Source organism: Microbispora sp. KK1-11 (assembly GCF_006874435.1).
GTDB classification, from domain to species: Bacteria; Actinomycetota; Actinomycetes; order Streptosporangiales; family Streptosporangiaceae; genus Microbispora; species Microbispora catharanthi.
The window spans coordinates 55,968-111,188 of sequence record NZ_VIRJ01000029.1 but is presented as its reverse complement, the minus strand read 5'-3'; the positions used below and the strand labels follow the sequence as shown (position 1 = coordinate 111,188).

Here is a 55,221-nt window from a genome sequence, read left to right as displayed (position 1 = left end):
CGCGCTTCTTCGCCGACGGCTCGACGGAGGCGCTGGACGGCTACTCGCGGGCCTGCCTGCCCCGGGTGTGGCGGGCACAGCACTTCTCGTGGTGGATGACGACGCTGCTGCACACGTTCGAGTCCGACGACGCCTACGCCCGGCGGCTGCAGACCTCCTACCTCGACTACGTGACGTCCTCGGAGGCGGCCGGGACGACGCTGGCGGAGAACTACGTGGGCCTGCCCTACCAAGAGGAGACATCGTGACGCACCCGCCCTACCTGTACCCGGACTACGCCAGCACGGTCCTGCGGGCGCCGTCCCGGCCGCCGTTGGAGATGAAGGAGGATCCGGAGGCGGCCGAGCTGACCGGCCCGGTCTTCGGCCGCGACGAGGTGGACCCGCTCGACGCCGACCTGACCGCGGGCCACGCGGGCGAGCCGCTCGGCGAGCGCATCATCGTCACCGGGCGGATCCTCGACGCGTCGGACCGGCCGGTGCCGGGCGCGCTGGTGGAGATCTGGCAGGCGAACTCCGCCGGCCGGTACGCCCACCAGCGCGACCAGCACCCGGCGCCGCTCGACCCCAACTTCACCGGCGCGGGCCGGTGCCTGACCGACGCCGAGGGCCGCTACCGGTTCGTCACGATCAAGCCGGGGGCCTATCCCTGGCGCAACCACCCGAACGCCTGGCGGCCCGCGCACATCCACTTCTCGGTCTTCGGCACGGCGTTCACCCAGCGCCTGGTGACGCAGATGTACTTCCCGGGCGACCCGCTGTTCGCCTTCGACCCGATCTTCCAATCCATCCCCGACCCGGCCGCCCGCGAGCGGCTCGTCTCCGCGTTCGACCTGGAGATCACCGAGCCGGAGTGGGCGCTCGGCTACCGGTGGGACGTGGTGCTGGACCGTACCCCGATGGAGGACGCGTGACCACCCCTTCGCAGACCGTCGGCCCGTTCTTCGGGTTCGCCCTGCCGTACGCGGCCGACTGGGAGCTCGTCCCCGAGGGCCGTCCGGGGGCCGTGACGATCACGGGCCGGGTGCTGGACGGGGCCGGAGAGCCGGTGCCCGACGCCCTGCTGGAGCTGTGGACCGGGGAACCCGGCGATCGGGGCGCCCTGGGCCGCGGCGGGACCGGGGTCTCCGGCTTCGGGCGATGCGGCACCGGGCCCGACGGCTCCTACCGGTTCCGCCTCGCGCCGCCCGCCCGGCCGTACGCCGCGCTGCTGGTCTTCGCGCGGGGCCTGCTCAAGCCGGTGCGGACCCGCGTCTACCTCGCCGACACGCCTGATCCCCTGCTCGGCTCCCTCGACCCGGCCCGCCGCGCGACGTTGCTTGCCCACGCCGAGGGGCAGGACGTCTACCGGTTCGACGTACGGCTGCAGGGCGAGCAGGAGACGGTCTTCCTTGAATTCTGACGTGGGGCTGCTCTCCCCGGTGTGGGCGGGCACGGAGGTGGCGGCGATCACGGCCGACGACGCCTGGCTGCGGGCGATGCTGGAGGCGGAGGTCTGCCTCGCGAGGGCGCAGGCCCGCCTCGGCGTCGTCCCTGAGCGGGCCGTCGCCGCGATCACCGAGGCGGCCCGTGCCGGCCGCCACGACGCCGCCGACCTCGCCCGCCGCGCCAGGGACGCGGGCAACCCCGTCGTGCCGCTGGTCAGGGACCTGCGGGCCGCCGCAGGCGAGGCGGGGTCCTGGGTGCACCACGGCGCCACCAGTCAGGACATCCTCGACACGGCGGCGATGCTGGTGGCCGCGCGGGCCCGCGAGACGATCCTGCGCGACCTCGACCGGGTGCTCGCCGCGCTGGCCCGGCTGGCCGCCGAGCACCGGGACACCCCGATGGCGGGCCGTACGCTCGGGCAGCAGGCGGTGCCCACCACGTTCGGGCTGAAGGCCGCCGGGTGGCTGGTCGGCTGCCGGGACGCACGCGACCGCCTGGCTGCGGTGCTGCTGCCGGTCCAGCTCGGCGGCGCGGCCGGCACCATGGCTGGGTACGGCGAGCGGGCCCTCGACCTGCTGCCCCTGTTCGCGGCCGAGACCGGGCTGGCCGAGCCGGTGCTGCCCTGGCACACGCTGCGCACGCCCGTGACCGACCTGGCCTGCGCGCTCGCCGCCGTGACGGGCGCGCTGGGCAAGCTCGCCACCGACGTGATCCTGCTGGCGCAGAGCGAGGTGGGCGAGGTCGCCGAACCCGCCGCGCCGGGCCGGGGCGGGTCGTCGGCGATGGCGCACAAGCGCAACCCGGTGCTCGCCACGATGATCAGGTCGGCGGCGCTTCAGGCGCCCGCGCTCGCGCAGATCCTGCTCGCCTCGCGCGTCGCCGAGCACGAGCGGCCCGCGGGGAGCTGGCACGCCGAGTGGCAGCCGCTGCGCGAGTGCCTGCGCCTGGCCGGCGGCGCGGCCGGGACGGCCGCCGAGCTTGCCGAAGGGCTGGAGGTGTTCCCCGAGCGCATGCGGCACAATCTCGATCACCTGCTCACCGTGCTGGCCGAGCACGGGGAGGACCCCGGCGTCGGATCCGCACCCGCTCTGGCCGACCGAGCTCTGCAGCACCACGAGGGAAAGGCACCATGATCCTGCACCACCGATTCGACGGGCCGCCCGACGCCCCGGTCGTCGTGCTCGGGCCGTCGCTGGGCACGACGCTCGACCTGTGGGAGCCGCAGCTTCCCGCGCTCACGCGCACCTGGCGGGTGCTGCGCTACGACCTGCCCGGCCACGGCGGGTCGCCGTCCGCGTCCGGCTTCACGCGTGGTCTGACGGTGGACGACCTCGCCGCCGGGGTGCTGGCGCTGCTCGACCGGCACGGCCTGGACGCGGTCGCGTACGGCGGGGTGTCGCTGGGCGGGGCCGTCGGGACCGCGCTGGCGCTGCGCGCGCCGGACCGCGTCGCGAGCCTGGTCCTGTGCTGCACCTCCGCCCGGTTCGGCACGGCGGAGAGCTGGCACGAACGCGCCGCGCTGGTCCGCGCGGAGGGCACGAAACCCCTGACCGAGGCGACGAGGAGACGGTGGTTCACGGCGGGCTTCCCCGACGCCGAGCGCTACCTGGACATGCTCCGTCACGCCGACCCCGAGGGGTACGCCGCGTGCTGCGAGGCCCTGGCGGTCTTCGACGTCCGCGATCGGCTCGGCGAGGTCCGCGCGCCCGCGCTGGTGATCGCCGGAGCCGAGGACCCGGCGACCCCGCCGTCGGACGCCGAGCTCCTGGTCCGGGGCATCCCGGACGCCGAGCTGCTGGTCGTGCCGGGGGCGGCCCACCTGGCCACCGCCGAACGCCCGGACGTCGCGAACGAGGCGATCACGCGGCATCTGACCACCCGCTGGAGGACGGCATGAGCTACGAGGACGGCATGCGGGTGCGCCGCGAAGTGCTGGGCGACGCGCACGTGGACCGGGCGCAGGCGCGGACCACCGAGTTCACCGCGGACTTCCAGGATCTGATCACCCGGTATGCCTGGGGGGAGATCTGGACCCGGCCGGGGCTGGACCGCCGGACCCGCAGCTGCATCACGCTCACCGCCCTGGTGGCCCGCGGGCACCTGGAGGAGCTGGCCATGCACGTGCGGGCCGCGCGGCGCAACGGGCTCACGACCGGCGAGATCAAGGAGGTGCTGCTGCAGACCGCGATCTACTGCGGGGTGCCCGCCGCCAACGCCGCGTTCGCCGTCGCCCAGCGGGTGCTGGCAGAGGACGCGGGGGAGGATGCCGCATGACGTTCCTCGTGGTCGGCGAGAGCCTGGTCGACCTGATCGGCACGCCGGGATCGTGGGCCTTCACCGCCGTGCCCGGCGGCAGCCCGCTCAACGTCGCGGTGGCGCTGGCCGCGCTCGGCCGGCCCGTGCGGTTCGCCGGGGAGACCGGGGACGACTTCTTCGGCGGCCTGCTGCGCGACCACCTGAACCGCCACGGGATCGGGACCGGCGACCTCGCCCCGGCCGCGGCGACCGGCCTGGCCTTCGCCCGGGTCGGCGCGGACGGCTCGGCCTCCTACGACTTCCGCTTCGACTGGACCTTCTCTGCTCCGGTCGCGCTCGACGGGGTGACCTGCCTGCACACCGGCTCCCTGGCCGTGCTCGCCGAGCCGGGCGCCGCGCACGTGCGGGACGTGATGCGGGCCGCCGCCGAGGCGGGGATCACGGTGTCCTACGACCCGAACATCCGGCCGTCCCTCATCGGCGACCGGGCACGTGCCCTGGCCCACGTCGAGGAGTGCGTACGGCTCGCGCGCCTGGTCAAGGTGAGCGCCGAGGACCTCGACTGGCTCTACCCGGGCGAACCGTTCCTCGACGTGGCGCGGCGGTGGGCGGGCCTGGGCCCGGGTCTCGTGGTGGTCACCCGGGGCGGCGACGGCGCGACGGCGGTGCTGGACGACGAGGTGATCACCTGCCCGGCCCCGGTGGTCGAGGTGGTGGACACGGTCGGCGCGGGCGACACCTTCACCGCCGCCTACCTCGACGCGCTCGACGGCGCCCGTCTGAGCGCCGATCGCGTGGCGGAGGCGCTGCGGCAGGGCTGCGCCGCAGCCGCGATCGTCTGCACCCGCGCCGGCGCGGTCCCGCCGACCCGGGAGGAGGTGAAGTCCTTCTCCCAGGGTACGGGTGCCTCAGGAGCCGAGGAGGGACCTGAATGATCGAAATCATCCCAGTCGAGACCCCCTCCCTGGGCGACCGCAGCTACCTCGTCGCCGACGGGGAGGTCGCCTTCGTGGTGGACCCGCAGCGGGACATCGACCGGGTGCTCCGCCTGGCCGAGCGGCGCGGTGTCGAGATCCGCCACGTCTTCGAGACCCACGTGCACAACGACTACGTGACCGGCGGGCCCGCCCTGGCCTCGGCCACCGGCGCGGACTACCACGTCAACGCGGCCGACCCCGTGGCGTTCGACCGGAGCCCGGTCGAGGACGGGGACGTGGTCGAGGTCGGCCCGCGGACGCGCCTGCGCGCCGTCGCCACCCCCGGCCACACCTTCACCCACCTGTCGTACGTGCTGGAGTCCCCGGACCGGCCGCCCGCCGTCTTCACCGGAGGCTCGCTGCTGCTCGGAACGACCGGGCGCCCCGACCTGCTCGGCCCCGAGCACACCGGCACGCTGGTGCGCGCCCAGTACGCGTCGGCGCACCGGCTGGCCCGCGAACTTCCGGCCGAGACGGACGTGCTCCCCACCCACGGGTTCGGCAGCTTCTGCTCGGCCACCCAGTCGGAGGTCACCGAGTCGACGATCGGCAGGGAGCGGCGGGTCAACCCGGTCCTCACCCGCAGCGAGGACGAGTACGTGGAGTCGCTGCTGGCCGGGCTGGACGTCTACCCGGCGTACTACGCGCACATGGCCCCGCTCAACCAGGCCGGGCCGGACGCGCCCGACCTGTCCGCGCCGCGCCGCGCCGACGCCGCCGAACTGCGCCGCCGCCTCCGGGCCGGCGAGTGGGTGGTGGACCTGCGGTCGCGCACGGCGTTCGCGGCGGGCCATCTGGAGGGGACGCTCAACTTCGGGCTGGACGGTAACCTCGCCGTCTATCTGGGCTGGCTCATGCCCTGGGGAACGCCTGTGACCCTGCTCGGCGAGACGCCCGGGGACATCGCGCGGGCCCAGCGCGAACTGGCGCGGATCGGCATCGACCGCCCGGCAGCGGCCGCCACCGGAGGGCCTGCCGAGTGGACCGGCGACGACAAGCCCGCGTCCATGCCGACGGCGACGTTCGCCGACCTGGCCGCCGTGCGCCGCCACCGCCCGATCGTGGTCCTCGACGTGCGCCGCGAGGTGGAGTGGCGCGAGTCGCACGTCCCCGGCGCGGTCCACATCCCGCTGCACGAACTGCCCGCGCGGCTGGACGAGGTGCCCGGCGGCGAGGTGTGGACGCACTGCGCGACGGGCTACCGGGCGTCGATCGCCGCCTCGATCCTGGCCGCCGCCGGGCGGGACGTGGTGGCCGTGCTCGACGAGTACGACTCCCGGGCCGCCGCCGCGTGATCAGCCGAGGGCGAGCACCGCGATGACCGTGCGGGCGGCCTGCCCGCCCTCCTCCTCGGCGATGGCCAGGGCGGTCGCGACGTCCAGGTCGTCCAGCAGCGCGCGCACCGCCGCCCGCTCCCCCGCCGAGGCGGCGGGCCGGTCGGCCCCAGTTCGGTAGGCAGCAGTTCGGTAGGCGGCACGGTGCAGCCGCTCCAGCCGGGCCGCGGCCTCCTCCAGGCCGTCCGGGCGGTAGTCCCAGTCGGCCGCCCACGGGTGGCCGAGCAGCAGCAGGCGCACGGCGCCGACCGGGTGGTGCCGCAGCAGGTCGGTGGTGAAGACGAGGTTGCCCGCCGACTTGGCCATCTTGGCGCCGTCCACGCGGACCACCCCCACGTGCAGCCAGGCGCGGGCGAACGGCCGCACCCCGGTCACCGCCTCGGCCATCGCGGCCTCGTAGGCGTGATGCGGGAAGCGCAGGTCGGCGCCGCCCGCGTGCAGGTCGAGGGCCGGCCCGTACGTCGTCATCGCCATGGCGGCGCACTCGGCGTGCCAGCCCGGCCGCCCCTCGCCCCACTCGCTCGGCCAGCCCGGCTCTCCCTTCGCCGACGGCCGCCAGACCGCGACGTCGGCCGGGTCGTCCTTGCGGAGGTCATCCTGATGGTCGCCGAACTCCGCCATCAGGCGGGCCGCCTCCTCGGCGCCGATCCCGGCCCGCTCGCGCACGCCCGAGCCCCGGAAGTACACCGCGCCGTCCCGCTCGTACGCGTGGCCCAGCTCCAGCAGGGCGCGGGCGAGCGCGACGACCTGCGGCACGTAGGTGTGGGCCCGCGGCTCGTACGTCACCGGGTGCACGCGCAGCGCGGCCATGTCCCGGTCGAAGTAGAACTGCTGCACGGCGGCGAAGCTGTCGTACGGGCTGCCGGCCCGGCGCGCCGCCGAGGTCAGCACGTCGTCCACGTCGGTGACGTTGCGGCACACCTCGACGGGCACACCGGCGTGCCGCAGCACCCGCACCGCCACGTCGGCCCACACGAACGTCCTGGCGTGACCGAGATGGGTCGTGTCGTAGGGCGTGATCCCGCACACGTACATCCGGGCGCGGCCCACCACGGGCAGCGGCCGCCGGCCGATCGTCAGCATGTAACCCCCTTCATCCCGGGCGGAGGAACTCCCGCAGCCGATCCAGTGGCCACGTGTTGATTACCCGGTCGGGGGTGAGCCAGCCGCGCTGCGCGGTGCCGACGCCGTACCGCATGACGCCGAGGTGCGGCACGGCGTGCGCGTCGCTGTCGATCGAGAACAGGACGCCCCGGTCGGCGGCCCGCCGGACGAGGCCCGAGGGCAGGTCGAGCCGGTCGGGGAAGGAGTCGATCTCCAGCGCCGTCCCGGTGCGGACGCAGGCGTCGAACACCCTCGGCCAGTCGGCCTCCACTGGCTCCCGCCTGCCGATGACCCGCGCCGTCGGATGGCCGATGATCTTCACGTACGGGTTCTCGCAGGCCCGGATCAGCCGCCGGGTCATCTCCTCCGGCGACTGGGTGAAGTGCGAGTGCACCGAGGCGACGCACAGGTCGAACCCGGCCAGGAACTCCGGCGGCCAGTCGACCTCGCCCTCCGGGTCGATGTTGAGCTCGCACCCGTGCAGCAGCGTCATGCCGGGGCGGGCGGCGCCGAGGCGGCGGAGCCGCTCGCGCTGGTCCAGTGCCTTCTCGTCGGTCATGCGCTGCATGTAGAGGTTGGGCGCGTGGTCGGTCACCGCGTAGTAGTCGTAGCCGCGCGCCGCGGCCGCCTCGACCATCTCCTCCAGCGGCGCGAGCCCGTCGGTCAGGTCGGTGTGGGTGTGCAGGTCGCCGCGGATGTCGGTCGAGGTCACGACCCTGGGCAGCCCCTCGCCCAGCGCGGCCTCGATCTCCCCGGTGTCCTCGCGCAGCGTCGGCTCGATCCACGGCAGGCCGAGCATGCCGTACACCTCCGCCTCGTCCGCCGAAGTGATCTTCTCACCGGTCGCCACGTCGAACACGCCGTACTCCGACAGCTTCAGCTTCCGGTGCACGGCGATCTCCCGGGTGCGGATGTTGTGCGCCTTCGAGCCGGTGAAGTACTGCAGCGCGGCCCCCCAGGAGTCCCGGGGCACCACCCGCAGGTCGACCTGGAGCCCCGCGTCCGTGCGGACCGAGCTCTTCGTCTCGCCGTGCGCGATCACCTCGGTGACGTACGGCAGCGTGGTGAAGGCCGCCATCAGGGCGGCCGAGTCGTCGGCCGTGGCCAGGACGTCGACGTCGCCGATCGTGTCCTTCATCCTCCGCAGCGACCCGGCGTACGCGCACCGCTCGCAGCCCGGCACGGCCGACAGCGCGGGCACGATCTCCTCGGCGGCCGCCATCGCGATCCCGATGTGCACCCGGCTACCGGTCTTGCGCATCACCTCGATGCCGTGGAGCAGGTTCTCCTCGGTCTTCGCCCCGAATCCGTGCAGCCCCTCCAGGACCCCGGCGTGGATGGCGTCCTCCAGCTTCTCGATCGAGTCGACGCCCCGCTCGTGGTACAGGAGCATGGCCTTCTTCGGCCCGAGCGTGGGAATCGTGGTCAGCAGGCGCACCCCGGCGGGGATCTTCGTCCGCAGCTCCTCCAGCTGGTGGATCGACCCGGTCCGCAGGTATTCGTCGATCTTCGCGGCGATCGACGCGCCGACGTTCGGGATCGCCCGCAGGGCCGCCGCGTCCATGCCGTCGATCTCCCGGCCGTACCCGCCGACCGACCGGGCCGCCTTCTCGTAGACCCGCACCTTGAACGCGTCGCCACCGGTGATCGCGATCAGGTCGGCGTACTCCTGCAGCAGCCCGGCGACCTCCTCGTTGCAGCGTCTCATCGCAGGCACCCCCCACGTCAGGCTCCTGCGGGCCTCGGAGCCCCCTCCAGGTGCGGAGGTCCCGGCCACAAGTGACCGAAGACCCTCCCAGGCATGGACCGCCAAGAATAGAACATGAGTTCGACATCTACTAGGAGGTCGGTCATGTAGCCCTGGACGGCCCCCATGGCCGCCCACCGCTCCTCCGGCGGCGTCGACTGCTTGATCACCTTCACCGTGTGCTCCTGGAAGAACTCACAGCGAAAAGCCGTGCCTGAACGGCAGTTGGCCGACCGGTGCGACCGGGTTCGGCTCTGGGATGCGGCGGACCAAGAAGCCGCAATGGACCACCGGGACCGACGACATCCGTGAATTCAGACTCGACTCGTGCCCTCACGGGCGAAGTTCGGTTCCGCCGCTTCCAGCCGCGGTACCGAGATGCCCAACCGTCGCGCTTCGGCCAGGACGTCCCGGCAGACCGCACGCGGCTCCTCGGCGTCGGGGTCGGAGTGCGCCGCAAAACTCACGCGCACGGGCGTGACATGAGCAGTCAGCCAGGCGAGCACGGGGGCCGTCAGCCAGGTGGGCGCACGGAACAGCAGCACACCGCCCCGGTGACGTCGCAAGTCAACGCCGCGTGCCTCGAGGAGCGGCAGAAGCTCGCGGCCGGCCAGCAGCCCCTCACGCAGGTCGCCCGTCGCCCCGGCCAGCTTGGACAGGGAACCCAGCCGCAGGGCCTGCGAGAACAGGCCGGCATCCGACACGAAATGGACCCACAGCCAGCCGCGGAAGTCAGGCCGCTCCTTGAGCCGGAGCCCGGCCTCGCGAAACGCCTGGCGCACGGCCCGCTCACGTTCGGTCGGGGGCTGGCCGAGGGTGCCGAAGACGACGGACGGCAGCAGCATCGCACGGAGCACGCCGTCCGCGCCGAAACCGCCACCGGCCTGGGGAAAGCCCCAGGCGATCTGGTCGACGGGCAGTGCGCCGATCGCGGCCGGCGGCTCGGTCCAGATGTTGCCGAAGACCAGCACCGTGGCCTGGCCGACACGCGGGGACAGGAAGGCCGTCGCCTCCGCCAAGCGGTGGTGCGGCACGCTGAGCACGATCAGGTCGAAGTCGTGGTCCGGCTCCAGCGCCTCGCGGTAGCGCACCGGCCACCTGTCGACGACGCGCTGCCCCCACACCCGGCGCCGCATATCGATCAAGTCGAGGTCCACTGCGTCTCCGTACGTCGCCGCGCGGCCCGGCCGGACGTAGAACTCGACGTCATGTCCCGCCTGCTGCAGGGCCCAGCCGTAGACGGTGGCGATCACGCCTCGGCCGAACATCAGGATCTTCACGCTGCACCTCGTGGGGTAAGATCGAACTGGAGATCATCTCCATTTGGAAGATATGGAGGTCATCTCCACTTGTCAACGCGAGGTAGCACATGACCGCCGACAAACCGCTGCGGGCCGACGCCCGACGCAACCGCGATCTCCTGATCGCCACGGCACGAGAGGTCTTCGACGCCGGCGACTTCTTCGACCTACGCTTCGACGACTTCGCACGCCTGGCCGGGGTGGGCACCGGCACGCTGTACCGCCACTTCCCCACCCGGGAGGCACTGGCCGAGGCGGTCTACCACGGGGAAGTCGCCGCATTGTGCGACCGCGCCCGCCGGCTACAGGCCACGCTGCCCGCGGCGGACGCTTTGGCGACCTTCCTACGCGGCATGGTCGACCACATAGATGCCCACGAGGGCCTGGCCCGGACGCTGGCCACGCTCATGGCCGATCGCTCGGGTGCCCTCGCCGAGGGCAGCCGGGCGCTGGAGCAGGCTGTCACCGACCTGGTGGCCGCCGCCGTGCGGGACGGCACCGTTCGCGACGACGTGGATGCCGGTGCCGTGATGATGGCGCTGCACGGCATCGGTGCGGCCCACGACCGCCCCAATTGGCGGGCCGAGGCCGACGATGTCATCACCCTCGTGCTGGACGGGCTGCGCCGCCCGCTATGACAAGGTGCGACACGAGGTCGCATGCCGCGAGCGGAGGATCCGGTCAGTGGTACGGCGGCGACGATGCAGTCACCGGCGCTCTGTGAATGCGGACCTGCCGCCGGCGCTTATCAAGATGACTACGCGAAACCGGCGTGACAGCCTGGCGGCATGCCATTTGACGAGCTCGAACACGCCGATACTCGATACGCGGTGCAATTTACATATGCGTTGCCTGACGACGCTTGGTATGTCGAACTGAGCGAGGCGGTGCCGGCACCCGCGGCCTGGGCTGACATCCCGAACGCCGAGACCCATCTGCCTGGGCCCGCCTTCATTACGGCGGTAGTGCCTGATGAGGATCCAACCCGGGAACCGATGATCCACGTTCACAGTGGTAGGAAGGCTCGTGCCATCCCGTACAAGGTGATGCGCTGGTACATGGAAAAGGTCTCCGAGGAGATCGAGCGCTGTCGCGCTGGTCTGATCAAGCCCAGGGAAGGCGAGGTGTAGGCGGCAGGCGACCACCTGGCTTGGGTCGATGGCGGAAGGGCTGCGGCCTCCACCTCCTGATCGCATCACGCCGGGAGCACCTTCGCGCCGCAGTCGGGCGCGACGCTGTGGGAGCTGAGGGACCGCATGGGGACCCGACCACGCGGGCCGCGCTGATCTATCAAGGCATCCCGATGGAGCGGGATCAAGCCATCGCCGACGCGCTCGGGAAGCTTGCCGGAGAAGCCCTGCGCGGACAAGGGCAGAACGGATCAGGCACGAAAAGCCGAGATGGCCCCGATAACAATCAAGGCTCGGGTTGAAATACGCGCCCTGGCCCTGGCCTTCGTGTGTGGAGCGGGTGACGGGAATCGAACCCGCGTTGTCGCCTTGGGAATAGGCTATCGATCTTGCCGTGCTGAGCTGCGGAAACAGGGGTGCAGGTCAAGGCCGGCCGAGCGACCGTGAATCCCCGCGAATCACCGCTGATCACCGTCCGTTCTGGCAGGCATCTGGCACGATGATCAACGGGTGAGGTATGACCAGTCCATCTATCACCTCAATACAACGGCGGCGAAAGCTTACTCGGGCCGGTAGATCCGGAACTCGGTCTCGCCCTGCTTTCGCCACATGAGCCGCCCGCAGTGCGGACATTCGTAGAGGATCCAGCCCGCTGTGTACGGCGTACTCGATCGTCTTGAGGATGCCGGATGGGTCGAAGGCGCCTGGGAGGAACAGGCTCCGGACGTGAACAGGCCCCGACGGCGGTTGTATTGGCTCACAGGCGAGGGCGCGGTACGCGCCTCCGCCTTGCTGGCCGAACGTCGTCCCGGCTCGGTCCCGGGCGTCTTGCGTTCCCCGCCTCGGCTGCTGCTCCAGAGCTTGTACGCGGGGCGAGATTGCCTTCGCCATCATCTCCGGCCTGCTGATCAACGAGTGCAGCGATGTCGCTCCCTGGCTCGCCCGGGCGCTGGCCGCGTCGTCGGCTCGCCTGCGGTGCGCGGACAAGGCACGCCTGGCCTGGATGTACGGTCCCGGCAGATTGGTCACGCGGCTGACAGGTGGCTGGCCTGTCAACGCGTGATGGCGGAATTCTCAAGCCAGAACTAGATCCCGGCCAAGTACTGGCAGCAGTGGCGAGAGACGCCCGCAGGCTCGCCATGCAGGGGCCCGGTTGATCCTGGTAGGCGTGGTGACCCGCGTAGCGGAGGTGGACCAATTCAGCTCCGCGTTGACCAGGCGTCTGGTCATCACAGCAGGAGGAGAGGGTCGCGAGGCGGTGTCTGGTCATCGGGGGTTGGGCCAGGCACCGCCGTCCGCTGGATGGGTATGTAGATGCGGGCGAGGGCCAGGTGCCGGTCAGTTCGAGAGCCCTCTGGTGATCAAGAGCTCAGGAGTGTCGGCGATAAGGAGCGCCATGCCTCCCGGATCTGCGGGCATGGTTCTTAGTGCCCGACGCCTCCTCTGCTCTCGGTACTGCGCAGGTTCTGGTTGATCACGCAGTCCCCGGTTCCCCTCCTGCAGTTGCCGCTGAGGGAGTTGGTGAACACGCTGACGCTTGACACCTGCTGAATGCCGGAGAAGTCGACGGCGCTGTTGGCTGCCGGGGCGTTCACGTTGCGCCTTCCTTTGATCCGCTGATGGGCTGGGCTGCTGATCGTGGGCGCGTTGGCCGTGTTGACGCCGCTCGTACTCTGCCTGACGCCGCCTTGGCCGAAACGGCCGGTGCGGGCCCCGCGCGCGCCGCCTTTGCCGGGCCGCTTGCCCTCGCCGGGAGCATGGCCGTAAAGGCCGTGACAATCATGATTCACTGCGTGGACGCCCTGCGGTATCGGCGCTGCCGACGCCTGCGGCACATCCGCGAGAGCCGACATGCCGATGACGAGCGCGGCGACAGCCGCACGTCGGGCGGACACCTCTACGACGGAAAAGCTCTGCGCACCCTTGGCACCCATCTGATCCACACCCGCCTTGGTCGTCGTGTCTGGATACGTACGCCTTGGGAACAAGTGCCACAAACCTACTCATACCCCTCACCCCACGGCTCTTCTTCTAACGTGTGATACCTGGGTTGCGGGTGGTCGCTTCTTTGCCTCTCCCGCCCCGCTCGGAAAGGGTCGCCACCCGGGGGTCGCACGCGGCCCGCACGAGCAGACGGTGCTGATGCTCGCCGACCAGGGCCTACCTTCGGCGATTCGGCCTCACGGTGCCGCGGAACTCGGGCGGCGGTCCCCGTGTCGATGGCCCGCCAGCACGAAATGTGCTCTGTAGCCCGGGTGGCGGCTTCAGCGCTGGCGGAGATCAGTCTTCCGTCGCCGGGTCCCTCGCGCCGGCCCAGGGGGCTCCGTCCCTCATTGGCCGTCATCAACCCTCACCTCACTCAACGCGAAGTCACTCGGGCCCCCGCCGGAGGCATCTGCTTTTGAGGTCAGGGAAGATCGATCAGGTGGCTGATCACTCCGGGTTCGAGCACGATCACCGCGCCGATGGCGACGAAAGTGCCTCCGAAAACGGCACCTGCGGTGCCGACCGTTCCGAGGACGCCGTCCATAGGCGATCAGCATAGGCGGCGTATATACCTGCGACGCGGCGACGGCGTGGCGCTAGCTACGGCGGGAGGACTCGGTACGGCGGGCTGGTGTGCGGCGGGCGGCGCGCCGCCGCCTTGATCCTGCACAAGCACAACTCAGCGATGAGGGGCGCTCAGAATTCTGACCAGACAGAATCTGTTTCTGTCCGATATAAATTCTGCTGCCCGTAACGATCGTCTTATCCGCCGCGACGGGCGGGTGTGCTCAGACGCACCAGAGTGACACGACCCCCCGACCTTCGCGTACCCATATCGCTGCGGTGGCCGCCGCAGCTGAACCATGTCCGGTCCCCGCATATGTAGACAGCCTACATGTAGGCTGTCTACGGTTGCTCAAGGAAAGCGTATTGACCCCTCCTTGTCCGGAAGCCGGTATGACCTGGAACATGACGCGCAGGAACCTGCTCGGCCTTGCCGGCGGCATGGCCGCGATCCCCCTTGTGGTCGCCTGCCAGCCACGCGCAGACGACACCTCGAGCGACCAGCAAGACCACGGCAGCCACAGCGACAGCCGCGGCGACGACAGGCACGGCGACGACAAGAACAGCACGGGCAGATTGCTGCGCAGCGATGCGCAGCTGCCGGAGCCGTTCACCAGTCCGCTACCGGTGCCGCCGGTGCTGAGGCCGGTCCGTACCGATGCCACCACCGACTACTACGAGATCACCCAGCGGCCCGGCCGGGCCGCGATCCTGCCCGGATACAGCACCGAGGTCTGGGGCTACGACGGTCGATTCCCGGGGCCGACGATCGAGTCGCGCAGCGGCCGGCAAGTCGTCGTCAGGCACCGCAACGAGTTGCCGGTGCCGACCGTGACCCATCTGCATGGCGGGGTGACTCCCTCACGCTACGACGGATACCCGACCGACGTGGTCCTTCCGGTCGGCGGGACGTCGGCCGGGTCGGCTGGCGCGATCGCCCACGGGAGCTTCGACTACGTCTACCCGCTCGGCCAGCCGGCCGCGACCCTGTGGTACCACGATCATCGGATGGACTTCACCGGCCCGCAGGTGTACCGGGGCCTCGCCGGATTTCATCTGGTGCACGACGCCGTGGAGGAAGCGCTGCCGCTACCCCGCCGGGAACGCGACGTGCCGTTGATGATCTGCGACCGGGCGTTCGCTGCCGACGGCTCGTTTCACTACCCGTCGATCGACTCGTCCCTGACCGGTAAACCGGGTGTGACGTCCGACTTCATGAAAGGCGTGCTGGGCGACGTCATCCTGGTCAACGGCGCACCGTGGCCGGTGCTTGAGGTGGCCGCGGTCCAGTATCGGTTCCGGCTGCTCAACGCCTCGAACGCGCGGCGCTACCAGCTCGCCTTGGACCCGCCGCCGCCGTCGGGCGCCGCGTTCGTCCAGGTCGGCAGCGATGTAGGCCTGCTCGGCCGGCCGATCGACCATGAAGCGATCGACATCGCCCCCGCCGAACGCTTCGACGTCGTGGTTGACTTCGGCTCCTATCCCGTCGGCACCCAGGTCACCCTGGTCAACAGGTACGGGACGGGCTCGACCGGCCACGTGATGCGGTTCCATGTGGTCCGGAAGGCCAGAGACGACAGCACGGTGCCGCCGCGCCTGGCCGACCTCGAACAGCCGTCGCCGCCGTCCACCATCACCCGCAGGATGAAGTTCTCCCGGAGCGGCTCCCATTACGAGACCTGGACGATCAACGGCCAGGCGTTCGATCCGAACCGGATCGACGCCCAGGTCAGCCTCGGCGCCACGGAACGATGGCTGATCACCACCAACGCGGATCATCCAGTGCACATCCATCTCGGTCACTTCCAGGTGCTCTCCCGTAATGGGGGCAAGCCGGGACCCTATGACGCCGGCTGGAAGGACACCGTGGACATGCGACCCGAGGACGAGGTGGAGATCGTCGTCCGCTTCAACGGGTACCGCGGCCGATACGTGTTCCACTGCCACAACCTGGAACACGAGGACATGGCGATGATGGCCAACATCGAAGTGACCTGAGTCGGTCCGCCGCGGGCGACTGGCCGAACTGACCTCGATGAGCTGAGGTTGCCGGTCGGCCGGGCGGTGGCCGCGCTCATCGCGGTCGACCCCTCATCGAGGGCGGCCATTTGCACGCGCTCCGGAAGTGGGTCTTCCCCGATGAGAAGGCCCAGTCCGGCAGCGTGCGGCTGGCTCCCACTCCCGATTCCACGGACGAGGCGGCTTGATGGCAGCGAATCCAGACGCCGCTTCACCGCGCCGTACCGCCACTCCCTTGGGCGGTCGGGCGGAGGCCACCACCTCCGTACGAGTGCGTAGGCGCTCGACGACGAGGCGGCCGAAGTCACGATCAGGGGTCAAGTGAACTGCCTGCCGTCGCAGCCCTGCCACTGCCTTTTCGCGGGAGAATGGTGGTCATGAGCCGGCTCCCCCTCGCCTCGGTCCCGGCCGGGCCGGTTGCCGTGCCCGGCGCCGTCGCCGAACTCGCCGCGGGCGACACCGTCACTCCGGTGTGGCGCAACCAGCTCGGCGGCCTGACGTTCCGGCTGGAGGACGCGAACGGCGGCACAAGATACGTCAAGTGGATCGCCGCCGGCACCCCGGAGATCGACCTGCCCGGCGAGGCGGAGCGCCTGGAATGGGCCGGGCGGTGGGTCGCCGTTCCTCGGGCGCCGGCGTGGGGCTCGAACGCGGACGGCGCCTGGCTCGTCACGGCGGCGCTTCCCGGTCGCTCGGCGGTGGACCCGCGCTGGACCGCCGATCCCGCCACCGCCGCGGCGGCGATCGGCCGGGGGCTTCGCCTGCTCCACGACACCCTGCCCGTGCAGGAGTGCCCGTACGACTGGGGCGTCGAGCGGCGGCTCCACGGTCGCGACGAGGCGGCCCGGCAGCGTCTCGGCGAGCCGCCCGCAGTCGACCGCCTCGTCGTCTGCCACGGCGACGCCTGCGCTCCCAACACCCTGCTGCACGACGACGGAACGTTCGCCGGGCACGTCGACCTCGGCTCGCTGGGCGTGGCCGACCGGTGGGCCGACCTCGCGGTCGCCGCCTGGAGCACGGAGTGGAACTACGGCCCAGGGTACGACGGCGTCGTGTACGACGCGTACGGCGTCGCCCCCGACCCCGAGCGCATCGCCTACTACCGACTGCTGTGGGACCTGGCGTGAATCGCTACTCTCCCTTGTCCTGATTCTTGTCCTGGTCCTGGGGATATCAGGGCAGTTCGATCACGTTGCCGCCGGGGTCCTGCAGATAGACATGCCCGCACTGTGCGGAAGCCCGCGAAAAGCTGACGCTCGCGTTTGACGCCGCCTACGCAGGCGACCTGTCGGCGGCCACGGCGATGCCGGACGCCGCCGAAGCCGCAGACAGAGCACCGCACGACTGCCGCCGCAACGCTGCGCCGAGGCCGGGCATCACCAGCCGCATGCACGTTGAGAGCGTTGTCGACGGCGAGAGCGGTCAGTCGCCGTCGAGGATGAAATCGGCTATAGCGGCAGCGACGGCTTCGGGCTGCTCATCGGGGATGAAGTGTCCAGCGTCGGGCACGACGACTCCGGTGGCGTCGTCGGCCCATGGGCTGATGGAGGCCGCCATGTCCGGGATGGAGCCGTGGCTGCTGGAGATTCCGAGGATGGGCACAGTCAGGTGCTGCCGCTTGAGCGCCTCGTGGTTCTTGCGCGCCGACTCGGCGGCGTCCCGGTAGTAGGCGAGGGAAGCGCGGAGGCCACCGTCGGCGGCGACGGCCGCTGCGTAGTGGTCGAGCTCGGCGTCGTCGAACGTGTCGGGAGAGAGGGCCTTCATTTTCAGGAACCAGCCGACGTAGTCCCGTTCGCGGCCGGCGAGCAGCGTCTCGGGCAGATCGGGCACAAGGTGGAACGCGAAATGCCAGGTCTTCCAGGCCCGATCCGGGTCGGTGGGGATCGCTTCGGGGAGGGTGATGCCGGGGATTCCGGCGTCGAGCAGAGCGACCCCGTGCAGTTGGCTCTCGAATCGAAGTGCGAGGGAGAAAGCGACCCAGGCGCCGATGTCGTGGGCGACCAGCCAGTAAGTCGACACTCCGAGAGCCTTCACGGCGGCGTGGACGTGCGCTGCGACCGTATGCGTGTCGTAGCTGCGCTCCGGACGCTCGGAGTGGCCCTGGCCCGGCAGGTCGATCGCGATGACGTGGAACCGGCCGGCGAGGCTGGGCATGACTTTTCGCCATGCCCACCAGGTTTGCGGGAATCCGGCGAGCAGGACAACGGCCGGGCCGGTCGACCGGCCGCCTTCGACGGCATGAAGGCGGACGCCGTCGGCGTCGACCCAGCGGTGAGTGAATCCCGCCAGGTCGTGCAGGGGCAGGTCGCGGACAGGGTTACTTTCGCAGGCGTGCATAGCGCTGGTCGCAGGGTCAGTCACGGGATCCTCCATCGGTGTCAGGTGTGCTGGTTCGGTGCTACGCCCGAGGGTTAGGCCCACGAGCGCAGTGCAGATGACGAGAGCGGCCGCGTGGTGCTCGACATCCGGGTCCCGACGGCCTGATCGATGAGGCCAGTAGCAGGACGGGGACGACGAGCCCGGAATAGACGAACAGGAAATACGTCGCGCTGAGCTCAGCCCGGTTGCCGGGATCGGGGGGACTCCCGGCCATGACCATGCGTGGACGCTAGCACATTTTGAACTGATCAGTTCAAGATAGAATGGTGCGCAGCGCAGCCCGAGACAACGACACACCGGCAAGGAAGTGCCACGTGGCAGGCAAGAAGCGGTTCGACATGGACACGGCGCTTGACGCCGCGATGATCCAGTTTTGGCGCGCCGGCTACGCCGACACCTCAGTGGACGATCTGTCCCGGGCAACCGGCCTGAACCGCAGCTCCATCTACTCCTCGCTCGGCGACAAGGACACGCTCTTCCTGCGCTGCTTGGATCGCTATGCTGCGCGTTACGGCGAAAAGTACGACGCCGCCCTGTCGTGTGCGGCCTCGGAGCCCCTTACCGCTGTTCGTGCGTTCTTCGATGTCACCCTCGAGCGCATCGCCGATCCCGAACTGCCGGATGGATGCCTGGTCGCCCAATCGGCCATGGCAATTCCGGTGCTGAGCCCGAGCGTCGCGGCGCAAGCGAAGGAGGCGCTGGGCTTCCAGCGCTCGCGTCTACGTGCCGCACTGAAGGCCTGCCGATTGACCGACCAGGACGCCGAGGCCTTCGCGGAACACATGGCGGCCGTGAACCTGTCTCTCGCGGTTATGAGCAGAGCTGGGGCGAGCCCGGCGCAGCTCCTGGCCATTGTGGGCGTAACCGTCGACGCGCTCTCACAGGCGTTGCGCACGCGCGACTAGCACTGGACTAGCTGCCCGAGCCGGTAGCCGACGGCGGCACCTCGACGACAAAGAAGAGGAAGTCGGGATCGGTCGACAGGTCCTGGAAGCCGCCCGGGAACAGCTCACGGACGGCAGGGTCGGGCTGCGAGCCGGACTCGTTCGCCTGGGCCATTCGTACTGCCGGGAAGGCGATAATCCGCCCTGCCCGCTCCGGACGGAAGCCGACCATAATGGCGGCCATGGCGGAGGCGGCGGCGAAGGCACGGGGGGACGGGTGCGAGCCCGGTGTGGCCAGGCCGGGCCGTTTCCGGCCGGGCCTGCCGCCGTGGCTTCCGGCCCGGCTACTCGCGTCCGCGCTGGGGCTGACCGTCCTCCTGCTGCTGGCGCCCGCCGCCGCCGCGGCGTCGGCCGTGCCGGCCTGGCCCGCGTGGATCCTGGTGGCCGCCGCGGGGGTCTCGTTCTCGGGAGCCGTGCTCACCGCCGCCCGCTCCGGCCCGGGCGTACGGCCCGTGCCGGTGACGTTCGTCGCGCTGCTCGCGGCGGTCACGGTCACGGCGGCCCTGGCCTACCACGTGGACGGCTGGCAGACGCTGTTCTCCCTGCTCGCTGTGGCCGTGGCGCTCGTCCTCCCGGTCCGCGCCGCGCCCCCGCTCGTCGCCGTCACGGCCGCGATCGCCGCGATCGTCCCCGTGGGCGGCAGGTCGTTCGGCGACGCCCTGTGGGGCACGGCGCTGACCACCCTGTTCGCCGGGATCACGACGTACGGTTTCCGCCGGATGTCCGAGGTGATCGAGGAACTCGGCCGGACCAGGGAGAAGCTGGCCGTCGCCGCCGTCTCGGCCGAGCGCCTGCGCTTCTCGCGCGACCTGCACGACCTGCTCGGCCACACGCTCTCGATGGTGGTCGTCAAGGCCGAGGCCGTACGGCGGCTCGCCCCGCGCGACACGGACGCGGCCATACGGCACGCCGCGGACATCGAGGCCATCGGGCGGCAGGCGCTGACCGAGGTGCGCGAGGCGGTCACGGGTTATCGCGACGCGAGCCTCGCCTTCGAACTGGACAGCGCCAGGGCGGCCCTGGCCACGGCCGGCGTCGCGTGCGTGGTGAAGGAGTCGGGGCCCGCGCTGACGCGGGAGACCGACATGCTGCTGAGCTGGGTCGTCCGGGAGGGGATCACGAACGTCGTGCGGCACTCCGGCGCCCGGCGCTGCGTCATCACACTGCGCCGCGACCGCGACCCGGTGCTGGTCGAGATCAGCGACGACGGGGCCGGCGGTGTGGCCGGCGAGGAGGACGGCAGCGGCCTGCGCGGGCTGCGCGAGCGCTTGGCCGCCGCGGGCGGGCGGCTGACCGCCGCCCGCCTGGCGCGGGGGTTCGTCCTCACCGCCGAGATCCCGCACGCGGGCGTGGACGACGACCGAAAGGACGGCCTGTGACCCGCGTGCTGATCGCCGAGGATCAGACGATGATGCGCGACGCGCTCACCGTGCTGCTCGACCTGGAGGACGACTTCGAGGTCGTCGCGCAGGTCGCGACGGCGGGCGAGATCGTTCCCGCCGCGTTGCGGGCCAAGCCCGACGTGGCCCTGCTCGACATCGAGATGCCCGGCGGCAGCGGACTCGACGCGACCGCGGACCTGCGGGCCGCCCTCCCGGAGTGCGTGGTGGTCATCGTCACGACGTTCGGGCGGCCCGGTTACCTGCGCCGGGCGCTGGACGCCGGCGCCCGCGGTTTCGTGGTCAAGGACCGGCCCGTCGGCGAACTGGCCCAGGCGATCAGGCGTGTGCTCGCGGGCGAGGTCGTGGTCGATCCCGCCCTCGCCACGGCCGCCCTGAGCGCCGGGCCGAACCCGCTGACGCCGCGCGAGCGCGAGGTGCTCGCCGCCGCCGCGGACGGCTCCGCCGCCGCCGACATCTCCCGCCGCCTCTACCTGTCGGAGAGCACCGTACGCAACCACCTGTCGGCGTGCATCACGAAGACCGGCACCCGCAACCGCATGGAAGCCGTCCGCGTCGCCCGCCACAACGGCTGGCTGTGACCCCTCAACCTGCTGCCGCACGTGCTGCCGTTCATCAACGGCTGAGGTACTCCTCGCCGAGGGCGCGCAGGCGGGCGTGCGCGGAGCCGTACACGTCCGGGTCGCCCAGGTAGGCCTTGGGCAGCTTGGCCACCATCGTGTAGTTGGTGTCGCAGACGTTGCCGACCGGGGCCTCCCCGCCCTGGCTGACGAGCTGGTAGGCGTCCAGCTCGTCGAGACCGGTGAGGGAGGCGGTCCAGGTGACGAGGTCGTGCTGGCTGATGCGGTAGGCGTCCTCCAACGGCCGGGCCGAGCCTGTCGACATGATGTGGCGGTCGTCCTCCAGCCGGGGCCACGGCGTGACGACGCCCTTGATCAGCTCGACGGCCACGACGGTGTTCATCGCCGCCTCCACGGCGGTGCCGCAGACCTCGCCGTGGCCCTGGCGGCAGTGGCCGTCGCCGATCGCGAACAGCGCACCGGGAACGTTGACGCCCAGGTAGACGGTGACCCCGGCACGCAGCTCGGGGGTGTCCATGTTGCCGCCGTGGGCGTCCGGTGTGATGGTCATCCGCGCCTCGGCGGCGGCCGGGGCGACGCCCACGGTCCCGTGCATCGGGTCGAGCGGCATCTCGACGGCGAAGTCGCCGCGCCGGGCCCGGTAGCGCACGGTCCGCCGCTCGGCGTCCACCTCGTACATCCACACGGCCTCCTCCAGCGGAGGCTGCAGCGTCGGGGTGGTGTGCGTGCTCGTCAGCGCCCCGAAGTGCGGGAACGTCGTGGAGACCGCCCAGTCGCGGGCGGGCTCGATGGAGACGAAGTGGAGGGCCAGGGTGTCGCCGGGCTCGGCCCCCTCGACGTGGAACGGGCCGGTGACCGGATTGAGGTAGGGGAACTCGCAGACCTGCGACGGGAGGTCGCCGGCGCCGCGCACCCGGCCGCCGAAGCAGTCCTCGGTGTACAGCTCGAGCACCGCGCCGGGGGCCACGGACTCGACGGCCGGTCGGCCGCCGAAGGTGTACGACAGGTCGTCGGGGCGGGGACGGTAGGACGCGACGTTCACTCGTTGGCCTCCGGGGTGACGGCGGACAGGGTGGGGCGCCGGCCCATCAGGTAGGAGCCGACGAGGATCACGACGCCGATGGCCAGCCAGACGAAGCCGAGCACCTGGGCGGCGATGCTGGCGTTGATCACGACGTAGAGCAGGATCAGGAAGCCGATCGCGGGGGCCACGAGGTGCCGCCACCAGTCACGGCTGCGGTTGCGGACGACGTAGTGGACGACGACCGATACATGGAGGGCGAGGAACGCGGTCATCGCGCCGAAGTTGACCAGCGAGCTGAGCAACCCGATGCGGTCGTCGCGCGAGCTCATGTACAGGCCGAGGACCAGGGACGCCCCGGCCACCAGGAACGTGGCGTTGACCGGCACCTTGCGCGTGGGGTGCACCCTGCGGAGGAACGCCGGGAGCTGGCGGTCGCGGGCCATGGCGAACAGCAGACGGGAGGTGGCCGCCTGGGCAACGAGGGAGTTCGCGAACCCCCAGGCGACGGCCGTGGCGACGGCCGTCAGCACGCTCAGCCAGTGGCCTCCGGCGTACTCCGCGGTGTCGTAGAACGCGTTGTCGCCGCCGTGGGCGAGGAGGTCGGCGCGGTTGGGGGCGAGCAGCGCCGCCACCCAGGTCTGCACGATGAACAGCGCGCCGGCCAGGACGAGGGCGAAGACCATCGAGCGGCCCAGGCGCCGGGTGCTCTCGCGGCTCTCCTCGGCGAGCATCGAGATGCCGTCGAACCCGAGGAACGACAGCACCGCCACGGACACGGATCCGAACGCCAGCGGCCAGGAGAACGTGGAGGAGTCGAACAGCGGGCTCAGGGCGGCGCCGTGGCCCTTGCCCTGCGCCAGCGCGACGATCCCGATCACCAGGAAGATCGCCAGCACGATCAGCTCGGCGACCAGCATGATCTTGTTCATCCGGGCGGTCATCTCGATGCCGAGGTAGTTGACCACCGTGTTGAGCACGATGAAGGCGATCAGCCACACCCAGATCGGCACGCCGGGCACGAACGACGTCATGGCCGAGCTCGCCACGAGGTAGAGCAGCGTCGGCACCAGCACGTAGTCGAGCAGGATCACCCAGCCCGCGAGGAAGCCGACCGGGGCGGCGATGCCCCGGCCCGCGTACGTGTAGACCGAGCCCGCCATCGGGAAGGCGCGGGCCATCTGGGCGTACGACAGGGCGGTGAACGCCATCGCGACCATGCCGATCACGTAGGCGAGCGCCACCATCCCGCCGGAGGACTTGAAGACGCTGCCGAAGATGCCGAACGGCGCGATCGGCACCATGAAGATCAAACCATAGATGAGCAGGTCGGCGAAGCCGAGCGAGCGCCGCAGCTCCTGCTGGTAACCGAAGCGCTCGACGCCGGGCGCCTCTGACTGTGGGGAGGACATGGATCCGCTCCTAAACGCACGGGGGCAGAGCCGTACGATAGGGGCAATCCTTGAAAACGAAAAGGTTTCTAGTGGAAGTTTTACAACGGGTACATCGGCGGCGTGACGACCTCGAAGTCCAGCCCGTCGGCCTGGGCGAGGTACACCCGCTGACGCACCCGGCCTCCGGCCAGCGTGAGCGGGCCGCGTCCGGAGACGACCGTCGTGCCGTCGGCGACCGCCTCGACGGCCGGCACCGCCAGCGTGCCCGCACGCCGTACCAAGGCGGCCAGCATGAGCACGCCCTCGTAGCAGCCGTGCCCGTGCCCGTTCAACAGCGGCGCCTCCGGGCCGAACATCGCCGTGTAGCGCTCGGCCAGACCGAGGTTGGCGTCGGTGGCGATGCCGCCGAAATACCCCATGGCGGCGTAGAGCCCACCGGTCGTGTCGCCCCCGGCGGCGAGCAGGCCGTGCTCCTCCAGCGCCCCGCACAGCCGTGCGCAGCCGAGACCGCTCGCGGCGAACGCCCGGTTGAACGCGATCAGGTCGCTGCCGATGAGGGTGAGCAGCACGGCGTCGGGCCGCACGGCGGCCAGCTGCTCCAGCAGCCGGTCCATCGCGGTCGTCCCGGGCGGCACGAGCCGCTCCCCCACGACCGTCGCGGACCGGGCACGCAGATGCCCGCGGGCCGAGGCGTGCACGAGGCGAGGCCAGACGTAGTCGTTGCCGAGCAGGAACCAGCGCCGGGCCCGCCGGTGCTCCATCAGCCAGTCGATTCCCGGGCCGACCTGCAGCGAGGCGGGCTCGCCGAGGTAGTAGACGCCCGGACGGCGGGCGCCGCCCTCGTACGGCGGGGTGTAGACGAAGGGGGCCGCGCCGCCCAGCGCCTGCTCGACCGCGACGCGCACGTCGCTGGCGTGGGTGCCGACCACCGCCTGGACGGCTCCGGAGCGCACCAGGCCCCGCACCTCCCCGGCGACCGCGGCCGGGCCGCGGCCCCCGTCCACGAGCACGAGTTCGACCGGCCTGCCCAGCACTCCCCCGGCGGCGTTGACCTCCCGGGCGGCGAGCACGGCACAGTTGATCGCTCCCGGCCCGAGCAGGCCGAGCACGCCGGAGACCGGCACCACCAGCGCGACGCGGAGCGTGTCCGCGGGCAGTAGATGAGCCTCGAGAGAGTCGATGACGACTGTGACAGGATCGGCCACGTGCACGAGTATCCCCTGACCGGACAGGTGACCGGCCTCGGGTCGTCGCTCGCCTACCTGCTGAGCCGGGCCGAGCGCGGCGTCAACCGAGGGCTGGCCGCCGCGCTCGCCGCCGAGGACGTGACCGTCGAGCAGTGGCGCATCCTGCAGGCGCTCGCGGACGGGCGCGGGCACTCGATGGGCGATCTGGCCGAGGCCGCGCTGATGCCCCACCCCACGCTGACCAAGGCGGTGGACCGGCTGGTGGAACGCGCGGTGGTCTACCGGGGGCACGACCCGGCCGACCGCCGCAAGGTCGCGGTCTTCCTCGCCGACCGGGGCCGCGACCTGCTCGCCCGCCTGGAGGCGGGCATCGCCGAGCACCAGCGGGCGATCCTCGCGGCGTACGGCCCGGCCCGCACCGAGCGGCTGATGCGCGATCTGGAGTCACTGCTGGCCTCTCTGGAGGACTGAGCCCCGCCGGTCAACGTCTTGCCCAGCCGCTTCTCGCGGCGTACGGTCGACTGTGTGACCGGAATCGTCATCTCGGTCACGACTGCGGCGGAGGGGGCGCGGTGACGGACCTCGACTCCCGGCCGGCGGGCCCCGCCTCCCCCCGGCGGGAGCGCGAGCGGCGGGCCGAGCGCATCCTGGACGCCGCCGGCGAGCTCCTGGTGGCCTGGGGATACCCGCGCATCACGGTCGAGGACGTGGCCCGGCGGGCGGGCGTCGGCAAAGGCACCGTCTACCTGCATTTCAGCACGAAGGAGCTGCTCTTCCTCGCGGTGTTGATACGGGCCAAGGCCCGCATCATCGAGCGTCTCGCCGCCGGCGTGCGCGCCGACCCCTCCGCGGTCCTGCTCAGCAGCGCGGCCAGGTCGGCGTACCTGTGGGTGCACGAGGAGCCGGTCTTCCGGGCGACGCTCCTCGGCGACGACGACACCCTCGGCGCGCTGAGCAGGAGCGCCGCCGAGAACGTGCCCGACCTGCTCGACGTGCGCGACCACGCGCTCCTGGCGCACGTCGAGGTGCTGCGCGAGCACGGCCTGGTCCGCACCGAGCAGTCCCCGGCCCTCCAGGTCCACGCGTACGAGTCGATCCTGACCGGCTTCGTCACGATCGAGCCTCTGTCGCCGTCCACCGTGCCCGCACTGGAGGACAACGCCGACATGATCGCTCATGTCGTCCGCGCGGCCTTCGAGCTCCCTGGGCCGCCCGAGAGCGTCCGGGCGGCGGCGCCGCGGGTGAACGAGATCTACCAGCGCCTGCTGGACCGGCTGAACGAGGAGATCCACCGGCACAAACGCACCTGACACGTGGAGGTAGGCATGAGCACTTCCAGCACGGCAGGACCCGTCAACCTGTTCGACGCGGACCTGGTGCGCGATCCGTTCGGGGGCTACTCGCGTCTGCGGGAGCAGGCCCCGATGGTGCGCGGCTCCTTCCCCGGCCTGGACTCCCCGGTCTGGCTCGTCACGCGATACGACGACGTCAAGACCGTGCTGAGCGACCGCCGGTTCGTCAACAACCCGGCCAACGTGCCGGGAGCGAACGTGCACAACATCCGCGAGCAGCTCATCGAGGCCCGGGGGATCCCCCGCGAGTACGCCGCGTACATCCTGGACAGCGTCCTCGACTCCGACGGCGACGACCACCTCCGGCTGCGCCGGCTGGTCTCGCGCGCCTTCACCGCCCGCCGCGTCGCGGAGCTGCGGCCCCGCGTCGAGCAGATCGCCGAGGACCTCCTCGACCGGCTGCCCGGCCATGCCGAGGACGGCGTCGCCGACCTGATCGAGCACTTCGCCTACCCCCTGCCGATCACCGTCATCTGCGAGCTGGTCGGCATCCCCGAGGAGGACCGCCCGCTGTGGCGGGAGTGGGGCAGGAGCCTGGTCTCGCTCCAGCCCGGAGCGATGGCAGAGCCGCTGCGGCACATGGTGACCTACATCCAAGAGCTCATCGCCCGCCGCCGGTCCAAGCCGGCCGGCGACCTGCTGACCGGCCTGATCCGCGCCCACGACGAGGACGGCGACCGGCTGACCGACACCGAGATGGTCACCATGGTCCTCACGCTCGTCCTCGCCGGGCACGAGACCACCGCTCACCTGATCGGCAACGGCACCACCGCCCTGCTGACCCACCCGGACCAGCTCGCCGCGCTGCGGGCCGACCCGGCACTGCTGCCGCGCGCCGTGCACGAGTTGTTGCGCTGGTGCGGGCCCGTCCAGGGCACCCGCATCCGGTACGCGACCGAGGACGTCGAGTTCGGCGGCATGACCGTGCGCAGGGGCGAGCCGGTGATGGCGGTGCTGGTCTCCGCCAACTACGACCCCCGGCGCTTCGACGACGCCGACCGTCTGGACATCACCCGTGAGCCCGACGGGCACAAGGAGGTCCACGTCGGCTTCGGCCACGGCCTGCACTACTGCCTGGGCGCGGCGCTGGCCCGGCAGGAGGGCGAGGTGGCCTTCGGCGCGCTGCTGCGCCGCTACCCCCGGCTCGAACTCGCCGTCGCGCCGGAGGATCTCGACCGGCAGTTCCTCCCGTTCTCCTGGCGACTCGCCCGCCTTCCCGTACGCCTGGGGGAAGGCGGCCAGGTCATCCAGGCAGGATGACGAGGCGTTTGGGGGCGCGGAACAGCCAGTCCTCGGTCACCTGGACACCGGTCAGCAGGGTGGCGAGGGCCAGTCCGCGGGCGAGTCCGGGTGAGCCGGGTGAGTGGTCGTAGAAGCGGCACAGCCACTCCTCCGGGAGCATGTCGTCTTCGGGCTGCTGCAACGACCGCAGGTAACGGCCCTCGGCGCCGTCCCGCCAGACCTCGATCGTGGTGTCCACGATCATGTTGGTGACGATGCTGACGGCCGGGCCCGGCGAGCTGAGCGGACCCCACAGTTCCTCGGCTCCAGGGTCGAAGCTGATGGCGCTGTAGACCACGACACCGGCGCTTCCCGGCGGCCGGCCCAGCCAGAGTGCGGTCGCGCCGATGGACGGGCCGACGTCCATGTACTCGTCCTCGTCCGCCAGCGGGCAGCCGGCCGGGTCCAGGCCGAGCCGGCGGATGGCGGTGTCCTCGTCGATGCCCGCGACGAACGCGAAGCCGTCGCCCTCGCCGCAGTAGGTCTCCCAGGAGTCGTACGCGGCGACGAGGACGTCCGCTTCCGCCTGCCGACGCAGCAGGCCGACGTCCGTAGCGGGAGCGCCGGGCAGGGCGGCGAACAGACCGGCCAGCGGCCCGGTCAGCGCGATGTCCCCGGCGGAGCGGCCGGCGGCGACCGGCCGCCAGGGGTCCGCGTGGGCCCGCAGCAGCGCGGCGACCGCGTCCCGGTGCCCCCGGCAGACCGCGGTCCACAGCGGTGTCCCCTAAACGCCGGACGACTCCACGTCGGCGCCGTGCGCGACGAGCACCTCGATCGCCTCCGCGACGCCCTCGTAGGCGGCCTCGTGCAGGTCGTCATCCAGCGTGCGGGGATACCCCTCGTCGCCGCCCTCAAGCCGGCGCCGGATGCTCTCGGGGTCGAGCCCCCGCGCGGCCAGATACTCGGTCCTTCTGCTCACAGTCCCCACTCACGCACAGCCGAATGAAGATCCAATCATGCCCGGAGGCTCTCAGGTCCGCCAGGAGTGATACGCCGCTCGGCAGGTAAGATCAGGGCCGTGAAGTGACAACGTGGGTTTCCCGTCCGGACGAGGCCGTTGAAGCACTGCTCCGGCCTTGGTGCCGCCTGTCCTTCCACGTCTCACGAGAAACGGTATCTTCCATGACCGATCAGGCGTTCCTCGATCACGTCGCCGACCGCCTCGCCGCCCTGCCGGGCGTCCGGGCCGTCACCCTCGGCGGCTCCCGCGCGCAGGGCACCCACACCCCCGGCAGCGACTGGGACTTCGCCCTCTACTACCGCGGCCCCTTCGACCCGGCCGACCTGCGTGCCGTCGGCTGGGAGGGCGAGGTCTCCGAGATCGGCGGCTGGGGTGGCGGCGTCTTCAACGGCGGCGCGTGGCTGACCATCGACGGCCGCCGCGCCGACGTGCACTACCGGGACCTCGACGTCGTCGAACACGAGCTCGCCGAGGCCGAGCAGGGCCGCTTCCACTGGGAACCGCTGATGTTCCATCTCGCGGGCATCCCCAGCTACCTGGTGGTGGCCGAGCTGGCCGTCAACCGGGTCCTGCGCGGCGCCCTGCCGCGGCCCGGTTTCCCAGCGCCCCTGCGCAGGTCGGCCCCGCCGATGTGGCGCGACCGGGCGGCCATGACCCTCCAGTACGCCGGGTCCGCCTACGCCGCGCGCGGTCTGGCCACCGAAGTCGCCGGGGCCCTCGCCACCGCCGCCATGCAGACGGCCCACGCGGTCCTCGCCGCCCGCGGTGAATGGGTCACCAACGAGAAGCGGCTGCTGGAGCGGGCCGGCCTGCGCGACGTCGACGCCGTCGTGGCCGCGCTACGCCCGGACCCGCACGCCCTCACCCGCGCCGTCGCCGAGGCGAATGCCCTGTTCGCGGCGGCCGTGTGATCCGGCCCCCGCGCGTACGGCGGATCAGCCGGTCGGGCCGGGGTGGGCCTGGCCGGCGATCAGCGGTTCGAGGGTGAGGCCCTCGTGTTCGCGCTGGATGGAGCGCATGCGCCACTGGTCGGTGAAGACCGCGAGCAGGGCCTCGTCGCGGCTGCGGGTCAGCACCTCCGCGCCGCGCTGGCGCCGCAGGACCTCCGCCGACTCGGCGTCGGTGCGGAGGGCGAGGGTGTACTCCAGCCGGTCGAGGATGATCTCCGCGCCGAACTCGGTGGCCAGGCGGTGCTGCACGACCTCGAACTGCATGGGCCCGACCGCCGCGAGCACGGGGGCCTGGTCGCCGCGCAGGTCGGAGCGGAGCACCTGGATCACGCCCTCGCCGTCGAGCTGGTCGATGCCGCGGCGGAACTGCTTGGCCTTGGCGGTGCTCCGGGACCGGGCCACGGCGAAGTGCTCGGGGGCGAAGCTCGGGATGGGCGGGAACTCCACCGGCTTCCCCTCGTAGAGGGTGTCCCCGGGCCGCAGCGCGGTGGCGTTCACCAGCCCGACCACGTCTCCCGGGTACGCCTCGTCGATGGTGGCGCGCTCCTGGCCGAACACCGACTGGGCGTACTTGGTGGCGAAGGGGCGGCCGCTGGCGGCGTGGGTGAGCACCATGCCGCGCTCGAACCGGCCGGAGCAGACCCGGACGAACGCGATGCGGTCGCGGTGGGCGGGATCCATGTTGGCCTGCACCTTGAAGACCAGGCCGGAGAACGGCGCGTCCAGCGGCCGGACCGCTCCCTCGACGTCCGGGCGGGGCGCCGGGGCGGGGGCGAGGTCGACGAGCACGTCGAGCAGCCGGGCCACGCCGAAGTTGGACAGCGCCGCGCCGAACAGCACCGGCGTGGACTCGTGCGCCTCGAACGCCTTCTGGTCGTGCTCGGCGCCGATCGCGGCGAGCAGGTCGCTCTCCTCCCCCGCGCGGGTCCAGTCGGCCCCGAGCTCGGCGGCGGCCTGCTCGGGGGTCAGCTCGGTCTCCAGCGCCTTGGTGGCGCCGCCGGGGGTGCGGGTGTAGCGAACCGCGCGGCCCTCCATCCGGTCGACCACGCCGTGGAAGTTCCCTGCGCTGCCGATCGGCCAGGTGACCGGCGTGGGACGCAGGCCGGTGCGCTCCTCGATCTCGTCGAGCAGCTCAAGCGGCTCCCGGCCCGGCCGGTCCCACTTGTTGACGAACGTGATGACGGGGATGCGGCGGTGGCGGCAGACCTCGAACAGCTTCATGGTCTGCGGCTCCATGCCCTTGGCGGCGTCGAGCAGCATGACCGCGCAGTCGACCGCGGCCAGCACGCGGTAGGTGTCCTCGGAGAAGTCCGCGTGGCCGGGGGTGTCCACAAGGTTGAACACGTGGCCGCGGTAGTCGAAGCGCAGCGCGGCCGAGGTGATGGAGATGCCGCGGGCCCGCTCCATCTCCATCCAGTCGGACGTCACGCCGCGCCGGCCGGCCTTGCCGTGCACGGCTCCCGCCTGGGTGATCGCCGAGGCGTGCAGGGCCAGCGCCTCGGTCATCGTGGACTTTCCGGCGTCCGGGTGGCTGATCACCGCGAACGTGCGGCGGCGGGCCGCCTCATCCGTGGCGGTGCTCATCGCGGGATCCCCCTGTCGGCGCGGGTCGTCGTGATGCGGTCGTGCGTGCAGGCCATCCGTGCTCCCAAACAGCGTTAGGACGGTTGAGGTTACCGCGCCGGGCGCCGCGCCCCGGAATCGGCGGGCGCCGGCGCGGCACTCGCCGGACGCGATGGAGCTAGAGGCGCTCGATCACCGTCACGTTGGCCTGGCCGCCGCCCTCGCACATCGTCTGCAGGCCATACCGGCCGCCGGTGCGCTCGAGCTCGTGCAGCAGGGTGGTCATCAGCCGGACGCCGGTGGCGCCGAGCGGGTGGCCGAGCGCGATCGCGCCGCCGTTGGGGTTGACCCGGGCGTGGTCCGCGCCGGTCTCCTTGAGCCAGGCCAGCACGACCGACGCGAACGCCTCGTTGATCTCGACGACGTCCATGTCGTCGATCGACATGCCGGTCTTCTTCAGCGCGTACGCCGTGGCGGGGATGGGCGCGGACAGCATGCGGATGGGGTCCTCGCCGCGGGCCGACAGGTGGTGGATCCGGGCCCGGGGCCGCAGGCCGTGCGCCTTCACCGCGGGCTCCGAGGCGATCAGCAGGGCGGCCGCGCCGTCGGAGATCTGCGAGGCGACGGCGGCGGTCAGCCGCCCGCCCTCCTCCAGGGTCTTCAGGCCCGCCATCTTCTCCAGTGAGGTGTCCCTGCGGGGGCCCTCGTCGGCGGTGACGCCCTCGAGAGGGGCGATCTCCCTGTCGAACCGGCCCTCGTCGATCGCCCGGATCGCCCGCTGGTGCGACGCGAAGGCGAACGCCTCCATGTCCTCGCGGGAGATGTCCCAGTCCCTGGCGATCATCTCGGCGCCGCGGAACTGCGACACGTCCTGCTTGCCGTACCTGGCCTGCCAGCCGCGCGAGCCGACGTACGGACCCTCGGTGAAGCCGAGGGAGTCGGCGGCGCCGCGCGAGGCGAAGGCGATCGGGATCTGCGACATGTTCTGCACACCGCCGGCGACGACGAGGTCGCTGGTGCCGGACATCACCGCCTGGGCGGCGAAGTGGACGGCCTGCTGGGAGGAGCCGCACTGCCGGTCGACGGTCACGCCCGGCACCTCCTCGGGCAGCCCGGCGGCAAGCCAGCAGGTGCGGGCGATGTCGCCGGCCTGCGGGCCCACCGTGTCCAGGCAGCCGAAGACCACGTCCTCCACCGCGGCCGGGTCCACCCCGGAGCGCTTCACGAGCTCGGTCAGCACGTGCGCGCCCAGGTCGGCCGGGTGGACGCCGGAAAGGCCTCCGCCGCGCCTGCCCACGGGGGTGCGCACCGCCTCGACTATGTATGCCTCCGCCATCGCACGACTCCTCAGGTTGTTGTCAGGATCCCTTCCAGGACCATCGCTATGTACTGCCTGGCGATCTCTTCGGCCGGCAGCGGGCCGTCACCGCGGTACCAGCTCGCGGCCAGCCACACGGTGTCGCGGATGAAGCGGTAGATGAGGCCGGTGTCGAGGTCGGCCCGGAAGACGCCGTCGGTGACCCCCCGGTCCAGCACCGACAGCCACATCTCGCGGAAGCGCCCCTGCGACTCGGTCAGGTAGGAGAAGCGCGGGTTCGTCGCGAGGTGCTTGGACTCGTTCTGGTAGATCACGACGGCCGGGCGGTGGCGGTGGATGGTGCGGAACGACTCCACGATCAGCGCCTCGAAGGTCTCCCGCGCGCCGAGGCCGGAGCCGGTCACCTTGTCGTACGCCGCCCACATCTCGGTGAGGAAGGCCGACAGGATCTCGTCGACCATCGACTCCTTGGAGTCGAAGTGGTAGTAGAGGCTGCCGCCGAGCATGTCGGCGGCCTCCGCCACCTCGCGGACCGTCGTGGCCGCGTAGCCCCGTGACGCGAACACCTCGGCCGCGGTGGCCAGCAGCTCGGCCCGCCGCTCGGCGCGGGCTGCCGCGGTGCTCTCTGCGTCTCTGCGTCGTGGGCTCATGGGAAAGTTCGACCTCTCAGGGATGCTGGCTGGAGACCGAGACGACCTCTCCGGTCATGTAGGAGGAGTAGTCGCTCGCGAGGAAGACGATAACGTTGGCGACTTCCCATGGTTCCGCGTGGCGGCCGAAGGCCTCCTTCCTGGTCAGCTCGGCCAGCAGCTCCTCGGTCGTGACCCTGGCCAGGTGCGGGTGCATGGCCAGCGAGGGGGCGACGGCGTTGACCCGCACGCCGTACGGCGCCGCCTCGATCGCCGCGCACCTGGTCAGCGCCATGACCCCGGCCTTGGCCGCCGCGTAGTGCGCCTGGCCCTCCTGGGCCCGCCAGCCGATCACCGAGGCGTTGTTCACGATCACCCCCCGGCCCCGCGGCTGCATGCGCGTCATCGCGGCGCGGGTGCAGCGCATGGTGCCGTTCAGCGTGACGTCGAGCACCCGGCTCCACTGCTCGTCGGCCATCTCGACCAGCCTCGCCGTGCCGCCCAGGCCGGCGTTGTTGACGACCACGTCGACAGGACCGAACCGCTCCTCCGCGGCCGCGAACAGGCTCTGCACCTGCTCCTCCGAGGTGACGTCGCAGGGCACGCCGGTCACCGTGTCCGCGCCGAACTCCTCCTCCAGGACGGCCAGGCTCTCGCCGAGCCGGCGCTCGTGGGCGTCGCTGACGACGACCCGCGCCCCCTCCTCCAGCATGCGCCGGGCGCAGGCGCCCCCGATGCCGGTGCCGGCCGCGGCGGTCACCACGGCCACCCGGTCGCGCAGCAGACCGTGACCGGTCACGTAGGTCGGCATGCCCACCCTCTCCTCACCGTACGTCTCGTGATTTACTCTATCAAATAGTTGTTAGAAAGAATGCGAGGGTCGCATGACAGTGGTGCGTTACGAGCGCCGTGGGCCCGTGGCGGTGGTCACCATGAACCGCCCGGAGTACCGCAACGCGCAGAACTCGGCGATGACGTACGCCCTGGACGAGGCCTTCTACCGGGCGGCGGCCGACGACGAGGTCAAGGTGATCGTGCTGGCGGGCGAGGGCAGGCACTTCTCGGCCGGGCACGACATCGGCACGCCCGGCAGGGACGCCCACGTCTCCTTCGAGCGCAAGGCGGGCCTGTGGTGGGACCACGTCGGCAAAGAGGGGGCCGAGAGCCGCTTCGCCCGGGAGTCCGAGGTCTACCTGGGCATGTGCCGGCGGTGGCGGGAGATCCCCAAGCCGACGATCGCCATGGTGCAGGGCGCGTGCATCGCGGGCGGGCTCATGCTCGCCTGGGTCTGCGACCTGATCGTCGCCTCCGACGACGCGTTCTTCGCCGATCCCGTCGTACGCATGGGCATCCCCGGCGTGGAGTACTTCGCCCACCCCTGGGTCATGCCGCCCAGGATCGCCAAGGAGTTCCTGTTCACCGGCGACCGGATGCCGGCCCGGCGCGCGTACGAGGTGGGGATGGTCAACCGGGTCGTGCCGCGCGACGACCTGGAGACCGAGACGTTCGCGCTGGCCGAGAAGATCGCCGCCATGCCGCGGATGGGCCTGGCCCTGACCAAGAAGGCGGTCAACCAGGCCGAGGACCTGCAGGGCATGCACGCCGGGATGGACTCGGTCTTCGGCCTGCACCACCTCGCCCACGCCCACAACGCCGAGACCTCGGCCGACTCCCTAGCCGGGATGGACCCCAAGAGCATGAAGGCGGCCGCCGATGGATCTTGACCTCTCGCCGGTGGAGCCGTTCCGCGCCGAGGTGCGCGCCTGGCTCCGCGAGCACGTCCCCGCCGCTCCCCTGCCGTCCCTGGAGGTCGAGGAGGGCTTCGCCGCCCACCGCGCCTGGGAGCGGGAGCTGCACGAAGCCCGCCTGTCGGTGGTGTCGTGGCCCGAGGAGTACGGCGGCCGGAACGCCTCCCCGCTGGAGTGGCTGGTCTTCGAGGAGGAGTACTACGCGGCCGGGGCGCCGGGGCGGGTCAGCCAGAACGGGATCAACCTGCTCGCGCCCACGCTGTTCCAGCACGGCACGCCCGAGCAGCTCGCCCGCGTCCTGCCGTCGATGGCCTCCGGCGAGGTGATCTGGGCCCAGGCGTGGTCGGAGCCGGGCGCGGGCAGCGACCTGGCGTCCCTGCGCTCGACCGCGACCCGGACCGACGGCGGCTGGCTGCTGAACGGCCAGAAGACGTGGAGCTCGCGGGCCGCCTTCGCCGACTGGGGCTTTGGGCCGTTCCGCTCCGACCCGGAGGCCGAACGGCACCGGGGGCTGACCTACCTCATGTTCCCCCTCGACGCCGAGGGGATCACCCGCAGGCCGATCGGCCGCATCGACGGCAAGCCGGCCTTCGCCGAGCTGTTCTTCGACGACGTGTTCGTTCCCGACCGCGACGTGATCGGCGAGCCTGGCGCCGGGTGGAAGGTCGCGATGAGCACCACCGGCAACGAGCGCGGGCTCACGCTGCGCAGCCCCGGCCGCTTCCTGGCCGCCGCCGACCGTCTCGTCGAGCTGTGGCGCGAGCACGGCGACCCCGCCGACACCGCGCTGCGCGACCGGGTGGCCGACGCGTGGATCAAGGCGCGTGCCTACCGGCTCAAGGGCTTCGAGACGATCTCCCGCACGGAGGACGCGGGCGCCGAGTCCAGCGTCAACAAGATCTTCTGGTCGGAGCTGGACGTGGCGCTGCACGAGACGGCCCTCGACCTGCTCGGCCCGGACGGCGAGCTGGGGGGCGAGTGGCTGGAGGGATACGTCTTCTCCCTGGCCGGCCCGATCTACGCAGGGACCAACGAGATCCAGCGCAACGTGATCGCCGAGCGCGTGCTCGGCCTGCCGAGGGCGGGAAGCCGATGAGATTCGTCCTCGACGCCGAGCAGCGGTTGTTCGGCGAGACCCTCGACAAGCTGCTCACCGAGGCGGCCGTGCCCGGCGTGGTCCGCGACTGGGCGGCCGGCCGGCGCGAGCGCGGCCTCGCGCTGTGGCGCACGCTGGCCGAGGCCGGGGTGCTCGCGATCGCCGTGCCCCAGTCCGCGGGAGGGGCCGCCGGAGGCGCCGGGCCGCTGCCGGTCGAGCTGGTGACCGCGTTCCACGAGCTCGGCAGGCACGGCGTGCCCGGGCCGTACGCCGAGACCGTGGCCGCCGCCGTCCTGCTCGACCGGCTGGGCGAACAGGCCCTGGCGAGCCGGTGGCTGCCGCCGATCGCCGAGGGCACGGCCGTGGTCACGCTCGCGCTGCCCCCTGCCGTGCCGTACGCGCTGGACGCGGACGCCGCCGACCTGGCGCTGCTGGTGGACGGCGAGCGGCTGCGCGCCGCCGTCCCCGGCGAGGCCCGCGCGTCCCTCGACCCCGCCCGGCGGCTGTTCCCCGTCACGCCGGGCGAGGTGCTCGCCGAGGGACCGCACGTGGCGGCGGCCGCCGCAGAGGCGCACGACATGGGCGTGCTCGCGTGCGCGGCGCAGCTCGTGGGGACCGGACGCCGCCTGCTGGAGGTGTCGGTGGACTACGCGAAGGCCCGGCGGCAGTTCGGCCGGCCGATCGGCGAGTTCCAGGCGGTCAAGCACCATCTGGCCGACGCCCTGGTCGGGCTGGAGTACGCCCGCCCGCTGGTGCACGGGGCGGCCCTGGCGTACGGCACGCCGGACTTCGCCCGCGACGTGTCGGCGGCCAAGGCCGCGGCGTCCGAGGCGGCGTACGCCGCGGCGAAGATCGCCCTGCAGGTGCACGGCGCGATCGCCTACACGGACGAGTACGACCCGAGCCTGCTGATCCGCAGGGCCCGCGCCCTGCACACGGCGTGGGGCTCGCCGGCGGACCACCGGGCGCGGGTGATCGGCTCACTCGCCGGTTGACTCGTAACGGCGCAGCTCCCAGGGGTCGTGGGCGGAGAAGACCTCCACCGCGCCCGCGTGGTCGCGGACGAGCGCGCGCAGCCGGTCGCGGTTGCGCAGCCGCAGCTCGGCGTCGACCTGCGCGCCGGTCTGCACCATGTCGAGCAGCGGGTGCGGTTCCGGTTCCCCCGCCCGCAGCTCGCCGTGGTAGAAGTACGCGTCGCCCGCGTGCAGCAGCCACCGGTCGCCGTCGCGCACGGCGACCGCCGCGTGCCCGGCGGTGTGCCCGCCGAGCGGCACCAGCAGGAACTCCGGAGGCAGCCCGTGCGCCTGCCGTACGCCGCCGAAGCCGAACCACTCCTCGCCCGGCCCGGACTCGTACGTCGTCCAGCGCGGCCCGTGGGCCCAGTGCGCGGGCCGGTAGCGCCGGCTGGGGGCCTCGGCCACGGCGGCGGCCAGTTCCTCCTCCAGGACGTGCACGCGGGCGTCCGGGAAGTCCGGCAGGCCGCCGGAGTGGTCGACGTCGAGGTGGGTCAGCAGGATGTGCCGCACGTCGGTGGGCGCGTAGCCGAGCCGCTCGACCTGGCGCACGGCGGTCTCGGCCGGGTCGAGCACGGGCTCGACCATCTCCGTCCAGTCCGCGGCGAGCGAGGTCGCCGGGTCGCGTACGTCGCCGAGCCCGAGCCCGGTCTCCACGAGCACCAGGCCGTCGCGGTCGGTCTCCGCGAGCAGGCAGTGGGCCACCGCGTGCGCGGACGCCGGGCCGTCGTAGGTGGGCTCGATCTTCCGCATCGAGCCGCAGTTGAGGTGGTGGATTCTCATTCTGAGCCCTCTCGCCGGGCGGCGCCGGCGACCAGGCCGCCGATCCGTCGCGTGACCGAATGGATGACACCGGTGTCGCGACGCACGCGGGCGAGCAGGAGCGCTCCCTGCAGCGAGGACAGCACCAGGTCGGCGAGCGCCTCGGCCTCGTCCACGCCCTGCCCGTGCAGATAGCCGGCCAGGCCGCGCAGCCAGGAGGCGTACGCCGCGTCGCAGGCCGACCGGATCGGCTCGCTGCCGCCCGCGGCCTCCAGAGCGACCGTGGCCACCGGGCAGCCCTCCTGGAACCCCGACTGCTCCAGGCTCTGCGCGAGCAGGTCGCCGATCCGGGCGACGGCCTCGGCGGGGCCGGGGGCGGCGGCCACGGCGGCGGCGATCCGCTCGCCGAGCTCGCCGCCCGCGACCGCCACCGCCTCGGCGGCCAGCTGCTCCTTGCCCTCGGGGAAGTGGAAGTACAGCGAGCCCTTGGGCGCCCGGCTCTCCGCCAGCACCTGGTTGAGACCGGTGGCGTTGTAGCCCTGCCGCTGGAAGAGCCCGGCGGCCGTGCGCAGGACCCGCTCGCGCGTGTCGTTCCTTCGCGTCATGAGGCGAGACTAGACCGGTCTACATAGTTTCGGCAAGATTCCCGCTGAGAGCGCGGACGACCTCGGCGGCCTGGGCCACGATGGAGTCGATCAGCTCCTCACACGTGGGCAGGTCGTCGATGAGCGCGACGACCTGGCCGGACGCCATGACGCCGAGGTCCGGACGGCCGTCCACCATGGCCGCCTTGAGCAGCATCGGGGTGTTGGCCGCCATCAGCACCTGCGACCAGCTCAGCTCCTTGCCGTGCTTCATGGCCAGGCCGTCGCGGACCATGGCGGGCCACGACATGCCGGAGATCCTCTTGAAGCGGGCGGCGTTGCGCACCGCCCGGACCAGGCCCGACACCGTCCCCGACCGCTCCAGCCCGTCCACCAGTTCGGTGCGCAGCACCCGGTGCGGCATGCCGTCGACCTGACGGGTGACGACGGTCTCCGACATGCCGAGATAGGTCCGTTTCACCGCCTCCGGGACCGAGCTGTCCGAGGTCAGCAGGAACCGCGTGCCCATGGCCACGCCCGCCGCGCCGTACGCGAGAGCCGCGGCCAGGCCGCGCCCGTCGAAGAAGCCGCCCGCGGCGATCACCGGGATGTCGACGGCGTCCACGACCTGGGGCAGCAGCAGCGTCGTGGCGACCGCGCCGGTGTGGCCGCCACCCTCACCGCCCTGCACGAGCACGGCGTCGGCGCCCCAGGCGGCGACCTTCTCCGCGTGCCGCCTGGCGCCGACGGACGGGATCACCACGATCCCGGCGTCCTTGAGCTTGGCGATCAGCTCCTGCCGCGGGGCCAGCGCGAACGAGGCCACCTTCACCCGGTTCTTGATCAGCAGGTCGACCCGCTCGCCCGCGTCGCCGGCGTCGGCGCGCAGGTTCACCCCGAACGGCGCGTCCGTGCGCGAGCGCACCTCGTCGATGGCGGCGGCGAGCCGACCGACGGTCATCGTGGCCGAGGCGAGGATGCCGAGGCCGCCCGCGTTCGCCACCGCCGACACCAGCCGGGGGCCGGCCACCCAGCCCATGCCGGTCTGCACGACCGGGTGGCGGACGCCGGTCAGCCGCGTGAGCGGGGTGTCCAGCGTCGGCCCGATCACGCCTTCACCTCCCGGTAGCGCAGTGCCTTGGGGTCGAGCACCTCGCGGATGAGGCGCAGCTCCTCATCGGTGGGCTGACGGGTCTCCGGCACATCGCCCTCCACGACCAGGTCGAAGCCGCCGGCCGCCTGCACCTGCTCGACCTCGACGCCGGGATGCACCGAGACCAGCCGCATCGAGCCGTCGGGGGTGCCGAAGTCGAACACGGCGAGGTCGGTCACCACCCGCCGCAGGTCGTGGAAGCGGGCGGCCTGCGGGCCCAGCTCGGCGGCGCGGTCGTGGCCCACGCCACTGACCACGTCCACCTTCGGCACGAAGACCCGGGTGGACTGCTTGGGGATCCAGTAGCTGGTCGGGTTGCAGATCGTGTTGCCGGGGGCCCCGCGCACGCCGAGGAGCTGCGACTTCGGCTGGGCCCAGTCGCCGATGGCCGAGATGTTCGTGTTGCCGTGCCTGTCGATTTGCGAGGCGCCCATCATCACGTGCCTGCGCCCGTTCTGCACCAGCCACAGGTGCTCGCGGAACGGCAACCAGCCCTCGACCGCCCCTGCCGGCGCACCGAACGGCACCGCCTCGGCGGTCAGCAGCGCGCCGCCGTCCGTGGTCAGCAGGCCGGGCTCGAACGTGAGCCGGGCCAGCCGGGCGCCCAGGATCGAGCAGGTGCCCATCGCCGCCGCCAGGATCTCGCCGTCGCCGCGCCACGCCTCCGCGCAGGCCACGACGCAGATCTCCGCCCGGGTCGCGCTCATCGCCCCTCCTCACGCCACTGCTGCACGGTCTCCTGGTAGGCCGCCTCGTCGCCGGACAGGAACCGGTCCGCGAACACCGCCCACGCCTCCGGGTCGGCCGCCGAGGCGGCGTAGTGCTGCTGGAACATCTCGTCCCGGCCCTGCCTCCCGCGGTTGGAGTGACAGTCTGTGAAGTGGCCGCCGCCGGGGGTCTCGACCACGCCGGTCACATGCATGCGGCTGACCAGCAGCGTCTGCGGCGGGCCGTCCAGCTCGCCGGGCTCGACCATCCGCTCGCAGGACACGAAGCACCGCCCGGCCGCCTTGGCGAACAGGTCGTCCATGTAGGGGTCGGGGCCGAGGTAACGGCCGTTGCCCCGGGTGTCGGCGACGTCCATGTGCACCAGCGCCACGTCCATGGTGAGCGCGGGCACCGCGACGAGTTCCTCCTGGTCCTCGTACGGCGAGCGGACCGTCCGCAGGCCGGGGTTGACCCGCATCACGTCCGAGCCGAGTCCGGCCCGCGTCGGCAGGAACGGCAGCCGGTGCGCCGCCGCGAGCAGGCCGAACATGAACATGCCCTCGTCATACTCGGTGAACTCGACGGCCCCGCGCTGCCGGGCCGCCCGGAAGTGCGGTTCGAGGGCGATCGAGTCGAGCGTCACGAACGGGGCGACGACCCGGCGCACCTTGCCCGCCGCGCAGAGCAGGCCCACATCCGGCCCGCCGTACGACACGATCGTCAGGTCCGTCAGCGCGGAGCGGTAGACGGCCCGCACCAGCGCCATCGGCTTGCGCCGCGATCCCCAGCCGCCGATGCCGATCGTCATGCCGCTCTCCAGCGAGCCGACGATCTCCTCGATCGACATCCGCGCGCCCATCACCGGCCCCCTTCCGCGACGAAGGCGTCCCTGTGCCGGTCGCCGGCGCCCATGAGGTTGAGCTCGAACGTGAAGCCCTGCTCGAACCGGTAGCTGCGCTTGACGTCGACCGGGTCGATGCCGTTGAGCGACTCCTTGGCCCGCCGGATGACGTACGGGTCCTTGGCGGCGATCTGGGCCGCCACCTCCAGCGCCGCGTCGCGCAGGCGCTCCCGGGGCACGACCTCGAGCACCGAGCCGAACGCGTGCAACTCGGCCGCGGTGACGTTTCGGCACGTGTAGACCATCGCGCGCATCAGGTGCTGGGGCACCAGCCTCGCGAGGTGGGTGGCCGCGCCGAGCGCGCCCCGCTCCACTTCGGGCAGGCCGAAGTAGGCGTCGTCGGAGGCCACCACGACGTCGGCGTTGCCGGCCAGCCCCACACCGCCGCCGAGGCAGAAGCCGTGCACGGCCGCGACCACGGGGACCTCGCACTCGTAGACCGCCGCGAACGCCTCGTAGCAGCCGCGGTTGGCGCCCACCAGCGCGTCGAACCCGCCGGCCGCCTGCATCTCCTTGATGTCCACGCCGGCGTTGAACCCGCGGCCCTCGGCCCGCAGCACCACGACGCGGGTCTCCGGGTCACGCCCGGCCTCCCGTACGGCGTCGGCGAGCTCGAACCATCCGCGTACGGTCAGCGCGTTGACCGGCGGGGCGTCCACCACGACCTCGGCGACGCCCTCGCCGTGACGGCTGGTCGAGATTCCCATACGCCACCTTTCCATCTAACATTTGTTAGAAATTACGCTAGCAGAGCGGAACGGCCCAGGCGAGGGCCGGCCTATCGAGGAGTCCGGAGATGATCTGCAGGGATCGAGTCGTGGTCGTGACCGGCGCGGGGCGCGGCCTCGGCCGGGCGCACGCGCTGGAGTTCGCCCGCCAGGGCGCGAAGGTCGTCGTGAACGACCTCGGGGTCAGCCTGTCCGGCGAGGGCGGGTCGGACACCGGATCAGGGGGTCCCGCTCAGGAGGTGGCCGAGGAGATCCGCGCGCTGGGCGGTGAGGCGGTGGCCGACCGGTCCGACATCGCCACCGACGAGGGCGCGCGGCGGCTGGTGGCGGCCGCGATCGAGCGCTTCGGCCGCCTCGACGTGCTGGTCAACAACGCCGGGTTCCTCCGCGACCGGATGCTGGTGAACCTGTCGGAGGAGGAGTGGGACGCGGTGATCCGCGTGCACCTGAAGGGCCACTTCCTGCCGCTCAAGCACGCCGGGCTGCACTGGCGCGCCGAGTCGAAGGCCGGCCGCCCGGTGGACGCGCGGGTGGTCAACACCTCGTCGGGCGCGGGCCTGCTCGGCAGCGTGGGACAGGGCAACTACTCGGCCGCCAAGGCCGGCATCGTGGGCCTGACCCTGGTCGCTGCGGCCGAGCTCGGCCGCTACGGCGTGACCGTCAACGCCATCGCCCCGGCCGCCCGTACGCGGATGACCGAGCAGGTCTTCGCCGAGACGATGGCCGCCCCCGGGGAGGGCGGGTTCGACGCGATGGCCCCGGAGAACGTCTCCCCGCTGGTGGTCTGGCTCGGCTCGGCCGAGTCGAAGGACGTCACCGGCCGGGTCTTCGAGGTCGAGGGCGGCCGGATCTGCGTGATGGAGGGCTTCCGGCACGGCCCGGTCGCCGACAAGGGCGCCCGCTGGGACCCCGCGGAGATCGGGCCGGAGGTGGCGAAGCTGCTCGCCGGCGCCGCCGCGCCCGAGCCCGTCTACGGCGCCTGATCCTCCCCCGCGAGCTGTTCGCCGAGGCCGGTGCGCCGGTAGCGCAACCTGCGGCCGTCCCGTTCGCCGGTCACCAGGCCGGCGTCCCTGAGCGTGGTCAGGTGGTGCGAGGCGGTCGCCGGGGCCAGCCGGAGGGCGGCGGCCACCTCCCCCGTGCTTGACGATTCGGCCAGCAGGACGAGCACGGCCGCGCGGGTCGGGCCGAGCAGGGCGGCCAGCGCCGCCGGCGGCTCGGCCGCCACGGGCCGGTCCCACAGCCGGCCGTGGCCGCGCGGCGCGTACCACAGCGCACGCCCCGACGGGGTGTCTGTCATCGTGTACACGTGCGTGCCGGTGAACCCGGTCGGCAGCAGGGTGAGCGGGTGCCCGTCCAGGCCGAACTCGCCGTCCTTGGCGTACGCCAGCCGCAGCGCCTCGCCGTCCCAGTCGAGGCGCGGGTGGAGGTCCGTCAGCAACGCCCGCGGCCCGCGCTCGGCGGCGAGCAGCCCGCGGCGGGTCAGCTCGCCCTCCGCGAGCGCGCGCAGCCGAGGCCAGCTCGGCGCGATCACCGTTGCGAAGTAGCGCCGGATCTCCCGCACCGTCACGGCCAGCGCACCCGCCGGATCGGTCCAGAACCGCTCGACCTCCGGCGGCGCGCCGTGCCCGGCCCAGGCCCGGTCCACCTCGGACGCGACCCGGTCGAGCGGGGTGGCGGCCACCACCCGCAGTTCCTGCTCCAAGGTCGGGCGAGTGGTGGGCGGTGCCGGGGTGAGGAAGTCCGGCACGTAACCCGTGGGGCCCAGGACCAGCGGGCGGAGTGTGGTCAGGCCCCGCAGCAGCGGCTCGGCCCGGGCCCGCCAGGACGCGGGGACCAGTCGCGCCGAGCGCGAGCGCAGCGCGAGGCAACTGGCCACCACCTCCGCCATCGGGCTGTGCGCGAACCTGAGCCGCAGCAGATCGGCGGGGGCCAACTCGATCCGGATCACCCGTCCATTCGAGCATGCTCGAACGGTTAACGGAGAGCAGCCCCCGGTTCCTACGGTCGCCGCATGGAATACACCCGTTTGGGGCGGACCGGTCTGCTCGTCAGCCGGATCTGCCTCGGCACGATGAACTTCGGCTGGCAGATCGGCGAGACCGAGAGCCACGCGATCCTCGACCGGGCGCACGATGAGGGCGTCAACTTCGTCGACACCGCGAACATGTACGGCCGGGAGACCGGCGACGGCCTGAGCGAGCGGTTCATCGGCCGCTGGTTCGAGAAGACCGGCCACCGGGACCGGATCGTGCTGGCCACGAAGGTGTACGCCCCGATGACCGACTGGCCGAACGACGGCGGACTGTCGGCCCGTCACATCATCGCCGCCTGTGAGGCGTCGCTGCGCCGCCTGGGAACCGACTGGATCGACCTGTACCAGATGCACCACGTGCAGCGGGACACGCCCTGGGAGGAGATCTGGCAGGCCATGGAGACGCTGGTCGCCCAGGGCAAGGTGCGGTACGCCGGATCGTCCAACTTCGCCGGCTGGCACCTCGCCCGCGCGCAGGCGGCGGCCGACCGGAGGAACTTCCTCGGCCTGGTCTCCGAGCAGTGCAAGTACAACCTGCTCACCCGGCACGTCGAGCTGGAGGTGCTGCCCGCCGCGATCGAGCTCGGGATCGGGATCCTGCCCTACTCGCCGCTGCACTTCGGCGCGCTGTCGGGAGCGCTGCGCAAGCAGCGCGAGGGCGCGGGCGGCCGCAGCGTGCTGCACGCCCCCGAGCGGGTCGAGCCGCACCGGGCGGCCATCGAGGGCTACGAGAAGCTCTGCGCCGAGATCGGCGAGGAGCCCACCACGGTCGCGCTCGCCTGGCTGCTGTCGCGGCCCGGGGTGACCGCCCCGGTCATCGGGCCGCGCTCCCCCGGACAGCTCGACCTGCCGCTGACCGCGCTGCGCACCGAGCTGTCAGCCGAGACCCTGACCCGGCTGGACGAGCTGTTCCCGCCCATCGGCAACGGCGGTCCCGGGCCCGAGGCCTGGGCCTGGTGATTCCGAACCCGTGAGCCTCGCCCGGCCGCGCACGGGGGGCGGCGGCCGGGCGACCGTCAACCGCATCCGGCCGGGGCGGGCCATCGGCGGTTCGGGCCATGACCGACCGTTCATCCCCGCCCTGCCCTCGACGCCGTCGCCGACGGCAAATGGAAACGGCATATTGCCGGATTAACCGCATGTAGGGATGCCCATGCCTACTCGAACACCGCCTGCAACTCCAACTAATCCGCTCAGCCGGTTGCTTCCCATAGAGAAGGGGTGAAAGAATTCATACACGTTTTCGAATTAATCGAGGAGGGCGGGATGGATCTGTTCGATCTGGACCCTGATCGCCCTCGTCGTACGAATAAGACGGATGAGGGCTGGTGGGATCAGCTGACGGCCGATTCCCCGCTGTGGTCATCCGAAGGTTCGCTCGCCCGCGAGCATTTTCCGATCCTCGGCGACGCTGCCGGCACCACCGACCACAGCACCGGCAGCAGCACCGACAGCAGCACCGACAGCGGGCTCACGGGCGGCGAGGACACCAGCGACGCGCCCGCCGCCGGTCGGGACAGCCGAGAGAAGGGCCGGTCGTCGTGGGTGCTGGTGGGTTCTCTGCGTGAGTCGGCGCAGGCGTTGGCGTTGGCGCCGTTGCCGGACGATGCGGGCATCTGTCGTGCTGAGGCTGAGGAGTTGCTGTTCGCCCAGGACCGGATCACGTGTGCGTTGGCGGATCGGGTGCGGCGGGTGCATGGTGCAGGGCAGGCCAAGCAGCATGGGCATGCCTCCACCCGCAGCTGGCTGCGCGCCGCCGCGGGGATGAGCGTCGCGGGGGCTGGGCGTCTGCTCACCCTGGCGGTGGAGTTGGCGCGTCTGCCCCGGGTGCGGGAGAAGTTCGCTGAGGGTGGGTTGGCGGCGGGGGTGGTGGAGGCGATCTGCATGGCCACCGCGCAGTTGAGCGACGAGCACGCCGCCTTGGCCGAGCCGATCCTGCTGGAGTTGGCGGGCAAAGGCGGGGCGGCGGAGGTGGCCAAAGCCGGCCGCTACCTACGCGCGGTGCTCGACCCCGACGGGGAAGACCGCGACGAGCAGGCCGACTACGCACGGCGGTTCCTGCGGGTCCGCCCCACCCGAGGCGGAGGCCTGGAGGGAGAGTTCCACCTGCCCCGCGAGGCCGCCGCCCGGTTGCGCGCCCTGCTGGACGCCTACGCCAAACCACGCGCGGAGGGCGACGACCGCCCGCTGCGAGTGCGTAACGCCGACGCGTTCATCGCGCTGCTGGAGCAGAAGATCGCCACCGAACTCCTCGTCCTGGTCAACGCCGAATCCCTCCCCACCGACCCCCAACCCGACCCCGCCGACCCTGACCTCCAACCCGCTGCCCCCGGCAACGACCACCCCGAAGACGCCGAGAAACCCGAGAACGCCGAGGGCGCCGAGGGCGCGGAGGGTGTCGAGGGCGCGGAGGACGGCCTGGACAGCGAGGACACCAGCGCCCCCGGCGACACCGCAAGCGCCGACGACCCCGGCGACGTCGAAGAGAGCAACGTCGAAGACACCAACCCCGGCGACGCCGACAACACCAGCACCCCCGGTGAGATGGGCGACCCCAGCGAGATGGGCGACCCCGGCGACGTGAGCAGCACCGACACCGCACCTGCCCAGGATGAGGGCTTGTCCCATCCTGCCGACTACGGGGAGGCCGGGGCAGATGCCGGTTCACCTTCGCAGACAGCGCGGCCGGATCCTCCTCCCGAGCACGCCGCTGCGCATCACGCCCACGCCGGGCATCGGCCTGCGAGGGACTGCCGGCATGCGCAGGACACGCGTGAGGACCACACCGACGTGCGCGGTGGACGGTCGCCAGCAGGAACGGCGCAGGAAGCGTCACCAGGCGCATTGCCAGGGACGGCGCCGGGAGCATTGCCGGGGGCGGTGTTGGGGACGGTGCCGGGGTTGTTGCTGGCGACCGGGCAGGTGCTGCCAGTTTCCAGCGTGCACCGCCTTGCCCGCACCAGCACCCTGGTGCGGCTGGTGATGGACGCCGAGGGGCAGGTGCTGGACATGGGCCGCAAGGTCCGCCTGGCCACCCCCGCCCAACGACGAGCCATCTACACCCGCTACGCCACCTGCTGGATCGACGGCTGCCCACTACCCGCCACCATGTGCCAGATCGACCACGCCGACAACTGGAGCACCGGCGGCCTGACCAACCTCAAACTGCTCGGACCCGCCTGCCAATTCCACAACCGCGACCGCTACCAGCACCCCGACCGCTACACCCGCCACAAAACCGGCACCGACCGCTGGACCTTCACCTACCAGCCGACCCACACCAGCCGACTGCGGATTTAACAGGCCACTGGTGGCGTGGGCTCGCCGAGGCAGGGATGGTGGGACGCCGAGGCGGCCGGAAACGGCCAGACGGCCGCTCGGCGAAGGCGGCGCCGCCGGTCGCGGCCAGGTCCCGCATGCTCAACCGGCTGCGGTCCGAGCGCGGCAGCGGCCTCGGGCTGTCGATCGTGCGCGCGATCAACGACGCCCATGGCGGCGTGGTCACCGCCACCCCGCGCGAGGAGGGCGGCCTGACCCTCGCCGTCGAGCTGCCTTACGAGAGCGGCTGAGCCGCGCCGACCACGAAGGACTCCAGCCGGTGCAGCAGGGCGGCCATCTCGCCCTCGGGCAGGCGGGTGGTGTCGGCGCTCAACTCCACGCCGAGCGTGCCCTTCCAGCGCATCAGGGCCACGCAGAAGTCGCAGCTGCGCCTGTCCGTGCCGGGGAGCCACTCCAGCTCGGACTCCCCGTCCGCGCGGCCGGCGCCGCCCGGGTCCTCGCCGGGACGCAGGTCGTTGAAGCAGCACGACGGGAACATGGGGACGCCCCGGTCGGCGCTCAGCCGGTCGATCATCGCGTGCAGGGCCAGCGAGTCGAAGCGGGCGCGCCGGTAAGAGGCGAGAACCGCCGGATAGGCGCTCACCAGGGTCTCGGGAAGGCTTCCGCACGGGCCCAGGGTGAACAGTCCCAGCTGGTTCAGGCTGGTGACCAGGTCCCGGGTCCGGTCGCTGAAGCGGTTGTGCACGATCGGGGTGATCGCGCACACCTCGTGCCCGGTCAGCTCGCGCAGCAGCATGGCGACCGCCACCAGCAGAACGGTGGCGGTGCTGACGCCGGTGCGGCGGGCGAGCACCTGTGCGGCGTGGTTGAGCCGGGGCGACGACAGCACGGCCCGCGCGTATCTCGGCGTCGCGCCCGCTCCGACCACTCGCGGGAACATGGCGGACGGCACGGTCCGGAGAAGCGCCTCCCACTGCGCGATCACCCGCTCGGAACGGGCCGACGCCGTCTCCTCATCCCGCACCAGGTCGAGCAACTGCGACGACGGCGGCCGTGTGATCGCCCCGCGGAGCAGCAGCATCCGCAGGTCGCGCACCACGACGTCGGCCGCGCGCCAGTCCGCGACGACGTGGTTGAGCACGAGCGCCACGTGGGTGGCGGCGCCGTCGCAGACCACGAGACCGGCGCGCAGCGGCTGCTCGCCGTCGCCGAAGGATCGACCGGCCAGGCGGTCGACGAGGTCCGCCGCGGCGTCGTCCGCGTCGCCGCGTGCCGCCTCGACCAGCTCGATCGACACGGTCCCGGCCGCCGCCACCTCCTGGTACGGCCCGGCCGCGCCGAGCCGTACCAGGGATCGCAGGGCGTCGTGGCGGCCCATCACCTCGGTCAGGGCGGCCGCCACGACCTGGGGATCGCGCGGGCCGCCCCCGCGCGGGACGGCGAGGAGCCGGGGCACGTTGAAATAGTGCGCGCTGTCCGGCCCCACCTCGTCGATGGCCCGCCATATGTCCCGCTGCCCCCACGCGAGCTCCGCCGTTCCGGCACGATTGCAGGCGAAATCCACAGAAAGCCGCATGGCTCTCCTTCACGGAACGTGGTGCGGGCGGACGTGGGAACGCTCCCATGAAGGCTAGGTATCACCTCCGGACGGGTCAAGATTTTCCTTGGCCGTTTTGGCAGCGCTCCGCATTACCTCTTATATGGGCCCACCGAAAAGGCGGCAGAAAGCACACATGACAAAAAGTGAATTTCAGGAGTGAAGGTTTCCACCCACGCCCCTACAGCAGGTTTGTCCCCAGCGCGGCCTTGTCGACCTTGCCGGTCGCATTGCGCGGCAGACCGTCCACGAGGACGACCTCGCGGGGCACCTTGAAGTTGGCCAGCCGTTCCCTGCAGTACGCCGTCAGCGACTCCGGGGTGACCGCCGCGCCGGGGCGGGGCACGACGTAGGCCCGGCCGACCTCGCCCATCCGGGCGTCCGGCACGCCGATCACCACGGCCTCGGCGACGCCCTCATGAGCGGCGAGCACCTGCTCGATCTCGGCCGGGTACACGTTGAAGCCGCCGACCACGAACATGTCCTTCGACCGGCCGGTGATGGCGAGATAGCCCCGTTCGTCGAGCCGGCCGCGGTCGCCGGTCACCAGCCAGCCGTCGCCGATCGCCGCCGCGGTCGCCGCGTCGTCGTCCAGGTAGCCGACCATCACGTTGTGGCCGCGCACCAGGATCTCGCCGTCCTGGCCCACCGGCACCGGCGCGCCGTCCGGGCCGGTCACCTTCACCTCCACGCCCTCGATCGGACGGCCGGAGGTGGTGGCGACGGTCACGTCGTCGTCCTCCACCGAGCACGCCGTGACCGTGCCGCACGATTCGGTCAGTCCGTACGCGGTGACCACCTGGGGGAACAGCTCGGCCCGCAGGCGGCGTACGAGCGCCACCGGGACGACCGAGGCGCCGGTGACCGCGAGCCGCAGCGACGACAGGTCGTAGCGGGAGCGGCCGGGCGCGTCGAGCATGGAGACGTAGATGGTCGGCGGGCCGGGCAGCACGGTGACCTTCTCGGCCTCGACCAGCCGCATCGTCTCCTCCGGCTCGAACACCGGCTGGAGCACCATCGTGGCGGCCCTGAGCAGGCAGGCGAACACCCCCGCCTTGTAGCCGAAGGTGTGGAACATCGGGTTGACGATCAGGTAGCGGTCGCCGTGACGCAGACCGGTCCGCGCGCTCCACGCGAGGTAGGTGCGGACGTTCTGCCGGTGGGTGCACATCGCGCCCTTGGACCTGCCGGTGGTGCCGGAGGTGAACAGGATGTCGGCCACGTCGTCGGGGCGCACCGCCGCGGCGCGTTCCCTGGCCGTCTCGTCCGGCACGGTCGCGCCCGCCGCGAGGAAGTCGTCCCAGCCCGTCGCGCCCGGCCGGGGACCGTCGTACGCCACCGCCATGGTCAGGGTGGGCAGATCCGGCGTGCCGGAAGCGGTGAGCCCGAGCATGGCGAGGTAGCCCTTGCCGAGGAAGCCGTCCTCGGTGAACAGGACGCGGGCGCGGCTGAGGGCCAGCAGCCAGCGGGCCTCCTCGCCCTTGTATCGGGTGTTGATCGGCACCACGACGGCGTCGGCGCAGAGCGCGCCGAGGGCGGTGACGATCCACCGCGTGCTGTTGGGAGCCCAGATCGCCACCCGCTCCCCCGGCTCAAGGCCGAGCGCGAGGAAGCCGCGGGCCGCCTCGCGCACCCGGGCGTGCAGCTCCGCGTAGGTCAGGCGGGACGTGCCGTCCACCACCGCCTCCGTGCCCGGGAACTCCCGGGCCGCCTGCTCCAGCACTCCCGGGATCGTCAGCGCCTCGTTCTCGGTCATGACCGTCATGGTGGGCCGTCCCGGCCCGGCCCGTCAGGCGTGGTCCCGCTGGCCGGTACCCCTCCCCCACCGGCGGGCGGCGGGCCGTACCCTCCCTGGGTCGCATCGATGGGAGGAAACGGTGAACGTGACGGTGGATTTCGGCGGCCGGGCGGTGCTGGTCACGGGAGGGACCAAGGGCATCGGCTTCGTGATCGCCGAGGCGTTCCTCGCCGCGGGCGCCGGTGTGGTGGTGTGCGGGCGGAACGAGCCGGAGAAGCTGCCCTCGGCGGTCGGCCGGACGGCGCGCTTCGTCGCCGCCGACATCCGCGACCCCGCGGAGGCGGCCCGGCTGGTGGAGCAGACGGTGGACCACCTGGGCCGGCTCGACGTGCTGGTGAACAACGCCGGAGGGTCGCCGAACGCCGACGCGGCGACGGTCTCACCGCGGTTCGTCGAGCGGATCGTGGACCTCAACCTGCTCGCGCCGTTCTACGTGGCCCAGCCGGCCAACCTCGTGATGCGCGAGCAGGAGACCGGCGGGTCGATCGTCAACATCGGCAGCGTCTCCGGCGTGGACCCGCAGCCGGGCACGGCGGCCTACTCGGCGGCCAAGGCCGGGCTGCTCATGCTCACCAGGGCGCTGGCGCTGGAATGGTCGCCGAAGGTACGGGTCAACCACATCACCACCGGCCTCATCAGGACCGATGCCGCCGCCTCCCTGTACGGCGAGGACGGCGGCGCGGCGCTGTCGGAGGTCATCCCGATGCGCAGGCTGGCGGCGCCGCAGGACGTGGCGAACGCCTGCCTCTTCCTGGCGAGCGACCTCGCCTCCTACCTCACCGGGGCCGACATCCCGGTGCACGGCGGAGGCGAGGTCCCGGCCCGCTACCTGGCGACGCGCGGCTGAGCGGCCGGAAACTGAGCCTCGCGGAAGACGGCACGCCCGCCCGTGAGCACGGGCGTGCCGTTCACCGTCACCTCGAAGACCACGGCATCCTCCTCGTCCCACGCACGCAGGTCGAGCCGGTCGCCGGGGAAGACCGGGGCGGCGAACCTGCCCGCCAGCTCGGCCAGGCCGGCCGGGTGCGCGCCCACGGCGTCGGCCAGCGGCAGCGTCACCGCCGCCAGCGTGCACAGGCCGTGCATGAACGGCCTGGGCATCCCGGCCGCCTTCGCCGCCTCCGGGTCGATGTGCATGTGGTGCCGGTCGCCGAGCAGGCGGTAGAGCGCGGCCTGGTTGGGCGAGGTGTCCAGCGTGATCTGGTGAGTGGGCGCGGTCTCCGGCCGTTTGGGGGCGGATGGCCCGCGCTCGCCGCCGAACCCCCCGCAGCCGGGCGCGAACAGCGACCAGGTGGCGAGGAAGAACTCGCTGTCCACCTCGACCTCGAAGACCGCGGCGCCGCCCTTGTCCCAGACCCTGGCGACGCGGGCCCTCATGGTCAGCTCGCCCGCAGGCGGCAGCGGCGCGCGGACCTCCAGCCGCTGGGAGCCGTGCACGGCCGTCCGGGTGTCGAACGCGCCGAGCGAGCCGAGCGCGTCCGGCGCCCACTGGGCCTTGGTCAGCGCGAACGTCGGCAGCACCCGCAGCCGCTCCTCGAAGACGAGGTCGAGGTCGGTGGCCGGGGCGCCGACGGCGAGCGCGTAGAGGATCGCCTCCCGCTCGTCGTAGGCGACCGTGCGCTCGCCGAGGTCGCGACCTGCCCAGTCGGCAGCGTTCATCTCGCCGGTGTTCACCGGTCGGCTCCGAGCACCAGGCCGCTGGTGGGCACCCCGGTGCCCGCCGTCACGATCACGTTGCGCACTCCTTCCGGCTGGTTGACGCTGGTGCCCCGCACCAGGCGGACGGCCTCGGCGATCCCGTTCATGCCGTGCAGGTACGCCTCGCCGAGCTGGCCGCCGTGCGTGTTGAACGGCAGCCGCCCGCCGAGCTCCAGGTTGCCCTCGGCGACGAAGTCCTTGGCCTCGCCGGGGGCGCAGAAGCCCAGCTCCTCCAGCTGCGGCAGCACCAGCGGCGTGAAGTGGTCGTACAGGATCGCCGCGTCCATGTCGGCGGGGCCGAGGCCGCTCTGCGCGTACAGCTGCCGCCCGACCAGTCCCATTTCGGGGATGCCGGTGATGCGGGGACGGTAGTAGCTCGTCATCATGTGCTGGTCGTCGCCCGAGCCCTGGGCCGCGCCGAGGATGACGGCGGGCGGGTGCGGCAGGTCGCGCGCCCGCTCGGCCGAGACCACGACCAGCGCCTGGCCGCCGTCGGTCTCTTGGCAGCAGTCCAGCAGGTGCAGCGGCTCGGCGATCCAGCGCGACGCCTGGTGGTCCTCCAGCGTGATGGGCCGCTGGTAGAACCAGGCCGCCGGGTTGGTCGCGGCGTGCCTGCGGTCGACCACGGCCACCCGGCCGAAGTCCTCGCTGGTCGCGCCGTACTCGTGCATGTAACGGCGGGCGAACATGGCCACCCACTGGGCGGGCGTCGACAGGCCGAACGGGTTGAGCCACGCGTACGCCGCGCTGTCCGCCCCAATGTCGGCCCCCGTCTCGACCGGGCGGTCCGCCTGGCCGAGGCCGTAACGCACACCGGACCGCTCGTTGAACGCCCGGTAGCAGACCACGACGTCGGCGACGCCGGTCGCGACGGCGAGCGCGGCCTGCTGGACGGTGCCGCAGGCCGCGCCGCCGCCGTGCGGGATGCGCGAGAAGAACGTCAGGTCGCCCATGCCGGTGGTGCGGGCGACGTGGATCTCGGCGTTGGTGTCGGCGGTGAACGTCACCATCCCGTCCACGTCGGACGGCTTCAGGCCGGCGTCGGCGATGGTTGCGAGCACGGCCTCGCAGGCGAGCCGGAGCTCGCTGCGGCCGGAGTCCTTGGAGAACTCGGTGGCCCCGATGCCGGCGACGGCCGCCGCGCCGGAAAGCCGGTTCATGTCGCCTCCTTCGAGGGAAGCCGGACGGCGACGGTGCCGGTGACGTGTGCGCCGAGGCCGTTCTCGCCGCGTACGGCGATCTCGATCCGGCGGTCCTCGTCGTGCTTGGCGGTGACCGTGCCGGTCAGCGTCATCGTGTCGCCGGGGTAGTTGGGCACGCCGAGCCTGATCTTGATCGCCTTGACGACGGCGGCTGGGCCCGCCCATTCCGTGACGTACCGGTCGACCAGGCCGTTGGTGGTGAGGATGTTCATGAAGACGTCCTTCGACCCGCGCTCCACCGCGAGCCCGGGGTCGTGGTGGACGTCCTGGTAGTCGCGGCTGGCGATCGCGGCCGCCACGATGAGCGTGCGGGTCAGCGGGATCGGCAGCGCGGGCAGCTCCTCCCCCACCGCCACCTCCTCGTACGTTCGCCGGTTCATCCGGGGATCCTTCCCGCCGCGATCACCGCACCGAGCTTGGCGAGGTCGGCGCTCGGCCCGCCGAGCGTGCCGGAGATCTGCCTGGCCCACAGGAAGTGCCGGTGGACCGGGTAGTCGACGTCGACGCCGATGCCGCCGTGGACGTGCTGCACCCGGTGCGCCACGGTCAGCCCGGCGTCCCCGGCCCACCACTTGGCGACGAGCACGGCCGCCGCGGCGTCCTCGCCTTCCTGCAGGGAGGTGACCGCCTGCCACAGGCACACGCGCATCGCGTCGACGTCGATGTAGCAGTCGGCGAGCTGGTGCTGCGCCGCCTGGAAGGTGCCGAGCGGACGGCCGAACTGCTTGCGCTCGGACAGATAGGTCACGGCGTGCCGGATCGCGCCCTGGGCCACGCCGAGCTGCACGGCCGCAAGCGCGACCGCCGCACGCTCGATCGTCCACGCCATCGCGCCGTCCCCCGGCGCGCCGACCGCCCGCGCCGGGGCGTCGTCCAGGGTGAGGGTGCCGGCGAGGTCGTGCGTCGTGGTCTCCTCGGCCTCCCAGGAGACGCCTTCCGCGTCCGGGGCCACCAGGAACAGGCCCGGCCCTCCCTCTGCCGCCGCCGAGACCAGCACGTGGGCCGCGCCGAACGGCGAGGGGACCACCGCCTTGACGCCGGTCAGCCGCCACCCGTCGCCCTGTCGCCGGGCTGTGCAGCGCGGCGTCCCCGAGTCGGCCGGGCCGAACTCCTCCAGCGCCACCGTGAGCCGGGACGAGCCGTCCGCCGCCGCGGGGAGCATGCTCTCGCGCTGCTCGGGGGTGCCGTGCGCGGCGACCGCGAGCGCGCCGACGGCCGCGGGCCACAGCGGCACCGGGGCGACATGGCGGCCCTGCTCCTCCAGCAGCACGCACAGCGCGCCCAGGCCCAGCCCGGCGCCGCCCGCCTCCTCCGGAAGCGCGATGCCGAGCAGGCCGGCCTTGCCCAGCTCCGCCCACAGCTCCTCGTCCAGGCGGCCCGGCGAGCCCTCCACCTCGCGTACGCGCTCGGTCGTGGCGCGGTCGGCGAAGATCTGGTCCGCCAGGGCACGCACCGCCTCGAGCTCTTCGTCCAGAGTGAAGTCCATCAGTTGTTCTCCTGGGGGCGGAACACCGGAAGTGACAGGTCGGGATCGGCGTCCAGCCAGTCGAGGACGACGGGCATGCCGATCTCGACCTCGCCGGGTTCCACGCCGATCAGATTGGTGATGAGCCGCGTGCCCTCGTCGAGCTCCACGACCGCGACGACCAGCGGATACTCGAACGCCGGGTGTCGGGGGTGGTGGGCGACCACGAAGCTGTAGACCTGCCCGCGGCCCGACGCCTCGGCGACGTCCCACTCGAACGAGCCGCAGTGCGGGCAGCACGGGCCGGGCGGGTGGCGCAGCGTCCCGCACCCGGAGCAGCGCTGGATCACCAGCCGGTGCTCACGCGCCGCCTCGAACCAGAACGCGTTGTCCCGGTTGACCGCGGGCCGCGGCCGCGACGCCTCCGGGGCCCGCTTCTCCGGAGAAGAGGCCTTCGGCCGGAACCTGAGCAGGCGCCAGCGCTGCACGGCGACGACCTCGCCGTCCTGGTCGGTGTAGGTGCGGACCGTGGTGACGAACCGTCCCTCGCCCAGCGCGGTGCTCTTCTCCGGGGAGATCGACTCCACGACCTCCCGTACGCTCACGCGGTCGCCGGCCACGAGCTCCCGGTGGAACTCGAACTCCGAGTCGG

Annotated in this window: 58 protein-coding genes (2 of these 58 running past the window's edge); 28 read left to right on the top strand and 30 right to left on the bottom strand. The window is 72.0% G+C overall.

The annotated features are described in order from the left end of the window. The 8 genes in view from pobA to FLW16_RS32745 are tightly spaced (each overlapping or abutting the next) and all read left to right on the top strand, a layout consistent with a single transcriptional unit that may run on beyond the window. On the top strand, positions 1-248 hold the end of the coding sequence (gene pobA, locus FLW16_RS32780) for a 4-hydroxybenzoate 3-monooxygenase (RefSeq protein ID WP_142563998.1). It extends 943 nt beyond the left edge of the window; the window shows 248 of its 1,191 coding nt (coding positions 944-1,191); its start codon lies beyond the left edge, outside the window; its stop codon occupies positions 246-248. Then, positions 242-913: a protocatechuate 3,4-dioxygenase subunit beta gene (gene pcaH / locus FLW16_RS32775; RefSeq protein ID WP_142564043.1), complete on the top strand. Its 672-nt coding sequence runs from the start codon at positions 242-244 to the stop codon at positions 911-913. The genes pobA and pcaH overlap by 7 nt, the downstream gene beginning before the upstream one ends. Further along, on the top strand, positions 910-1,401 hold the full coding sequence (locus tag FLW16_RS32770; RefSeq protein WP_142563997.1) for a protocatechuate 3,4-dioxygenase subunit alpha: 492 nt from the start codon (positions 910-912) through the stop codon (positions 1,399-1,401). Before pcaH ends, FLW16_RS32770 begins: the two co-directional genes overlap by 4 nt. After that, positions 1,391-2,560 carry a 3-carboxy-cis,cis-muconate cycloisomerase gene (gene pcaB / locus FLW16_RS32765; protein ID WP_221891402.1) on the top strand — a complete coding sequence of 390 codons (1,170 nt, stop codon included), beginning with the start codon at positions 1,391-1,393 and terminating at the stop codon, positions 2,558-2,560. The genes FLW16_RS32770 and pcaB overlap by 11 nt, the downstream gene beginning before the upstream one ends. Beyond that, complete coding sequence (gene pcaD, locus FLW16_RS32760) at positions 2,557-3,324, top strand: 3-oxoadipate enol-lactonase (protein WP_142563996.1); 768 nt, start codon at positions 2,557-2,559, stop codon at positions 3,322-3,324. The genes pcaB and pcaD overlap by 4 nt, the downstream gene beginning before the upstream one ends. After that, complete coding sequence (gene pcaC, locus FLW16_RS45570; protein ID WP_142563995.1) at positions 3,321-3,701, top strand: 4-carboxymuconolactone decarboxylase; 381 nt, start codon at positions 3,321-3,323, stop codon at positions 3,699-3,701. The genes pcaD and pcaC overlap by 4 nt, the downstream gene beginning before the upstream one ends. Next, complete coding sequence (locus FLW16_RS32750) at positions 3,698-4,618, top strand: carbohydrate kinase (protein WP_142563994.1); 921 nt, start codon at positions 3,698-3,700, stop codon at positions 4,616-4,618. The genes pcaC and FLW16_RS32750 overlap by 4 nt, the downstream gene beginning before the upstream one ends. Continuing rightward, the gene (locus FLW16_RS32745; protein ID WP_142563993.1) at positions 4,615-5,955 is read left to right on the top strand and encodes a rhodanese-like domain-containing protein; all 1,341 of its coding nucleotides are present in this window, start codon (positions 4,615-4,617) and stop codon (positions 5,953-5,955) included. Before FLW16_RS32750 ends, FLW16_RS32745 begins: the two co-directional genes overlap by 4 nt. On the opposite strand, the gene FLW16_RS32740 is transcribed toward FLW16_RS32745, so the two are convergent. The 3 genes from FLW16_RS32740 to FLW16_RS32725 all read right to left on the bottom strand — a co-directional run bounded on the left by FLW16_RS32740 (position 5,956) and on the right by FLW16_RS32725 (position 10,125). Then, positions 5,956-7,077 (bottom strand): class I tRNA ligase family protein, encoded by a 1,122-nt coding sequence (locus tag FLW16_RS32740; RefSeq protein ID WP_142563992.1) that lies wholly within the window; start codon positions 7,075-7,077, stop codon positions 5,956-5,958. Between the two features lie 10 nt (positions 7,078-7,087). Continuing rightward, positions 7,088-8,806, bottom strand: coding sequence for a DNA polymerase/3'-5' exonuclease PolX (gene polX / locus FLW16_RS32735; protein WP_142563991.1), 1,719 nt, complete (start codon positions 8,804-8,806; stop codon positions 7,088-7,090). A 353-nt stretch (positions 8,807-9,159) separates the two neighbouring features. Further along, on the bottom strand, positions 9,160-10,125 hold the full coding sequence (locus tag FLW16_RS32725) for a ketopantoate reductase family protein (protein ID WP_142563990.1): 966 nt from the start codon (positions 10,123-10,125) through the stop codon (positions 9,160-9,162). Between the two features lie 89 nt (positions 10,126-10,214). Between FLW16_RS32725 and FLW16_RS32720 the strand changes: the two genes are divergently transcribed. The 3 genes from FLW16_RS32720 (at position 10,215) to FLW16_RS46295 (ending at position 12,365) form a co-directional block, all read left to right on the top strand. After that, positions 10,215-10,784 (top strand): TetR/AcrR family transcriptional regulator, encoded by a 570-nt coding sequence (locus FLW16_RS32720; RefSeq protein ID WP_142563989.1) that lies wholly within the window; start codon positions 10,215-10,217, stop codon positions 10,782-10,784. A gap of 150 nt (positions 10,785-10,934) precedes the next feature. Next, complete coding sequence (locus tag FLW16_RS32715) at positions 10,935-11,276, top strand: hypothetical protein (RefSeq protein ID WP_142563988.1); 342 nt, start codon at positions 10,935-10,937, stop codon at positions 11,274-11,276. Between the two features lie 654 nt (positions 11,277-11,930). Further along, positions 11,931-12,365 carry a PadR family transcriptional regulator gene (locus tag FLW16_RS46295; RefSeq protein ID WP_185949694.1) on the top strand — a complete coding sequence of 145 codons (435 nt, stop codon included), beginning with the start codon at positions 11,931-11,933 and terminating at the stop codon, positions 12,363-12,365. A 335-nt stretch (positions 12,366-12,700) separates the two neighbouring features. On the opposite strand, the gene FLW16_RS32705 is transcribed toward FLW16_RS46295, so the two are convergent. After that, positions 12,701-13,219 carry a hypothetical protein gene (locus FLW16_RS32705; RefSeq protein ID WP_142563987.1) on the bottom strand — a complete coding sequence of 173 codons (519 nt, stop codon included), beginning with the start codon at positions 13,217-13,219 and terminating at the stop codon, positions 12,701-12,703. 464 nt (positions 13,220-13,683) lie between these two features. Next, the gene (locus FLW16_RS45565) at positions 13,684-13,806 is read right to left on the bottom strand and encodes a hypothetical protein (protein ID WP_260615821.1); all 123 of its coding nucleotides are present in this window, start codon (positions 13,804-13,806) and stop codon (positions 13,684-13,686) included. Positions 13,807-14,174: 368 nt separating this feature from the next. Between FLW16_RS45565 and FLW16_RS32700 the strand changes: the two genes are divergently transcribed. After that, positions 14,175-15,824 (top strand): multicopper oxidase family protein, encoded by a 1,650-nt coding sequence (locus tag FLW16_RS32700; protein ID WP_260615820.1) that lies wholly within the window; start codon positions 14,175-14,177, stop codon positions 15,822-15,824. Between the two features lie 398 nt (positions 15,825-16,222). Continuing rightward, positions 16,223-16,972 (top strand): aminoglycoside 3'-phosphotransferase, encoded by a 750-nt coding sequence (locus FLW16_RS32690; RefSeq protein WP_142563986.1) that lies wholly within the window; start codon positions 16,223-16,225, stop codon positions 16,970-16,972. 295 nt (positions 16,973-17,267) lie between these two features. Here the strand turns inward: FLW16_RS32690 and FLW16_RS32685 are convergent, their stop codons facing one another. Next, entirely contained in the window at positions 17,268-18,206 is a 939-nt protein-coding gene (locus tag FLW16_RS32685) for an alpha/beta fold hydrolase (protein WP_142564037.1), read from the bottom strand. Between the two features lie 332 nt (positions 18,207-18,538). Between FLW16_RS32685 and FLW16_RS32675 the strand changes: the two genes are divergently transcribed. Then, positions 18,539-19,129 (top strand): TetR/AcrR family transcriptional regulator, encoded by a 591-nt coding sequence (locus FLW16_RS32675; protein WP_142563985.1) that lies wholly within the window; start codon positions 18,539-18,541, stop codon positions 19,127-19,129. A 7-nt stretch (positions 19,130-19,136) separates the two neighbouring features. Here the strand turns inward: FLW16_RS32675 and FLW16_RS32670 are convergent, their stop codons facing one another. Then, positions 19,137-19,283, bottom strand: coding sequence for a hypothetical protein (locus tag FLW16_RS32670; RefSeq protein ID WP_221891401.1), 147 nt, complete (start codon positions 19,281-19,283; stop codon positions 19,137-19,139). Between the two features lie 67 nt (positions 19,284-19,350). Here FLW16_RS32670 and FLW16_RS32665 point away from each other — a divergent pair, with 67 nt between their 5' ends. Both FLW16_RS32665 and FLW16_RS32660 read left to right on the top strand, forming a co-directional pair. Then, complete coding sequence (locus tag FLW16_RS32665) at positions 19,351-20,547, top strand: sensor histidine kinase (protein ID WP_142563984.1); 1,197 nt, start codon at positions 19,351-19,353, stop codon at positions 20,545-20,547. Then, positions 20,544-21,149: a response regulator transcription factor gene (locus FLW16_RS32660; RefSeq protein ID WP_142563983.1), complete on the top strand. Its 606-nt coding sequence runs from the start codon at positions 20,544-20,546 to the stop codon at positions 21,147-21,149. The genes FLW16_RS32665 and FLW16_RS32660 overlap by 4 nt, the downstream gene beginning before the upstream one ends. A 34-nt stretch (positions 21,150-21,183) precedes the next feature. On the opposite strand, the gene FLW16_RS32655 is transcribed toward FLW16_RS32660, so the two are convergent. From FLW16_RS32655 to FLW16_RS32645, 3 genes are all read right to left on the bottom strand, one after another. After that, positions 21,184-22,191 carry an acetamidase/formamidase family protein gene (locus tag FLW16_RS32655; RefSeq protein WP_142563982.1) on the bottom strand — a complete coding sequence of 336 codons (1,008 nt, stop codon included), beginning with the start codon at positions 22,189-22,191 and terminating at the stop codon, positions 21,184-21,186. After that, positions 22,188-23,582: an APC family permease gene (locus tag FLW16_RS32650; protein WP_142563981.1), complete on the bottom strand. Its 1,395-nt coding sequence runs from the start codon at positions 23,580-23,582 to the stop codon at positions 22,188-22,190. Before FLW16_RS32650 ends, FLW16_RS32655 begins: the two co-directional genes overlap by 4 nt. An 80-nt stretch (positions 23,583-23,662) precedes the next feature. Continuing rightward, the gene (locus FLW16_RS32645; protein WP_142563980.1) at positions 23,663-24,769 is read right to left on the bottom strand and encodes a substrate-binding domain-containing protein; all 1,107 of its coding nucleotides are present in this window, start codon (positions 24,767-24,769) and stop codon (positions 23,663-23,665) included. Between FLW16_RS32645 and FLW16_RS32640 the strand changes: the two genes are divergently transcribed. The 3 genes from FLW16_RS32640 (at position 24,770) to FLW16_RS32625 (ending at position 27,363) form a co-directional block, all read left to right on the top strand. Then, positions 24,770-25,222 carry a MarR family winged helix-turn-helix transcriptional regulator gene (locus tag FLW16_RS32640; RefSeq protein ID WP_260615817.1) on the top strand — a complete coding sequence of 151 codons (453 nt, stop codon included), beginning with the start codon at positions 24,770-24,772 and terminating at the stop codon, positions 25,220-25,222. A 101-nt stretch (positions 25,223-25,323) separates the two neighbouring features. After that, on the top strand, positions 25,324-26,061 hold the full coding sequence (locus tag FLW16_RS44040; protein WP_185949693.1) for a TetR/AcrR family transcriptional regulator: 738 nt from the start codon (positions 25,324-25,326) through the stop codon (positions 26,059-26,061). Between the two features lie 15 nt (positions 26,062-26,076). Further along, the gene (locus FLW16_RS32625; RefSeq protein ID WP_142563977.1) at positions 26,077-27,363 is read left to right on the top strand and encodes a cytochrome P450; all 1,287 of its coding nucleotides are present in this window, start codon (positions 26,077-26,079) and stop codon (positions 27,361-27,363) included. On the opposite strand, the gene FLW16_RS32620 is transcribed toward FLW16_RS32625, so the two are convergent. After that, on the bottom strand, positions 27,347-27,751 hold the full coding sequence (locus FLW16_RS32620; protein ID WP_142563976.1) for a hypothetical protein: 405 nt from the start codon (positions 27,749-27,751) through the stop codon (positions 27,347-27,349). The genes FLW16_RS32625 and FLW16_RS32620 overlap by 17 nt on opposite strands. Positions 27,752-28,108: 357 nt before the next feature. After that, complete coding sequence (locus tag FLW16_RS32615) at positions 28,109-28,303, bottom strand: ankyrin repeat domain-containing protein (RefSeq protein ID WP_142563975.1); 195 nt, start codon at positions 28,301-28,303, stop codon at positions 28,109-28,111. A gap of 203 nt (positions 28,304-28,506) precedes the next feature. Between FLW16_RS32615 and FLW16_RS32610 the strand changes: the two genes are divergently transcribed. Continuing rightward, positions 28,507-29,256: a nucleotidyltransferase domain-containing protein gene (locus FLW16_RS32610; protein WP_142563974.1), complete on the top strand. Its 750-nt coding sequence runs from the start codon at positions 28,507-28,509 to the stop codon at positions 29,254-29,256. Positions 29,257-29,280: 24 nt separating this feature from the next. On the opposite strand, the gene FLW16_RS32605 is transcribed toward FLW16_RS32610, so the two are convergent. From FLW16_RS32605 to FLW16_RS32590, 4 genes are all read right to left on the bottom strand, one after another. After that, on the bottom strand, positions 29,281-30,879 hold the full coding sequence (locus FLW16_RS32605; RefSeq protein ID WP_142563973.1) for a peptide chain release factor 3: 1,599 nt from the start codon (positions 30,877-30,879) through the stop codon (positions 29,281-29,283). 157 nt (positions 30,880-31,036) lie between these two features. Then, positions 31,037-32,194, bottom strand: coding sequence for an acetyl-CoA C-acetyltransferase (locus FLW16_RS32600; RefSeq protein WP_142563972.1), 1,158 nt, complete (start codon positions 32,192-32,194; stop codon positions 31,037-31,039). An 11-nt stretch (positions 32,195-32,205) separates the two neighbouring features. Next, positions 32,206-32,826 (bottom strand): TetR/AcrR family transcriptional regulator, encoded by a 621-nt coding sequence (locus FLW16_RS32595; RefSeq protein WP_142563971.1) that lies wholly within the window; start codon positions 32,824-32,826, stop codon positions 32,206-32,208. A gap of 16 nt (positions 32,827-32,842) precedes the next feature. Beyond that, the gene (locus tag FLW16_RS32590) at positions 32,843-33,616 is read right to left on the bottom strand and encodes an SDR family oxidoreductase (protein WP_142563970.1); all 774 of its coding nucleotides are present in this window, start codon (positions 33,614-33,616) and stop codon (positions 32,843-32,845) included. Positions 33,617-33,689: 73 nt separating this feature from the next. Here FLW16_RS32590 and FLW16_RS32585 point away from each other — a divergent pair, with 73 nt between their 5' ends. The 3 genes from FLW16_RS32585 to FLW16_RS32575 are packed head-to-tail and all read left to right on the top strand — an operon-like array spanning position 33,690 to position 36,644. Further along, on the top strand, positions 33,690-34,529 hold the full coding sequence (locus FLW16_RS32585; RefSeq protein WP_142563969.1) for an enoyl-CoA hydratase: 840 nt from the start codon (positions 33,690-33,692) through the stop codon (positions 34,527-34,529). After that, positions 34,519-35,649, top strand: a complete 1,131-nt coding sequence (locus tag FLW16_RS32580; RefSeq protein WP_142563968.1) for an acyl-CoA dehydrogenase family protein — start codon at positions 34,519-34,521, stop codon at positions 35,647-35,649. Before FLW16_RS32585 ends, FLW16_RS32580 begins: the two co-directional genes overlap by 11 nt. Then, positions 35,646-36,644, top strand: a complete 999-nt coding sequence (locus tag FLW16_RS32575) for an acyl-CoA dehydrogenase family protein (protein WP_142563967.1) — start codon at positions 35,646-35,648, stop codon at positions 36,642-36,644. The genes FLW16_RS32580 and FLW16_RS32575 overlap by 4 nt, the downstream gene beginning before the upstream one ends. Here the strand turns inward: FLW16_RS32575 and FLW16_RS32570 are convergent. From FLW16_RS32570 to FLW16_RS32545, 6 genes are read right to left on the bottom strand one after another with little or no spacing between them, the layout of a single operon-like run. Beyond that, complete coding sequence (locus tag FLW16_RS32570) at positions 36,630-37,445, bottom strand: MBL fold metallo-hydrolase (RefSeq protein WP_142563966.1); 816 nt, start codon at positions 37,443-37,445, stop codon at positions 36,630-36,632. The genes FLW16_RS32575 and FLW16_RS32570 overlap by 15 nt on opposite strands. Beyond that, a complete protein-coding gene (locus tag FLW16_RS32565) occupies positions 37,442-38,029 on the bottom strand; it encodes a TetR/AcrR family transcriptional regulator (protein ID WP_142563965.1) in 588 nt (195 codons plus the stop codon). Before FLW16_RS32565 ends, FLW16_RS32570 begins: the two co-directional genes overlap by 4 nt. 19 nt (positions 38,030-38,048) lie before the next feature. Continuing rightward, complete coding sequence (locus FLW16_RS32560; protein WP_260615825.1) at positions 38,049-39,116, bottom strand: nitronate monooxygenase family protein; 1,068 nt, start codon at positions 39,114-39,116, stop codon at positions 38,049-38,051. Then, on the bottom strand, positions 39,116-39,868 hold the full coding sequence (locus FLW16_RS32555; protein WP_142563964.1) for a CoA-transferase subunit beta: 753 nt from the start codon (positions 39,866-39,868) through the stop codon (positions 39,116-39,118). The genes FLW16_RS32560 and FLW16_RS32555 overlap by 1 nt, the downstream gene beginning before the upstream one ends. Continuing rightward, entirely contained in the window at positions 39,865-40,728 is an 864-nt protein-coding gene (locus FLW16_RS32550) for a CoA transferase subunit A (RefSeq protein ID WP_142563963.1), read from the bottom strand. Before FLW16_RS32550 ends, FLW16_RS32555 begins: the two co-directional genes overlap by 4 nt. Continuing rightward, positions 40,728-41,477 carry an enoyl-CoA hydratase family protein gene (locus FLW16_RS32545; protein ID WP_142563962.1) on the bottom strand — a complete coding sequence of 250 codons (750 nt, stop codon included), beginning with the start codon at positions 41,475-41,477 and terminating at the stop codon, positions 40,728-40,730. Before FLW16_RS32545 ends, FLW16_RS32550 begins: the two co-directional genes overlap by 1 nt. An 89-nt stretch (positions 41,478-41,566) precedes the next feature. Here FLW16_RS32545 and FLW16_RS32540 point away from each other — a divergent pair, with 89 nt between their 5' ends. Beyond that, positions 41,567-42,481 (top strand): SDR family oxidoreductase, encoded by a 915-nt coding sequence (locus tag FLW16_RS32540; protein ID WP_142563961.1) that lies wholly within the window; start codon positions 41,567-41,569, stop codon positions 42,479-42,481. Here FLW16_RS32540 and FLW16_RS32535 read toward each other — a convergent pair. Next, positions 42,469-43,446, bottom strand: a complete 978-nt coding sequence (locus FLW16_RS32535) for a helix-turn-helix transcriptional regulator (protein WP_142563960.1) — start codon at positions 43,444-43,446, stop codon at positions 42,469-42,471. The genes FLW16_RS32540 and FLW16_RS32535 overlap by 13 nt on opposite strands. A 63-nt stretch (positions 43,447-43,509) precedes the next feature. Between FLW16_RS32535 and FLW16_RS32530 the strand changes: the two genes are divergently transcribed. The 3 genes from FLW16_RS32530 to FLW16_RS44710 all read left to right on the top strand — a co-directional run bounded on the left by FLW16_RS32530 (position 43,510) and on the right by FLW16_RS44710 (position 47,099). Next, on the top strand, positions 43,510-44,490 hold the full coding sequence (locus FLW16_RS32530; RefSeq protein ID WP_142563959.1) for an aldo/keto reductase: 981 nt from the start codon (positions 43,510-43,512) through the stop codon (positions 44,488-44,490). Between the two features lie 306 nt (positions 44,491-44,796). Continuing rightward, on the top strand, positions 44,797-46,830 hold the full coding sequence (locus tag FLW16_RS32525; protein WP_142563958.1) for a DUF222 domain-containing protein: 2,034 nt from the start codon (positions 44,797-44,799) through the stop codon (positions 46,828-46,830). A 35-nt stretch (positions 46,831-46,865) separates the two neighbouring features. Then, complete coding sequence (locus tag FLW16_RS44710) at positions 46,866-47,099, top strand: ATP-binding protein (RefSeq protein ID WP_221891400.1); 234 nt, start codon at positions 46,866-46,868, stop codon at positions 47,097-47,099. Here the strand turns inward: FLW16_RS44710 and FLW16_RS32515 are convergent. After that, positions 47,084-48,385, bottom strand: a complete 1,302-nt coding sequence (locus FLW16_RS32515; RefSeq protein WP_142563957.1) for a condensation domain-containing protein — start codon at positions 48,383-48,385, stop codon at positions 47,084-47,086. The two genes, FLW16_RS44710 and FLW16_RS32515, sit on opposite strands and share 16 nt — an antisense overlap. 202 nt (positions 48,386-48,587) lie before the next feature. Then, the gene (locus tag FLW16_RS32510; protein ID WP_221891399.1) at positions 48,588-50,162 is read right to left on the bottom strand and encodes a FadD3 family acyl-CoA ligase; all 1,575 of its coding nucleotides are present in this window, start codon (positions 50,160-50,162) and stop codon (positions 48,588-48,590) included. A 121-nt stretch (positions 50,163-50,283) separates the two neighbouring features. Between FLW16_RS32510 and FLW16_RS32505 the strand changes: the two genes are divergently transcribed. Then, a complete protein-coding gene (locus FLW16_RS32505) occupies positions 50,284-51,051 on the top strand; it encodes an SDR family oxidoreductase (RefSeq protein ID WP_260615815.1) in 768 nt (255 codons plus the stop codon). On the opposite strand, the gene FLW16_RS32500 is transcribed toward FLW16_RS32505, so the two are convergent. The 5 genes in view from FLW16_RS32500 to FLW16_RS32480 are tightly spaced (each overlapping or abutting the next) and all read right to left on the bottom strand, a layout consistent with a single transcriptional unit that may run on beyond the window. Then, entirely contained in the window at positions 51,030-51,878 is an 849-nt protein-coding gene (locus FLW16_RS32500) for a MaoC/PaaZ C-terminal domain-containing protein (RefSeq protein ID WP_260615813.1), read from the bottom strand. The genes FLW16_RS32505 and FLW16_RS32500 overlap by 22 nt on opposite strands. Then, a complete protein-coding gene (locus FLW16_RS32495) occupies positions 51,875-53,062 on the bottom strand; it encodes a lipid-transfer protein (RefSeq protein ID WP_142563955.1) in 1,188 nt (395 codons plus the stop codon). Before FLW16_RS32495 ends, FLW16_RS32500 begins: the two co-directional genes overlap by 4 nt. Then, positions 53,059-53,484: a MaoC family dehydratase gene (locus tag FLW16_RS32490; RefSeq protein ID WP_142563954.1), complete on the bottom strand. Its 426-nt coding sequence runs from the start codon at positions 53,482-53,484 to the stop codon at positions 53,059-53,061. Before FLW16_RS32490 ends, FLW16_RS32495 begins: the two co-directional genes overlap by 4 nt. Then, positions 53,481-54,590, bottom strand: coding sequence for an acyl-CoA dehydrogenase family protein (locus tag FLW16_RS32485; protein WP_142563953.1), 1,110 nt, complete (start codon positions 54,588-54,590; stop codon positions 53,481-53,483). The genes FLW16_RS32490 and FLW16_RS32485 overlap by 4 nt, the downstream gene beginning before the upstream one ends. After that, positions 54,590-55,221, bottom strand: partial view of a bifunctional MaoC family dehydratase N-terminal/OB-fold nucleic acid binding domain-containing protein gene (locus FLW16_RS32480; protein WP_142563952.1) — the 3' portion only. The gene runs 301 nt beyond the window's last position; the window shows 632 of its 933 coding nt (coding positions 302-933); the start codon falls outside the window, past its right edge; its stop codon occupies positions 54,590-54,592. The genes FLW16_RS32485 and FLW16_RS32480 overlap by 1 nt, the downstream gene beginning before the upstream one ends.

Bases quoted from the DNA above. Each gene is read 5' to 3' on its own strand.
- pcaC (WP_142563995.1), top strand. From the start codon at position 3,321: ATGAGCTACGAGGACGGCATGCGGGTGCGCCGCGAAGTGCTGGGCGAC.
- FLW16_RS32540 (WP_142563961.1), top strand. From the start codon at position 41,567: ATGATCTGCAGGGATCGAGTCGTGGTCGTGACCGGCGCGGGGCGCGGC.
- FLW16_RS32545 (WP_142563962.1), bottom strand. From the start codon at position 41,477: ATGGGAATCTCGACCAGCCGTCACGGCGAGGGCGTCGCCGAGGTCGTG.
- FLW16_RS32670 (WP_221891401.1), bottom strand. From the start codon at position 19,283: ATGGCCCAGGCGAACGAGTCCGGCTCGCAGCCCGACCCTGCCGTCCGT.
- FLW16_RS32750 (WP_142563994.1), top strand. From the start codon at position 3,698: ATGACGTTCCTCGTGGTCGGCGAGAGCCTGGTCGACCTGATCGGCACG.
- FLW16_RS32565 (WP_142563965.1), bottom strand. From the start codon at position 38,029: ATGACGCGAAGGAACGACACGCGCGAGCGGGTCCTGCGCACGGCCGCC.
- FLW16_RS45565 (WP_260615821.1), bottom strand. From the start codon at position 13,806: ATGGACGGCGTCCTCGGAACGGTCGGCACCGCAGGTGCCGTTTTCGGA.
- FLW16_RS32625 (WP_142563977.1), top strand. From the start codon at position 26,077: ATGAGCACTTCCAGCACGGCAGGACCCGTCAACCTGTTCGACGCGGAC.
- pcaD (WP_142563996.1), top strand. From the start codon at position 2,557: ATGATCCTGCACCACCGATTCGACGGGCCGCCCGACGCCCCGGTCGTC.
- FLW16_RS32590 (WP_142563970.1), bottom strand. From the start codon at position 33,616: ATGCCGACCTACGTGACCGGTCACGGTCTGCTGCGCGACCGGGTGGCC.
- FLW16_RS32720 (WP_142563989.1), top strand. From the start codon at position 10,215: ATGACCGCCGACAAACCGCTGCGGGCCGACGCCCGACGCAACCGCGAT.
- polX (WP_142563991.1), bottom strand. From the start codon at position 8,806: ATGAGACGCTGCAACGAGGAGGTCGCCGGGCTGCTGCAGGAGTACGCC.
- FLW16_RS32690 (WP_142563986.1), top strand. From the start codon at position 16,223: ATGAGCCGGCTCCCCCTCGCCTCGGTCCCGGCCGGGCCGGTTGCCGTG.
- FLW16_RS32490 (WP_142563954.1), bottom strand. From the start codon at position 53,484: ATGAACCGGCGAACGTACGAGGAGGTGGCGGTGGGGGAGGAGCTGCCC.
- FLW16_RS32525 (WP_142563958.1), top strand. From the start codon at position 44,797: ATGGATCTGTTCGATCTGGACCCTGATCGCCCTCGTCGTACGAATAAG.
- FLW16_RS32600 (WP_142563972.1), bottom strand. From the start codon at position 32,194: ATGGCGGAGGCATACATAGTCGAGGCGGTGCGCACCCCCGTGGGCAGG.
- FLW16_RS32620 (WP_142563976.1), bottom strand. From the start codon at position 27,751: ATGGACGTCGGCCCGTCCATCGGCGCGACCGCACTCTGGCTGGGCCGG.
- FLW16_RS32605 (WP_142563973.1), bottom strand. From the start codon at position 30,879: ATGAGCACCGCCACGGATGAGGCGGCCCGCCGCCGCACGTTCGCGGTG.
- FLW16_RS32740 (WP_142563992.1), bottom strand. From the start codon at position 7,077: ATGCTGACGATCGGCCGGCGGCCGCTGCCCGTGGTGGGCCGCGCCCGG.
- FLW16_RS32575 (WP_142563967.1), top strand. From the start codon at position 35,646: ATGAGATTCGTCCTCGACGCCGAGCAGCGGTTGTTCGGCGAGACCCTC.
- FLW16_RS32665 (WP_142563984.1), top strand. From the start codon at position 19,351: ATGGCGGAGGCGGCGGCGAAGGCACGGGGGGACGGGTGCGAGCCCGGT.
- FLW16_RS32580 (WP_142563968.1), top strand. From the start codon at position 34,519: ATGGATCTTGACCTCTCGCCGGTGGAGCCGTTCCGCGCCGAGGTGCGC.
- FLW16_RS32515 (WP_142563957.1), bottom strand. From the start codon at position 48,385: ATGCGGCTTTCTGTGGATTTCGCCTGCAATCGTGCCGGAACGGCGGAG.
- FLW16_RS32650 (WP_142563981.1), bottom strand. From the start codon at position 23,582: ATGTCCTCCCCACAGTCAGAGGCGCCCGGCGTCGAGCGCTTCGGTTAC.
- FLW16_RS32555 (WP_142563964.1), bottom strand. From the start codon at position 39,868: ATGAGCGCGACCCGGGCGGAGATCTGCGTCGTGGCCTGCGCGGAGGCG.
- FLW16_RS32595 (WP_142563971.1), bottom strand. From the start codon at position 32,826: ATGAGCCCACGACGCAGAGACGCAGAGAGCACCGCGGCAGCCCGCGCC.
- FLW16_RS32485 (WP_142563953.1), bottom strand. From the start codon at position 54,590: ATGGACTTCACTCTGGACGAAGAGCTCGAGGCGGTGCGTGCCCTGGCG.
- FLW16_RS32570 (WP_142563966.1), bottom strand. From the start codon at position 37,445: ATGAGAATCCACCACCTCAACTGCGGCTCGATGCGGAAGATCGAGCCC.
- FLW16_RS32585 (WP_142563969.1), top strand. From the start codon at position 33,690: ATGACAGTGGTGCGTTACGAGCGCCGTGGGCCCGTGGCGGTGGTCACC.
- FLW16_RS32610 (WP_142563974.1), top strand. From the start codon at position 28,507: ATGACCGATCAGGCGTTCCTCGATCACGTCGCCGACCGCCTCGCCGCC.
- FLW16_RS44710 (WP_221891400.1), top strand. From the start codon at position 46,866: ATGGTGGGACGCCGAGGCGGCCGGAAACGGCCAGACGGCCGCTCGGCG.
- FLW16_RS32550 (WP_142563963.1), bottom strand. From the start codon at position 40,728: ATGGGCGCGCGGATGTCGATCGAGGAGATCGTCGGCTCGCTGGAGAGC.
- FLW16_RS32745 (WP_142563993.1), top strand. From the start codon at position 4,615: ATGATCGAAATCATCCCAGTCGAGACCCCCTCCCTGGGCGACCGCAGC.
- FLW16_RS32530 (WP_142563959.1), top strand. From the start codon at position 43,510: ATGGAATACACCCGTTTGGGGCGGACCGGTCTGCTCGTCAGCCGGATC.
- FLW16_RS32495 (WP_142563955.1), bottom strand. From the start codon at position 53,062: ATGAACCGGCTTTCCGGCGCGGCGGCCGTCGCCGGCATCGGGGCCACC.
- FLW16_RS32715 (WP_142563988.1), top strand. From the start codon at position 10,935: ATGCCATTTGACGAGCTCGAACACGCCGATACTCGATACGCGGTGCAA.
- FLW16_RS32510 (WP_221891399.1), bottom strand. From the start codon at position 50,162: ATGACCGAGAACGAGGCGCTGACGATCCCGGGAGTGCTGGAGCAGGCG.